Raw genomic sequence first — 56,618 nt, 5'->3', positions numbered from 1 at the left:
GAGGCGAGAGCCACGAGCAGCGCGCGTACGGCGACTTCCTCGACAAGGACGCGCGCTACGCGCGCACCGGCGAATTCCTGAGCATCGTGCGGGACCTGTGGCAGGGGAGGACGGTCGACTTCGACGGGGAGCACCTGCGCGTCGAACAGGCACGGCTGGCCCGCGTCCCCGACCCCGTACCGCCGGTCTACTTCGGCGGGTCCTCAGCGGCGGCGGGCGAGGTCGCCGCCCGCTTCAGCGATGTGTACCTGACCTGGGGCGAACCGCCCGAGCAGGTGGCCGAGAAGATCACCTGGATACGGAAGCCGGCCGCCGACGCCGGGCGCACGGTGCGCTTCGGCATCCGGCTGCACGTGATCACCCGGGACACCGCCGACGACGCGTGGGCCGAGGCACGCCGCCTGCTGGCGGGATTCTCGCCGGAGACGGTGCGCGCCGTACAGGAGGGGCTGGCGCGCAGCGAGTCGGAGGGGCAGCGACGGATGCTGGCGCTGCACGGCGGCAGCACGGACGGGCTGGAGGTCGCGCCCAACCTCTGGGCAGGGATCGGGCTGGTACGGGGCGGCGCGGGCACCGCCCTGGTCGGCAGCCACGCCGAGGTGGCCGAGCGGATCGCCGAGTACCACCGGCTCGGCATCGAGGAATTCGTCCTTTCCGGGCATCCGCACGTCGAGGAGGCGTACTGGTTCGGGGAGGGCGTGCTGCCGCGCCTGGCGGAGGCGGGGCTGTGGCGGTGGCCGGGGGAGGGGGGACCGTCGGAGGCGGCCGAGGCGCAGGTGCCGTTCGCGGGGCGCGGCTGACCGGGCCGGAAGCCGTGGGACACGGGCGCCCCGCCCTGTCGCCCGGCCGGGCCCGCCGCCCGGCCGGACTGTCAGTGGGCTGTGACACGCTGTAGGCGTGATGCCCGGTGGGATGTCCGAGCGTGACGGACGGCGGGAGCGAGGTGGGCGCGGATGCGAAGGGCCCGGTGGCGGACGGCGGGCGGCGCCCTGCTGCGGGTGACCGCGGTCTGGGCGGTGTCCTCGCTGACGCTGCTCGTGCTCGCCGCCCTGCTCCCCGACTTCCGCCTCCAGTCCGCGAGCGGTGAGAGCCTCACCCGGACGTTCCTGACCGCCGCGCTAGGCGCCGGCGCCTTCGGCCTGCTCAGCGCCCTGGTGTGGCCGCTGCTCGTCCGGGCCCTGCTGCTGGTGCCGGCCCTCGTCCTCGGGCTGCTGGTCTTCTTCCTGAACGGCTCCCTGCTGCTGGTCGCCCTCGGCCTGATCCCCGAGGGCGGCCAGGCCGCGCCCGAGACGGCGGTGATCGTCGCCGCCGTGATGTCCGCGACCTCCTCCGCCACTTCCACCTTCCTCGCGGTGCGCGACGACGAGGCGTACCGAAGACGCCTGGTGCGGCTGGCCGGGCGCCGGCACGGCCGCCGCCGCGGCGCCCCCGGCGACGTCGGCCCCATAGCGCCCGGCACGGTCTTCCTCCAGCTCGACGGCCTGGGCCACGACGTGCTGCGCGAGGCCACGAGCGGCGGGCGGCCCCTGATGGGGACGGTCGCCGGCTGGCTCGGCTCCACCCACCGGCTGACCCCGTGGCGTACGGACTGGTCCAGCCAGACCGGCGCCAGCCAGCTCGCCCTCCTGCACGGCACCAACCACGACCTGCCCGCGTTCCGGTGGTACGAAAAGGAGACCGGCCGGCTGGTCGTCAGCAACCGGCCCAGCGGCGCGGCCGAGCTCCAGCGCCGCGCCGTGGCCCGCACCGGCGACGCCGGACTGCTGAGCTTCGACGGCGCGAGCCGCGGCAACCTCTTCAGCGGCGGCGCCGACCAGCTCGCGCTCGTGATGTCGGTGGCCGCCCGCCGCGGCCGGCACAACCGCTCCCGCGCCGGCTATTTCGCGTACTTCTCCGACCCGGCCAACGCGACCCGCACGGCCGTCTCCTTCGCCGCCGAGGTCGTCCGCGAGGCGGGCCAGTCCCTGCGGTCCCGGTTCCGCGGGGAGCGCCCGCGGGTGAAGCGCGGCGGCCTCTACCCGTTCATCCGGGCCTTCGCGACCGTCGTCGAGCGCGATGTCGTGGTCGCCGCCGTGATCGGCGACCTGCTCGCGGGCCGTACGGCCGTCTACGCCGACCTGGTCGCGTACGACGAGGTCGCGCACCACTCCGGTCCCCGGCACCGGGACACCCGCCAGGTGCTGCGCCGACTGGACCGCGCCGTCGGCCTGATCGCCGACGCCGCGCAGTACGCCCCCCGCCGCTACCGCATCGTGCTGCTCTCCGACCACGGCCAGAGCCCCGGCCCGACCTTCCTGGAGACCTACGGACTCGGCCTGGAGGACCTGGTGCGGGCGGGCTGCGGCCTGCCGGTGTCCCGGCGCGCCGGGCGGACCGCGAGCGGGGCGGAGGCGCGCGAGGCGGCCCGCGCCGCACTGCACCGCCCGGAGGGCAGGGACGGCTGCGGCCCCTCCGACCCCGTCGTCCTGGCCTCGGGGAACCTCGGCCTGGTGTCCTTCCCCGATCTGCCCGGGCGGGTGACGCGCGAGGAGATCGACCGCCGCCACCCGGCGCTGCTGCCCACCCTCGCCAACCACCCCGGCGTCGGCTTCCTGCTCGTACGCTCCGCCGCGCACGGCGCCGTGGTGCTCGGGCCGGCCGGCGCCGAGCACCACCTCGGCACCGGCCGGGTCGTGGGCCGCGACCCGCTGGCCGGGTTCGGCCCGGGCGCCGCGGAGACCGTGCGCCGCACGGACGGCTTCCCGCACGCCGCCGACATCATGGTCAACTCCGCCTGCGACCCGCGGACGGGCACGGTGCACGCCTTCGAGGAGCAGATCGGCTCGCACGGCGGCCTGGGCGGCGAGCAGAGCCGCCCCTTCCTGCTGTGGCCCGCCGAGCTGTCCCCGCCGGCCGCCGACGGGCGGGAGCCGGCCGGGGCGGAGCAGCTCCACACGATCCTGCGGCGCTGGCTGCGCGAGGTCGACGGGCCGGAGATACCCCTCGGGGGTCCGGCGGACGAACTGCGGCCGGAAGGCCCCGGGTCCGAAGTATTTCCGCCGGCCGACGGTGCCGTGCGGGACAATACCCGCTGATTTTGAGCAACGTCGCAGGTCGAAGACCATATGCAGTCGCCCGGCAACTCCGGGCCCGCACAGCACGACGAGAGGCCCACCCTGCCATGCACGACCGGCACACCCGCCGTTTCGGTCTGGGGACCGCAACCTGCCTAGTGATGGGCAACATCATCGGCGGCGGTATCTTCCTGCTGCCCGCCTCGGTGGCGCCCTTCGGCACCGTGAGCCTGGTCGCCTTCGGCGTCCTGACCGTCGGCGCCATCGCGCTGGCCCTGGTCTTCGGGCGGCTGGCCGAGCGCCACCCGGACACCGGCGGCCCGTACGTCTACGCCCGCGAGGCGTTCGGCGACTTCGCCGGCTTCCTGTCGGCCTGGTCGTACTGGACCATGACCTGGGTGAGCAACGCGGCCCTCGCCGTCGCCGCCGTCGGCTACGTCCACGTACTGTTCCCCGGCCACGACTCCAAGGGCACGGACCTGGTGGTGGCGCTGGTCGCGCTCTGGCTCCCCGCGCTCTCCAACTTCGCCGGAACCCGCTACGTGGGCGCCGTCCAGCTGGTCTCCACGGTCCTGAAGTTCGTCCCGCTGCTGTTCATCGCGGTCGTCGGGCTGTTCTTCTTCGACCCGGACAAGCTCGGCTCGTTCCACGAGGGCGGCGGCAGCGCGATCGGCGGTATGTCGGCCGCGGCGGCCATCCTGCTCTACAGCTACGTCGGCGTGGAGTCCGCCGCGATGAGCGCGGGCGAGGTGCGCGACCCGGAGCGCAACGTGGGCCGCGCCACCGTCCTCGGCACCATCGGCGCCGCCGTCGTCTACCTGCTCGGCACGGTCTCGGTCTTCGGCACCGTCGCGCACGACAAGCTGGTGGCCTCCAAGGCGCCGTTCTCCGACGCGGTCAACGCCATGTTCGGCGGGCAGTGGGGCGGCACCGTCATCGCCGTCGCCGCGGTCATCTCCATCGTCGGCGCGCTGAACGGCTGGACGCTGATGAGCGCCCAGTCGCCGTACGCCGCCGCCAAGGACGGCCTGTTCCCGGCCGCCTTCCTGAAGAAGCAGCGCGGTGTGCCGACCTTCGGCGTGCTGGCCGCCTCGGTGCTGGCCACCGCCCTGACCGTGATCAACTACGTGATCGGCGCGGGCGGTGTCTTCGAGATCCTGGTACTGATCACGACGTTCTCCGCGACCGTGCCGTACCTGCTCGCCGCCGGCGCCCAGATCTACTTCCTGCTCACCGGCCGGCGCGACCAGGTCCGCCCGGCCCGCTTCGCACGCGACATGGTGCTCGCCGTGGTCGCCTTCGGCTTCACCTTCTGGCTGGTCGCCGGCGCCGGATACGCGGCCATCTACCAGGGCGTGCTGTTCCTGTTCGCGGGCATCCTCGTGTACGCCTGGATGTCCGCCCGCCGCACGGTCCGCGCCCGGGCGGCCGGAGAGGATCAGGCCGTGACGCCGCCGTCCACCACCAGCTCGGCGCCCACGGTGAACGCCGCCTCCTCGGACGACAGGTAGAGCACCGCCGCCGCGATCTCGGCGGTCGCGGCCGAGCGCCCCGCGGGCACCTCGCGCCGCATCCGCTCGGCCTTCTGCTCCGCGGTCTCGCCCGGCAGCGTCGACATGGCCGTGTCGACCTTGCCGGGCGAGACCGCGTTGATGCGTATGCCGTCCTTGACGTGGTCCAGCGCGGCGTTCCGGGTCAGGGCGCTCACCGCCGCCTTGGCCGCGACGTACGCGCTGATCCCGGGGCGGCGCAGCGAGGCGCCCAGGTTGGACGCGATGTTCACGATCGCACCGCCGCCGTGCGCCCGCATATGGGCGATCTCGTGCTTCATCGACAGGAACGTGCCGGTGAGGTTGGTGTCCAGGGCGCGCCGCCAGTCCTCCTCGGGGATGTCCGCGGTGGGCGCCGGGGGCACGAACACACCGACGTTGTTGACGGCCACGTCGAGCCCGCCGAAGCGGCGCACGGTCTCCTCGACCAGCGCGGCCACGTCCGCGCCGCGGGTCACGTCGCCGGTGACGGCCGCCGCCCGGCCGCCCGCGGCCTCCACCAGCGCCACCGTCTCCTTCAGCGTCTCCTCGGTACGCCCGGCGACCATGACGTTCGCGCCCTCGCCCGCGAACGCGAGGGCGACCGCCCGGCCGATACCGGTGCCGCCGCCGGTGACCAGAACCGTCTTTCCGGCGAAGCGTGCGGGGGTGGGGGCGGTGTTCATGGGAGTGTTCCCTTCTCCGGGTGTGTGCGTGTTCATGGTCATGTCCGTTGTCGTGCTCGTACTCGTCCGCGTACGGCGCCCGCAGGCACTATCTATCGAGAACGAGCGGTCTCGAATAAGGGCGTGCGGCAGCCCGGAGGCTCACCTCCGGCCGGCCCCGCCCGTGTCCTCAGTCCAGCAGCGTCAGCGCCTGCTCCGCCGCGTCGCGGAGCCGCCCCGGTTCCTGGCCCGGCTTGCCCATCAGGCGCAGCCCCTGCATCAGGACGAGCAGCATCCGGGCCAGCCCCCGCGGATCGCGGTCGGCGGGCAGCTCGCCCTGCGCCCGCGCCCGTGTCAGCGCCGAGGTCAGCGCCGTTTCCAGTACGGTCCAGCTCGCCTCGACCTGCCGGGCGGCGTGCCGGTCGTGCGCGGCCAGCTCGGCCGCCGTGTTCGTCACGAAGCAGCCGCGCCCCAGGTCGTCGCAGGCGGCCTCCTCCGCGAACCGGCGCACCAGCGCCCGTACGGCGGGCAGTGCGGGCCCCGGTTGCGACAGCTCCTCGATGAGTCCCGGGTCCGAGAGCCGGCTGTAGCGCTCCAGGGCCTTGAGGTAGAGGTCGTGCTTGCTGCCGAAGGTCGCGTAGATGCTGGCGCGGGCGATGCCGAGGTGGTCGACGAGGTCGGTCATCGACGTCGCTTCGTAACCGCGCCGCCAGAACAGTTCGAGGGCTGCCTGGAGCGCGGCGTCCGGATCGAATGCCTTGGTCCGTGCCATGAGGGAACCCTAGGCTTTCGAGACTGACCGGTCAATAATCAGCGGACAATCGGCGGACACGTCATCGCGTCATGACGCCCCGTCAGCGCCCCAGCGCCTCCGTCACATTCCGGTCCAGCTCCGCGCGCAGCTGGGAGCACTCCCGTACCGGATCGTCCGTCGGGCAGGTCAGCAGGTGGGCGAGGCGCTGCTGCGCGGCCCGGAGGTCCGCCATGCGCTCCTCGATCAGCTGGATGGTGCCGGTCAGCACCGCCCGCCCCGGCGGTCGCAGCACCCCGTCCGGGCCGCGCTCGCCGAGTGCCGCGGCGGTGTCCGCGAGGCTCAGCATGCCGCCGTGGTGCAGATGCTGGATCAGCGCCAGCCGCCGCAATTCCCGGCGGCCGTAGTGCCGTACGTTCCCGCGGCGCCCGGCGGGCGGCAGCAGCCCCAGCTCGTCGTAGTACCGCAGCGTGGCCACCGACAGGCCGAAGCAGCGGGCCACTTCGCTGATCGGATACAGCTGGTCGTCCTCGTCGCCGGGCAGCACGGTCCCATCTTGCGCTCAAGCCGACTTGAGCGTCCAGGCTGGGCGGATCGGGCCCGGCGACGGACCGGGCCGGGGGGAAAGGACGGTGTGCTGTGCGCATACGTGAATCGGGGGCGGGGCGGCCGCTCCCCCGTACGGTGCCGGTGCTGGTGGCCGGAGGCGGACCGGTCGGCCTGGTCACCGCGATGTTCCTGGCACGGTGGGGCGTGCCCGCGCTCGTCGTGGACAAGCGGGACCCGCTCACCGGCCCGCCGCGGGCGATGAGCAGCATCCGCACCCTGGAACTGCTCCGGTCGGCGGGCCTGGGGGACGCCGTCGAGCGGACGGGCTGGTACGGGGCCGAGCCGTTCCAGGCGGTGTTCAAGGACAGCGCGCTGGGCACCGCACGGCAGCAGGTGGCCCCGCCCGAGCCGTACGCGCGCTGGCTGCGGACCTGTAGCCCGGTCGACAGCCGGATGGTGCTCAACCACCTCCAGGTACAGCGGCTGGCGCTGGACGAACTGCTGCGGCGCGGCGGTGACGCGCGGTCCGGCCTCGGCGTGACCGCCCTCGAACAGGACGCGGACGGCGTACGGGTGCGGCTCGCCGACACCGGCAGCGGCGAGGAGTACGACATCACCGCGGACTACGTGATCGGTGCCGACGGCGCGCACAGCACCGTGCGGCGCCTGCTCGGCATCACCGTGCCCGGCCGCGAGGTGGTCGCCCGGCTGCACACCGCCTTCTACCGCGCCGACCTCCCGGCCGCCGCGGACGGCCGACGCGACCTCATGTGTTTCGTACGGAACGCGGGCCTCTACGCGACGGTCTTCGCCATGAACGGCCGCGACCAGTGGGTCTCCCACCTCATGGACTACCCGGGCCGCCCCGACGACACGGACGGCATCGCGCCCCTGCCCACGGACCGCGCCCTGGCCCTGCTGCGGGCCGCCATCGGCGACCCGGACCTGCCCATCGACCTGGTGGCGGTGAACGCCTGGGAAGCGGCCATCGGCGCGGCCTCGGCCTTCCGGGACGGCCGGGTCTTCCTCGCCGGGGACTCCGCACACGTACAGAGTTCGGCCGGCGGCCTCGGGATGAACACCGGCATCCAGGACGGCCACAACCTCGCCTGGAAACTCGCCGCGGTCCTGCGCGGACAGGCCGGGGAACGGCTGCTGGATACCTACGAGCCGGAGCGCCGCGCCGCGGTACGCGCCTCCCTCGCCCTCTCGCGCGGCATGCACCAGGGCTACCGGACCCTCGGCGGCGGCGACCCGAACGAGCTGTACGCGCGGGCGGCGCGGGACTACGTACGGGCGATGATGCGCTACGCGTACCCCTCCGGGGGCATCGTCCCGCCCGACGGAGCCCGCGGGCCCGTCCCGGACACCCTCTCCGACCACGTACACCCGGGCCACCGGCTCCCGCACCGCATGCTCGAACCCGCCGAGGACGGCCGGACCTCCACCCTCGACCTCGTCGGCGCGGACTGGGCCCTGATCGCCGGACCGCAGGGCGCCCCCTGGCTCCCGGCAGCCACGGAGGCCGCCGCCGCCTTCGGCATCACCCTGACCGCGCACCGGGTCCCGGCCGGCACCCTGCCGGGCCTCGCCACCGACGGAGCCGCGCTCATCCGTCCCGACCACTTCGTGGCCTGGCGTGCGGACGGCCCCGCGGCCGACCCGGGCACCACCGTCAAGCGGACGCTGGCGGCACTGCTCGGCCGGTGACGCTCACGCGGCCCGAAGCCGGAAGACCATGTACGCGGCGTCGTCCGCGACCGCGTTGCCGTCCGGGTCCGTGACCGACACCGTGGTCAGCCCGGCCGCCGCGGCAAGCTCCTCGAACACGGAGCGGGGGTACCAGTGCAGCAGCCACGGACGCTCCACGGCCGTGGGCCCACCGGCGCCGTGACGCTCGTAGCGCAGCAAGGCGGTCTGGGTCCGCGCGGTTTCGTCGCGCTCCTCGGAGACGAGGGAGAAGCGCAGCTCCGCGCCGTCGTCGGCGACGGCCGTGCGGACCTGGCCGATGCGGTCGGCGGGCGTGGGGGAGGGGACGTGCAGCGGGATCAGCGCGGAGCCGCCGTCGAGGAGGTGGCGGCGGATGCCGTGGAGCGCGGCGGCCGCGGTCGCGTCGTCCGGCAGCAGGTTGAAGGTCGGCCCGGCCAGGAAGACCGCCTGGAACCGGCGCGGCAGGCCGAGCGCTTCCATCCGCTGGTGGTGGACGGTGACGGAGACGCCCGCCGCGTCGGCCCGGCGGCGGCAGCGCTCCAGCATGTCCGCGGAGGAGTCGACGCCTTCGACGTCCAGACCGTCGCGGCGCAGGGCGAGCAGCGGGTCACCGTCTCCGCAGCCCAGCTCCAGCGCCGGGCCGCCCGCCTCGCGGACGAAGGCCGCGTAGACCGCCGGGTCCGGGGAGAAGGACTTCAGCGGGGCGTAGGACTCCGCGACGATGCCGGTGTAGAAGTCCGCCGGTTCCGTGTGCTGCTGCTTCAACAACCGTGTCCTCGCTTCTCGTTGTCAGCGGCCGGTTCGCCGCGTGACCGGCGCAGCGTACGGCGCGGGTGATCGCAGCCGCCAGCGGATATTCCGGTGGTCGTCCCGGCGGCCGTTCGGCAGCCCCATTACCCCTCACGTAATCGACCGTCTCCCCGCGCCCCGGCATCTTTGAGGCATCGGCCGGCGGGCCGGCGCACTCCGGCCCGCCGACCGGCCACGACGCGGGGCCGCGGCGCACAGCGGACCCGCACCACATGACGAGACATGAGATATGAGGAGTTGGCCATGGCACAGACGGACACGCGGCAGACCGGTACGGAGCGCTACACGGACGCGGTTGCCCGCTACCTCGCCGCCTGGAACGCGGACGGCGACGGTGCGGCCGGGGCCGTCGCCGCGGCCTTCACCGAGGACGCCACGTACACCGACCCGTTCTCCGACGTCGCGGGGCACGAGCAGCTCGCCGCCGTCATCGCGGGGACCCACGCGCAGTTCCCCGGCTTCGTGTTCCGGGCGCTGGGCGAGCCGGACGGGCACCACGACCTGGTCCGGTTCGGCTGGGAGCTGGTGGCGCCGGACGGCTCGGCCCCGGTCGCCGGCTTCGACGTCGCGACCCTCGGCGCGGACGGCCGCATCCGTACCGTCGCCGGCTTCCTGGACCGCGTACCCGCCGCCTGAAGCGGCACGGGGCTCCCGGCGGACGCGGCCGCTACGGCAGCCACGTCCGCAGGTGGTCGGCCGTCTCCTGATCCGCCGGGAGGAAGGTCTCCAGGGCGAGTTCGGAGACGGTCACGTCCATCGGGGTGTTGAAGGTGGCGATGGTGGAGATGAACGACAGCACCCGGCCGTCGTGCTCGATCACCATCGGCAGCGCGTACGGCGCGTGGCCGCCGTCCCCGGCCGTCTCCCGCCCGCCCGCGGGCAGCGGATAGCCGCTCACCTCCTCGAACAGCGCGCGCAGCGGCGCCGAGCGGACCACCGCCAACTGCCGCTGCATCTGCGTGAGCAGGTGCTCCCGCCACTCCAGGAGATTGCGGATACGGGGCGCGAGACCGGCCGGGTGCAAGGTGATGCGCATGGCGTTCAGCGGCGGTTCCAGCAGTTCCGTGCCGACGCCCGCGAGCAGCGCCCGGATGCCGCGGTTCGCGGCGACGACGTGGTACGTACCGTCCACGACCAGCGCCGGGAACGGCTCGTAGCCGGTCAGCAGCCGCTCCATGCCGGTGCGCAGCGCCTCCATCGAGGGATCGTCCATCGGCGTCTCCGGGAAGCCCGGCGCGTAACCGGCGGCGATCAGCAGGACGTTGCGGTCCCGTACCGGCACGTCGAGGTGCTCGGCCAGCCGCAGCACCATCTCCTGGCTGGGCCGGGAGCGGCCGGTCTCGATGAAGCTGATGTGCCGGGCGGAGGAGTCGGCGCGCAGCGCCAGGTCCAGCTGGCTGACGCGGCGCCGCAGCCGCCACTCGCGCAGCAGCGCGCCCACACCCGCCGTTCCGGACGCCGTCCTCGGGGAGACCACAGCAGTCGTCATGGGCCGAACGGTAGCCGATCCCGTACGCCTGTACGGATGCCGTACGGATGCCGTACGGATGCCGTACGGGTCCTTCGCGCCGAGCCCGGAGGACCGAGCCGGGCCGCCGAAAAGTTTCTCCGAAAAAAATCCGGCGGACCTGTCGATCCGGCGGCCCCCCGATCGACGCACGGGTGAGAGGCGGGGAAAACCCCCGCCCGGCGGGGCGAAGTCCCGCCGCACGACCGAGGAGACACCATGCCGCGCTTCCTGACGCTGATCCGCATCGACGAGCAGAACGCCCCCGAGGGCGGCCCCAGCCCCGAACTCCAGGAACGGATGGGCGCGCTGCTGGAGGAGATCACCAAGGCCGGGGTCATGCTGGACAACGCCGGTCTCACCGCCACCTCCGAGGGCACCCGGGTCACCTGGTCCGGCGGGAAGCTCAGCTCGACCGACGGGCCGTTCACCGAGACCAAGGAGGTCGTCGGCGGTTACTCCATCATCCAGGCCAAGGACAAGGCCGAGGCGCTGGAGTGGGCCAAGCGGTTCCTGCGGACCCACGAGGAGTACTGGACCGTCACCGCCGAGGTCCGGGAGATCATCGAGGGCTGCTGACCCGGCCGCGCCGGGGACCGCCGGGCCGGCCGCGCTTGCCGCTCCCGCGTCCGGCTGCTCTGATGGGTGGCCGTGACGGCAGGACGTACGACAGCAAGCACGGCCGACGCGGTCGAGACGGTGTTCAGGATCGAGTCCGCGCGGATCATCGCCGGTGTCACCCGCGTCGTACGGGACGTGGGCATCGCCGAGGAGATCGCGCAGGACGCCCTGGTCGCCGCGCTGGAACGGTGGCCGGAGTCGGGCGTGCCGGACAACCCGGGCGCCTGGCTCATGGCCACCGCCAGGCACCGCGCCATCGACCTCGTACGCCGCAAGGAGACCTACGCCCGCAAACTGGCCGAGGTCGGGCGGGCGTTGGAGGACGCGCCGCCGCCCGAGCCGGCGGACGCCGAGGACATCGACGACGACCTGTTGCGGCTGATCTTCACGGCCTGCCACCCCGTGCTGGCCGCACCCGCCCGCATCGCGCTCACCCTGCGGCTGCTCGGCGGGCTGACCACCTCGGAGATCGCCCGTGCTTTCCTGGTGCCGGAGGCGACCGTGGCGCAGCGCATCGTCCGCGCCAAGCGGGCGCTCGCCAAGGCCCGGGTCCCCTTCGAGGTTCCGTACGGCAACGACCGGGCGGACCGCCTCTCCTCCGTCCTGGAGGTCATCTACCTGATCTTCAACGAGGGTTACTCCGCCACCGCCGGCGACGACCTGGTGCGCCCGGCCCTGTGCGAGGACGCGCTGCGCCTGGCCCGCGTCCTGGCGAACCTGATGCCCGGCGAGCCCGAAGTGCACGGCCTCGCCGCGCTGCTGGAGTTCCAGGCGTCGCGCATCCCCGCCCGTACGGGGCCGGACGGCGAGCCGGTGCTGCTCGCCGACCAGAACCGCGCCAGGTGGAACCGCATGCTCATCCGCCGGGGCGTGGACGCCCTGCACCGCGCGGGCCGCGGCCCGTACTCCCTCCAGGCGGCGATCGCCGCGTGCCACGCCGTGGCGCCCCGCTACGAGGACACCGACTGGGCCGCCATCGCCACCCTCTACGACCAGCTGCTGGCGCTGTGCCCGTCCCCGGTGGTGGAGCTGAACCGGGCGGTCGCCGTCTCGATGTCCGAAGGCCCCGCCGCCGCCCTGAAACTGGTGGACGCGCTGACCGGCGAACCCGCCCTGAAGAGCTACCACTTGCTGCCGAGCGTCCGCGGCGACCTGCTGGACCGTCTGGGGCGGGCCGCCGAGGCGCGCGAGGAGTTCGAGCGGGCGGCGTCCCTGGCGCACAACGTACGGGAGCGGGAACTGCTCCTGGGCAAGGCGGCCCGCACCGGCCCCGGGTAGAACCCGCCCTCACCCCAGGTCGAAGGCGTTGCGCAGCCCGAGCCGGTACCGCGTCTCGTCGTGCCTCTTCAGCGCCGCGAACTCCGGGGCGCGGTACAAGGGCGTGACCGTGCACCGCCCGGCGCCGGAACCGGATGCGTCCAGCAGCGCGTTCACGGCCTGCCGCGCGGACGCGTTGGCGCCCTCCATCGTCGCCAGGTCGATGTCGACGGCCACGTAGTCACCGGCGAGGAAGAGGTTGGGGATCGCCGTACGGGACGCGGGCCGGTTGAACCAGGTGCCGGTGGGGTGGATGAGCAGCTGCTCGTCGTTGGTGGGGTGCGGGGTGCCGAGCCCGCCGACGGCCGGGTCCAGGAACCACGAGTGCAGCGTCGCGTCCAGCAGCACATGCTCACCGGTGTCGTTGAGGCCTCCCTTCATCTGCGCCCACACCTCCTGCGCGATCTCCTCGCGGGTGCACTGCTTGGCCGTCTTCCCGTACAGGATTCCCGGCTTGTCCCACTCCGAGATGTCCACGGACAGGCAGTCGGCGACCGTCCCGTCCCCGTAGTCGGCCGGGAAGTCGCGGCTCTTCCAGTACTGCGCCTGACCGACCGCGGTCAGCGACCACGGCGAGTCGATGTGGTTGATGTGCCCGTGGATGATGGGCGTCGGCTCGGTCAGGTAGAACTGGATGCCGGTCATCCAGTCGGTCGCCAGCTTGTCGCAGCGCGCCAGCTGGGGATCGGCGGCCCGGACGGCGGCGTTCCAGGTCGTACGGGCGTGCTCGACCGGCATCGCCTGGACGAAGTGGTCGGCGACGACCGACTGCCGCGCGCCCCGCGGGTCGGTGACGACCGCCTCCGCGATCCGCCCGCCGGACAGCCGCAGGTCCCGTACGGTCCACCCGACCCGGAACTGCACGCCCAGCGACCGCAGATGCGCCACCCACGGGTCGATCCACGCCTCGTTGGTGGGCAGGTTCAGCACCCGGTCGGGCTGCCCGTCCGCGCCCCGGCCCAGCACGTTGAAGACGAACGCCTCGGCGCAGGTCGCGACGGTCCGGGTGGAGGCGATCTCCGCCTTGGTCGCCACGATGTTGCGGGTCAGGCCGACGGCCAGCAGCCGCTGGTAGTCCGGCGACATCGACGCGGCCCGTACGAACCGCCACCACGGCGTGTGCTCCCAGACCTCAAGACGGCGCCGGTCGCAGCTGGTCAGGAATACCAGCAGCCGGTTGGCGAAGTACGCGATCTCGTGGACGGGCAGACGGGTGGCGGTCTCCAGCAGCCCGGTCAGCATGCGCAGGAACGCGTCGGGCGTCAGGACGGGCGGGGGAGTGCCGACGATGGAGAACGGGAGGCGGATGTCCTCCCGGCCGCCGGTGCGGGCGAACATCACCTCGGTGGAGGCGACGAGGTTGTCGTGGCAGCCGTTGGCGTTGCCGGGGAACGGGATGCGGCGCAGGGTGTCCGGCAGGTTGTGGTAGATGCCCGGGATGAACCGGAAGCCGTGCTCGCCGGGCAGCGGCTTGCGCCCGCCGCGCGCGCTGCCCGGCACGTCCATGCTGCGGGCCTTGCCGCCCAGCCCGCCCGGCTTGCGCTCGTAGACCGTGACCTGGAAGCCGCGTTCGGCCAGTTCGTGAGCGGCGGTCAGCCCGGCCACGCCGCCGCCGAGAACGGCCACGGTCCGGCCCGCCGTACGGCGCCGGGCGCCGCCCGGCGCGGGCGCGGCGACGGCCGTACCCCCGGTCGTACTCCCGGCCCCGAGGGCGAGCGCCCCGCCCACCGCGGCGGCCCGCCCCAGGAAGGCGCGCCGCGGACTCCCCGTACCGTCTGTGCACCCGTGCTCCACACGGTTCACACTGCCCACGGTCGCTCCCCACTACGCCGGGTAACGGCTGCCTCGTCAGACGCAGGAGCATAGAAGCGGCTCCCGTATCCCGGAAGCCCGCGGCGTGGCCGTACGCACATTGGCGCGAAAGCGTCCTCGGCGTGCCACGCTGGAACTGCTGCAATCAATGCCATCAACACGGCGCGGACGGCCCCGTGACGCGGGCGGCGCGTCGGGTCATACGCGGTGAACGGAGAGGCGGAGCGAGATGGACGCATCGGTGGACCTGCTGACGGACAAGGAGATCGAGGACCGCCTCGCGGAGCTGCCCGGCTGGTCGGTGGCGGACGGCAGGCTGACCCGTACGTACACCTTCGAGCGGCACCTGCCGGCCGCCGCGATGGTGGTGCACGTCGCCCAGATCCAGGAGGAGCTCGGCCACCACTCCGAACTGACCCTCGGCTACAACACCCTCACCCTCGCCGTGAACACCCACAGCGCGGGCAGCGCGATCACGGAGCTCGACTTCACGCTGGCGCGGCGGGTCGAGGAGATCGCCACCGGCCACGGGGCGAGCTGAGCGGGCGGGCGCGGCCGTCGGCGCGGCCGCGGGCGGGCGCTCAGCCGTCCGTGCCGCCGGCCCTGCCCTGCGGGCCGCCGTCGCCGCCATCCTCACCGTTGTCGTCCGAGCTCTCCAGACGGGCCAGCTCGGCGTTGAACTGGGCGCCGCTCAGAAGGGACAGATGGGAGAACCACAGCCATATCAGGAAGACCACGGGCCCGGCGAGTGATCCGTAGAGGCGGTTGAACGTGCCCACGTACGACGCGTAGAACGTGAACCCCGCCGAGGCGACCAGCCACAGCAGCACCGCGACCACCCCGCCGGGCACCGCCCGCCGCCCGCGCGTGCGGGAGGGGCCCGTACGGAAGAGCACCATCACCAGCACGATCGCCAGCAGCAACAGCAGCGGCCACTGCAACAGATCCCACATCGCCCCGCCGCCTTCGCCCAGCCCCAGTCCCCGAGCCGCCGCGCGCGCTACCGGGCCGCTGACCACCAGGGCCACCGCGCTGCTGATCAGCAGCGCCATCAGCAGCAGCGCGGTCGCCAGGATGCGCGGCGCCTTGTGCCACGACGGCCGGTCGTCCCGTACCCGGTACATGGCATGCAGGGCCCGCCGGAACACCGCCAGATAGCTGCACGACGACCACAGGGCGCTGACCGTCCCGCCACCCACCAGCATCCACGCGGCGGTCCGCTGGTGGGCCATGGTCACCAGGGCGTGGCGGACGGTCGTGCCGGACCCGGCCGGGGCCAGGGAACTGACGTGGTTGATCAGCTCCTCGGTGGCCGCGGGAGCGGCGATGCCGATGAGCGAGATGGTGACGATCACGGAGGGCAGCAGGGCCAGCACCGAGTAGTACGTCAGGCTGGCCGCCCAGTCGGACACATCGTCGTTCCAGATCGAGACCGGGGTACGGCGGGCCGCGGTCCGGATCCGGGGCCAGCTCGGCAGCGCCGCACTCCGCGCTCGCGGGCGGCCGGCTCCGGTGGTGAGCAGCGCCCGCCGCAGCCCGCGGTCGTTACCGCTCCCGCTCATCGTTTCCGTCCTCTCCCCGCTGCCGGGCCGGGCTCTTCGCCCGGCCTGGTCCGTCTGCCCGTTCGCGCAGCGTACAAGCGTGTACGGGGAGAACCGCCGCCCGCCTCCGCGGCCTGCCGTCCGCCGCCTCAGGCGAACGGCAGCCCCACCCACGGCGAAGCCGGGTCCTGGCCGAGGACACGGTGAATGTGCACGGCCTCCTGATACGCCGCACCGAACCAGCCGTTGTCGAACGCCAGCGCCCGGCCCAGCGCGTACCCCGCCGAGAACTCCTGCCATGAGCCGTACGCCGCCCGCGCCAGCTCCCCGGCGCGCAGCACCGCCTGCTCGGCCTCCGGCGGTGCGCAGAGGCGGGCGCCCAGGCCCCAGCGGACGAGGGCGACGGCGTGCGCGTAATCCAGGGCGACGAGCGACTTCACCCGCCCGTCGGCGGGCAGCAGCCCGTCCGCACGGAACCGTTCCTCGTACTTCTCCACCAGCTCCGGCACCTCACCGGAGCCCGCGTCCGCCGCCTTCTTCCCGCCGTCTTCCTCGCCGACGCCCCGGGCCCGCAGCGCGGCCTCCGTCGCGGCGGGCACGAACTGCGCGTCGAGCAGCTGGTCGAGGCGCTGCCGCCAGGACGGCGGATCGACCACCGACCACTGCTCGCGCAGCAGCTCGGCGTCGGTCGCGTAATCGAGGAAGGCGGTGCCCAGCTCGTTCCACGGCACACTGTGGTGCACCGCGACCGGCGCACCGCAGGCGAGCCCCTGGGCGAGCGGACCGTGCAACGGCCCGCCGAAGTGGGTGCTGAGCAGCCCGCCGGGCCGTACGCCGTACTGGGCCCGGACCCGCGTCCAGGCGGCGCGGTGCGCGGCGGTGGCCGGAAGATACGCGGCACACGGCGTACCCGGGTTGACCGCCAGCTTCCACTTGTCGTTCGGCCAGTCCTGCGCCAGCTCTTCGACCGTCACCCGGTCGAAGAGCTGCTGGGGGTGCCAGGGCGGCAGCATGCCGCGGGTCGTCACCGGGATGCAGGTGCCGCCCACGGCCGGGTCCTCGTAGACCGGCAGCGGGTCCTGGCCCTGCTGGGGCACCACCAGATACAGGTCTTCGCCGGCCACCGCCGCGATCTGGCCTTCCCAGTCGCCACGCGCGCTTGCCTCACACAGCCGCCGTTCCGTTTCGGTCGGCGGTATCCATCCCGGAGTTCCCACGGACCTGACCTTACGGTGACCGGCCGACCGGGCCGGACGCGGGGTGTCTTGCCGGACCGGCAACAAAGGTTGCCCTCCGGCGCGCCCTGCCCGACCCTCGGTCCCATGACCGACCACAGCCACGGCACGTCCGTGACCGACCACCGTCACGGCACCACGACGCCGGCCCCCGATCACCGTCACCAAGCGGGCGAAACCCACCATCACCACCACGACCACACGGACGTGGACTGGGAAGCGCTCGCCGCCCACCTCGAAGGCGAGGCGGAATTCCAGACACCGATGCTCGACCAGGCCACCGCCTGGCTGCGGGACCTGCTGACCGAGCCGTCCGGGCCGGGCCCCGACGCGGTGCGCCGCGTGCTCGACGTCGGCAGCGGCCCCGGCGTCACCAGCTGTCTGCTCGCCCGGGCCTTCCCGCAGGCCGAAGTCGTGGCGGTGGACCCGACCGAGGCGCTCCTCGAACGCGCCCGGAACCGCGCCGCCAGCCTCGGCTTCGGCGACCGCTTCCGTACCCACGCCGGTGAACTGCCCGACGGCATCGACGGCGTCGGCGAAGCCGACCTCATCTGGTCCAGCAAGGCCCTGCACCATGTCGGCGACCAGGCCGCCGCGGTGGCCGCCCTGGCCGGCCGGCTGCGCCCGGGCGGCCTGCTCGTCGTGGCCGAGGGCGGCCTGTCGTCGCGCATGCTGCCCCGCGACTTCGGCTTCGGCCGCCCCGGCTTCGAGGCCCGCCTGGAGGCGGTGCGCGAGGACTGGTTCTCCCGGATGCGCGCGGCGCTGCCCGGCTCCCGCGACCTCGTGGAGGACTGGCCCGCCATGCTGACCGGGGCGGGCCTGGAGTCTCCGCGCAGCCGCAGCTTCCTGCTGGACGTACCCGCCCCGCTGGACGCGGCCCAGCGCCGGCACATCACCCGGCAACTGGACCGCGCCGTCGAGGTCTTCGGCGAATCCCTGGACGAGGACGACCGCGCCACCCTCACCCGACTCCTCGACCCGCACGACCCACTGGGCGTCACCCGGCGCCCGGACCTCTTCTGGCTCTCCGCCCAGACGTTCCACACGGCGCGGGCGGTGTAAGGGGGGTGTGCGGGGCGGGGGGCGTACGGGGTGCTTGCCGTACGGGTGACGGGTCCCGTACGGGGGCGTACGGGATGCCTGCCGCACGGGTGCCGACCGGGGAATGACCGGCGCCCGCCTCCGGTTGATCTTCACACCACGACGACCGGACGATCTCCCGCCCCCGACCGGGACGACCGCCTTGCCGAAGGGCCCCGTACCGCATGAGCGCCACCCCGATGAGCGCCACCCCGCCCCCGCACGCCTCTGCTGCATGCATTGCCCATGGGTGGTCGCTGACACCTGTGCCTTGTCTCTGATGGATCGGCGGCTGGGATCGAGGGGATACGTCCGCGCCCGCACCGCTAGGGCGTATATCGGAAGTGGACCAACAGCTAGGCTGCGACAGTGGCCAACTCTCGGATAGCTCCTGACGAACTGGTGCTTCGGGTCTCGCAGGCGCATGCCCGGGTGCTTGAACTGGTGGATCATCTCGATGGCCGTCAGAAAGACGCAGCCTCTGCCCTGCCGGGGTGGAGCCGGGGGCATGTTCTCAAGCATCTCGCCGACAACGCCCGTGCCTTCGAGCGGCAGACGCTGGCAGCTCTGCAGGGTGAGGTTGTCGACATGTACGACGGCGGCCAGGCAGAGCGTGACCAGTCCATCGGCCGGGGCGCCGCATGGTCCTTGGCGGAGCTGTACGAGGAACTGGAACTGGCCCAACGGGCTCTGGAAGACGCGTGGAGTCGGCTGACGGCAGCGGACTGGCGACGCGCGGTCCGGTTCCGCCGTGCCACGGTGCTGGATACCGCGCTGGCGCGGTGGCGAGAGGCCGAGATCCATGCCGTTGACCTCAGGGCCGGCTATCGCCCTCGCGACTGGCCTGTGGACTTCGCCCTGCACGCTCTGGACTTCCTGTCGGGGCGTGCCCCGGTCGGCATGCGGCTGGTCCTGCGGGCCACGGACGAGGAGTTCACCCAAGTTCTGGGCGAGGGCAGGGCGGTTGAGGTCTCCGGAGCAGTGCGTGACCTTGCGGCCTGGCTGGCCGGGCGCGATGTCGACGCCCGCCTGAGCGCGACCGACCCCCACTTGCCGGAACTGGGTCCCTGGCCGCCCGACCCGGCAGATTGAGGGATTCACCCAAGAGCTGATCACCTGGGACATGAACATCGACTCCAGGTCGTGCGCGCCCACCAACACGCTGCGGGGCGCGGAGAAGAGGGAGCTACGAAGGGAGCCGCCCGGCGGCGGCGCCTGCGAGCCGGACGGCCACGGACTCGGTCGTTCGCGGGGTGGCTTGACCACGAAGCCGCACCTGGTTGTCGAACAGGACCTCAAACCGAGAGGTCTGAGGGCGGCGGCGCTCGCGCCGTTGGCCCTGGCGCCGGTCCAGGAGAGCGAGGCCGCCCCGTTGCGCTCTGAGATCATCACCGCATGACCGACGCACCCCTGCCCGCAGGGTGGACACTCCAGCAGATCCGTGACGTGTCCGGCGACCGGGCAGCCATACCGGTCCACGCCGGCCGGCCCGTGAGGTGGTGCGTCCCTCCAGAGGCCGCCGTGTTGCCGCACCCCGCGATCGTGCTCAAGTTCCACGATCTGTGTCTCGTCCAGCTCGCCCATGCCCCGGACTGGTACATGGGCGGTCTGAACGATGACGGCAGTATCGACTGCTGGTCGGCCTACGACGATCTCCACGACGCGCTGCGCGGCCTGTGACGCGGCACCACTCCGCCGGACGCCCTACCCCTCCTCGGGCTCCGGATGCCGCACCTTCCCCTTCAGGGCCTTCTCGACCTCGAATCTGCTCTCGCCGGCGGCCTCGGCATGCGCACTGACCGCGGCCTGCACGGCTTCCGCCGCGGCCCGCCAGGCGTCCCACTGCTGCTGCCAGGCCGCGTGCTGGTCGTCGGTCCAGCCGTCGCCGTCCGCGGGACGGCCGTACTCGGCCTGTATGGCCTGGACCTTCGCGTGTTCCGCGAGGGCAGCTTCTTCCAGCTTGATCAAATCGTCTGTCAGTTCGATAGCCACTGGCTGATATTACGCGGTCGCGGCCGAATCTCCACGTTCCGCCGTAACCCGGTCCCGCCGAACGTGCGCCCAGGACGGGCCTCACGGCGCCATGTGCGCCGTGAGTTCAGGGCCTCGGCCGTACGGCTCAGCCGTCGGTCGCCGTACGGCCACGCCACTGAAGCCGGGACGTCCCCCCGAACGGACGGCCGAGCCGGTGATCACCGGCGGCCTGGCGGGCATCCTTGGCCATGACGGAGGATTCCGGGGATGCGACCGCTGTCCGCTCCACGGTGGGGCCGTGGGTGCTCCAGGCCGCGTCCGCCGAAGCCCGCACCGACTCCGCCGACTCCGCCGACTCCGCCGGCCCAGGGAGTACAGGCTCCGCTTCCCCGACGTCCACCGTCAGCGTCCGCAACCGCGCGTCAGGACCGACCGTAGCGATGACCAGGCGGCCGGCGGCATCGAGCGCGGTGGCGGGAGCGTGGACGTACGGGCCTCCGCCGAGCAGGGTCCACCGTTGGTGGAAGGGGCTGCCGTCCAAGGGCTGGCAGCTCAGCGCCAGGGCGCCGTCGTCGCGCCGCTGGACCAGGGCGACCGTGTCACCGCCGGGGAGGACCGTGGCGGCGACCGGGCCGTACCCGGGGGTGGTGTCCAGAAGGTGGGGCTGGGCGTTCCAGGAGCCGTCGGGCTCGTGCTGACGGTGCGCCAGCAGCCATCCGGTGCCGGGCTGCCGGGAGATCATCAGCAGCCGTCCGTCGGTCTCTTCCAAGAGGGTCACCGAACCGGCGGGGCGGGGCAGCAGGGTGGCGTAGTCCCGCAGTACGGCGCCGCCGGGCTCCTTCTGGTACCAGCGCAGCATGCCGGTACGGGTGGTGGCGTAGATCTCGGTGTGACCGCTGCGCCTGGTCAGGGCCGTGGCACCTTCCAGGGTGCCGCCGAACAGGTCCGACCACGGCCCCCAGTCCTGGCCGGCGGAGGTGCGGGCGCTGAGCCCCGTACCGAAGTTGCGCGCGATGACCTGGAGGTCGCCGGAGGCGGTCACGGCGGCCAGGGGCATGCCCAGGGCACGCCGTCGGATGGCGTTGCTGCCGTCGTGCGGGCTGCCCAGGCATTCCCAGGCACCGAACTCTCCGTCCGGGGCCTCCTGGGTCAGATGCATGACCTCGCGCCGGTGGTCCTCGGGATCGGCCGCGACGAGCGCGCGCGTTGCCACCAGATGCAGGCGCCCCTGGCCGTCGCGGACGGTCTCCAGCCTGGGCAGGCAGCGCCCCTCGTCGTCGGCGGGCCAGTCGCCCACGGGGGCCGGGCCGCTCCAGGAGTCGTCCCCGGGAGCGTCCTGGGTCCACATGTGCGGGCGGCCCCCGAGGACGGCGAAGGCCGTCAGCCGGCCGTCCTCGCGCCGCTGGAGCCAGTTGGTGGTGCCACGCCAGCGGTGGGTGGTGCTCTGCCCGTAATAGCGGTTGAAGGCCCGGTTGCCCAGGGGCCGGTCGCCGCACTCGCCCGGGCCCTTGAGGCACTGGTGCCCGTCCTCGCCGCCGTAGACGGCGAGGTAGCCGAACTTCTCGGCGGCGGCCTGGGCACTGAGGTTGTCGGGCTGGAGCTTGTTGCAGTACCCGGTGTAGCTCTCCACCGCCGGCCGGTGGGCCGCGTCAAGCTGCTCGTAGGCGCGCAGCGCGGCCAGGGAGAAGAGGGCCGTCGCGGTGTGGTCGCTGTTGTCGCAGTAGGTGGCCGTGTCGGTGGACGCGTCGTAGGCCGTACGGTCCGGGTCCGGGTTCATCACGCGTACCACGGCGGGCCGGTACGCGCTGAGGATGTCGGTGAGCGTGTCGATGACGCCTGCGCGGCTCAGCGCCCGGCCGTCGCGGGACTCGGGGATCGGGCTGCCGGTGGGGCGCAGGGTGGCCAGTTCCTCGATCTGCTCGGACCACAGATTGAGGATCTTCTGCTGGGGCTGGGCCACGCACGTCCGCAGGTTGAGGAAGATCAGCGTGATGTGCCCGCCGTCGAGGGTGGCCGTCTCGGCGGTGACGCCCTCGCGTACGGAGACGCTGGTACGGGTCCAGGCCGCACGCCTGCTGCCGGTGTACATGGCCGCATAGGCAGCGCGGATGCCGTGCTGGCGGGCCGCGGTGTAACCGGGGTAGTCGGGCTCGGTGGTCTTGCGGGCCGGGTCGTCGGCGGCGAGGTTGTACCCGTCGGACTCGCCGGTGGTCAGGTAGACGCTGACGACCGGGATACCGGCGCGGATGGTGTGCAGCAGATCGGGCGACATGAAGTACAGGTCGTCGTCCGTGTGCGCGCAGATCTGCAGATGCGGGGCCGGACCGTCCTGACCGGCGGGACGGCAGGGGAAGGCGGAGATAGCGGGGCGCCGGAAGAAGCGCATGACAGAGGCCGGGCCTTTCACAGGGAAGAACAGAGAACAGAAGAGACGGAGCGGGCGGTCCTCGGCCTCCGTGGCGGGTGGGCGTCCGCGGCCCCGCCGGGCGGCTGCCGGGCCGGCCTCACCACCGGCGGACTCAGCCCACCTGGCCACGCACCTGGGCCGCGGCCCGCAGCAGATGCTGCTTGAGCCACTTCGACATCGGCCGCTCGACGAAGCGGTGCACCAGCCAGGACACCGTCAGCAGCACGCCTGTCACCACTGCCAGCACCGCGTACGGGGACAGGTGCGGCTCCAGGCCGCCGATGATCTTCCGGCCGATGTTCTGGTGCAGCAGATACAGCGGATAGGTCAGGGCCCCCGCATACGGCAGCCAGCGCCAGGTGATCCAGGAGAGCTTGCCGAGGGCCGCCAGCGCCATCACGCCGAAGCACAGGGCGAGGATCAACACCACCGGCCAGAACGGAATCGGGTGGCCGCCGAGATACCCGGGAACATGCGACCAGGAGGACCGGACGAACGGCAGAGAGGCGCAGAAACAGACCAGCACCAGCCCCGTGAGCAGCAGGTTGGGGCCGAAGCGGTACATCAGGTAAAAGGCGATGCCCGCGATGAAGTACCAGCTGTAGTCCGGCATCACCAGCAGCCGCACGGGGCCGTCGTCGTACGCGGCGAAGAGCGCCCCCGCCACCACCCACACCCAGCAGAACGTCAGAACCCGCCGGTACGTCAGCCCCCACCACGCCAGCGCCGCGAACAGCAGGTAGAAGCGCAGCTCCGCGAAGAGAGTCCAGTAGACCCCGTCCACGTGCTCCACGCCCACCGGCTCCTGCAGCATGGTGAGGTTGGTGAGCACGTCGTGCCATTTCGGCGGGCTGCCCCCGAGAGGGGAGAGGAAGAGCACCGTGGCCGTGGCCAGTACCGCGAACCAGTACGCCGGGAACAGCCGCGTCACACGCGAGGTGAAGAAGGCGCCGACCGACTTCCCCCAGCAACTCATACAGATGACGAACCCACTGATCAGGAAGAAGAGCTGCACTCCGAGCCAGCCGTACGCCACCACGGGGAAGGCCGTGGGGAACATGGCCTTGGGCTCGGCCGCCCACGCTCCGGGGCGGTCCACGAGGTGGTACGCCATGACCGCGAGCGCCGCCAGCAATCGCAGCCCGTCCAGGGCGAATATTCGCGCCGGCCGACTCGGCCGGGTGGTGCCCTCGGCGGATGCGGCGATGCCGTCCAGGAGCCCGGGGCGGACCAGGTCCCCCGCCGTCTTTGTGCTTCCCACTCCGTTGCTTCTCTTTTCAGTTAGCGAGCCGTGCCAAACAAAGTAGAACTTACGTATCTTATGCATCGGGATGGTAGGTCATCCCGATGGACAATGGGGATTTCAGTCACAGTGCGCCCGGCCCGCCCCGGGAGAGGGCGGGCCCGATGCCGGTGCCGGCCGATCGCCGTCCCCCGGTCGACCACATGTGCTTGCGCCGCGCGCCCCCGTCGGCGTGCTCGCGTGCGGTGTGCGGTCGTGGCCGCGGCGGTCGGCCGGTGCCGGGCGGGGTGGTGGCCCTCCCGGGCCGGGAAGACCCTCCACCACCCCGCCGTGTGATCGGTTCGCCGGCCCGGAGCGCGGGCGTGTGACCGGGCCGGCGAACCGGGTCTCAGCAGTTCAGGTAGGCGGCGTGGATCCACACGCCGGTACGGCCGCCCCAGAGGTCCCCCATGATCCAGGAGCCCTCGCGGCCCTTCGCGTTCATCTTCTGGCCCCTGTTCACCTGGCCCAGGACCGGGTAGTTGGTGCCCGGGCCGCCGCGGTAGTTGACGCCGTTGTCGTTGACGGTGCAGACGATGTCCTGGACCGCGGGCGAGGCGGCCCGATGGGCGGGGGCCGAGGTGCCGGCGGCGGTGGCCACCGTGCTGCCGGCGAGTGCGAACACGGCCGCGGTGGCCGCGAGTGCGGCGGCGGGGCGAGGGATGCGGAACATGTGGTTCTCCTCCGTTGCGGGTCTTCCGGTGCCGGGTCCGCTGACTGCCCGGGCCCGGCACTCAGGACATTCGTCCTGTTCAGCGCCGCGTCCAAGGGGTTTCCCAACCCCCTGGACGAGGTGGGAAACCGGGAAACCGCGCTTCAGCTGGGGAGCGGCGAGGAGGAGCCGGGGGAGAGGTGGGGAAATGCGACGGCGCCGCCGGTCCGGGAGCGGACCGGCGGCGCCGGGGCAAAGAGGCGTCCGGCCGGAGCCGTACGCCGGGAGCGGCCTCAGCCGTTGAACGCGTCCGGGTCCGGACCCAGCCGCGTGCCCGAGTCGAGGGCCGCGAGCGCCGCCATGTCGGCGTCGTCCAGCTCGAAGCCGAAGACGTCGATGTTCTCCTTGATCCGGGACGGGGTCACGGACTTCGGGATGACGACGTTGCCCAGCTGGAGGTGCCAGCGGAGCACGATCTGCGCGGGGGTGCGCTCGTGCTTCGAGGCGAGCCGGGTGACGGTCCCGTCCTTCAGGAGGTCCTTGCCCTGGCCCAGCGGCGACCAGGCCTCGGTCGCGATGCCGTGCCGGGCGTGGAAGGCGCGGGCCTCGGCCTGCTGGAGCTGCGGGTGCAGCTCGATCTGGTCGACCGCGGGGACGACCGAGGTCTCGCCCAGCAGGCGCTCCAGGTGGTCGGGCTGGAAGTTGGAGACGCCGATCGCCTTGGCGCGGCCCTCCGCGTAGATCTTCTCGAACGCCCGGTACGTGTCCACGAACGTGCCCTTGGCGGGCATCGGCCAGTGGATCAGGTACAGGTCGACGTACTCCAGCCCCAGCTTGTCCAGGGACTCGTCGAAGGCGCGCAGCGTGGAGTCGTAGCCCTGGGCGTCGTTCCACAGCTTCGTCGTCACGAACAGCTCTTCACGAGCGATGCCGGAGGCGGCGAGCGCCTTCCCCGTGCCCTCCTCGTTGCCGTAGATCGCGGCGGTGTCGATGCTGCGGTACCCGGCTTCCAGGGCGGTGCCGACGGCCGTGGCGGCCTCGTCGTCCGGCACCTGCCAGACGCCGTAGCCGAGCTGCGGCATGGCGACGCCGTTGTTGAGGGTGATGTGGGGGACCTTGCTCACGAGAGATTCGATCCTTAGGTCGACGTACATGTTCTCCAACGTCAACGATCATCCGGTACGGAGCATTCCCGCGCACCCGGAAGCGGATTCGGTGGATGTTTCCGCCGCCAGGGTCAGGGCGCCCAGGCAGAGCACCACCAGTCCCGCGAGCAGTTCCAGCGCGCCCACCAGGCCGGGCAGGCCGCTGGGCGGGCTGCCGCTGCCGCCCAGCGCTTCGCCCGCCGTCCAGGAGAGCCACAGCGTGCCGCCCCCCGCGAACACCGACGCGGAACTCAGCCAGGCCAGTGCGAGCGGGACCCGGGTGCGCAGCCGGCGGGCGGGGCCGCGGTGGGGGAAGAGCAGGGCGGCCAGCCCGGCCGCGCCGGCCAGCGACAGCAGGCCCTGTATGACGTCGGACGTGGCCGTGATGGCGCTCCTCGCGGGCAGGGCCGCCGCTCCGGCGCCGGCCGGCATGCCGAGGCCCCACAACAGGTGGACGACGCCGAGCACGGCGATGAGCAGCGCCGCGGGCACACCGAGCAGCCGTCGCGCCGCGCACACCGCGGGCGCGGGAGCGGGGACGGACCCCAGCGGCCGGCGCAGCAGCGCGCCCCACCGCCGGTGCGCGTACACCGTGAAGGCGCCGAGCAGGGTGACGCACTCGACGATGAACGCTCCGTAGACGAGCACGAAGACCCAGGGCTGGAGGATGTCGTTGGACGCCATCGGGTTCGCCGTGCCGGTCACGGCGGCGATGACGGACCCCGTCGGCACGCTCAGGATCAGGGGGAGGAGCAGCCCGGACGCCGTCCACAGGGGCAGCGCGAGCAGCCATGCGGGGGCCCGGGTGCCCGACGGGCGGGCGAGCGTGTGCGCCACCGCGGCGGCGATGGCGTCCATGAGCAGGGTGACGACGTTGGCCGTGATCCAGGTGCCCCGGCTGATCCCCGTCAGGTCCACCACGCCGATGTCGGACCCCAGCACCCACAGCAGCTTGAGCAGGAGGTACGGGGCGCAGGCCGCGACGGCGATCCGCCCGAGGAGGACCTGGCGGTCCGTGCGCTTTTCGGTGTTCATGAGGTGCAAGCCTCCCGGCGGCCGCCGGAGCGGCACGTCCGGCACGGGGATGAACCGCCTCCGCCGCATGGGGGAGGGGCCGCGTCGGCGGGCCCGCGGCCGCCCCTCTCACGTCCGGTACAGCGCGTCCACCTCCGTCGCGTACGCCGCCTCGATGGCCTTGCGCTTCAGCTTGAGCGAGGGCGTCAGCAGGCCGTGCTCCTCGCTGAACTGGTGCGCCAGTATCCGGAACGTACGGATCGACTCGGCCTGCGAGACCAGCGTGTTGGCGGCGACGACGGCCCGGCGGATCTCGGTCTCCAGGTCCGGGTCGTGCACCAGGTCCGTCGGCGGCAGCTCGGGCTTGCCGCGCATGGCGAGCCAGTGCGCGACCGCCTCGGGGTCCAGCGTCACCAGCGCGGCCACGTACGGGCGGTCGTTGCCGACGACGATGCACTGGGCGACCAGGGGGTGGGCCCGTACCCGCTCCTCCAGGACGATCGGGGAGAGCGTCTTGCCTCCGGAGGTGACGAGGATCTCCTTCTTCCGGCCGGTGATCGTCAGATAGCCGTCCTCGTCGAGCGCGCCGAGGTCGCCGGTGGCCAGCCAGCCGTCGTGCAGCACGGCGTCGGTGGCCCGGGGGTTGTTCAGATAGCCCTGGAAGATCTGGCCGCCGTGCAGCCAGATCTCGCCGTCCTCGGCGATGTGCACGGTGGTGCCGGGCACGGGGGAGCCGACCGTGCCGAAGCGGGTGCGCTCGGGCGGGTTGGCGGTGGCGGCGGCGGTGGACTCCGTCAGGCCGTACCCCTCGTAGATCGTCACCCCGGCGCCCGCGAAGAACAGCCCGAGCCGGCGTTCCATCGCGGAGCCGCCCGACATGGCGTGCCGCACCCGGCCGCCCATCGCCTCCCGTACCTTGCTGTAGACCAGCTTGTCGAACAGCTGGTGCTGCATGCGCAGCGGGGCGCTGGGGCCGGACGCGGTGCCGAACGCCTTGTGCTCCAGCGCCTCCGCGTAGCGGACCGCCACCTCGACGGCCTTCTCGAACGGGCCGAGCCTGCTCTCCGCCTCCGCCTTGCGCCGGGCCGCCGCGAAGACCTTCTCGAAGATGTACGGCACGGCGAGGATGAAGCTGGGCCGGAACGACTGCAGGTCGGGAAGCAGGGCGGCGGCGGCCAGCTCGGGCTGGTGGCCGAGCTTGACCCGGCCACGTACCGCCGCGACCTGCACCATCCGCCCGAAGACATGGGCGAGCGGCAGGAACAGCAGGGTGGACGCCTCGTCACCGGGCTTGGAGTGGAAGACCGTCTCGTAGCGCTGGACGACGTTGTCGGCCTCGGCCATGAAGTTGGCGTGGCTGATCACGCAGCCCTTGGGGCGGCCGGTGGTGCCCGAGGTGTAGATGACCGTGGCGGTCGCGTCCGGGGTGACGGCCATGCGGTGGCGGTGCACCACGTCGTCCTCCAGGTGCGCGCCCGCCGCCGTCAGCTCGGCCACCGGGTCGGCGTCCAGCTGCCACAGCCGGCGCAGCTGCGGCAGCCGGTCGATGACCGAGCCGACGGTCATCGCGTGGTCCTCGTGCTCGACCATGCAGGCCGTGACGCCCGCGTCGTGCAGCATCCAGTAGACCTGCTCGGCGGACGAGGTCGGGTACAGGGGTACGGGCTGGGCGCCCACGGACCACAGGGCGAAGTCGAACAGCGTCCACTCGTAGCGGGTACGGGACATGATCCCCACCCGGTCGCCGAAGCGGACGCCCTGCGCGAGCAGCCCCTTGGCCAGGGCCAGCACCTCGTCGCGGAATGCGGCGGAGGTCACGTCCCGCCACCGGCCGGTGGCGTCCTTGCGGGCCAGCGCGACGCGGCCGGGATCGGAGTCGGCATGGTCGAAGACGGCGTCCGCCAACCCGCCGACGCGGGGCGCCGTGGCCAGAGGTGGGACGGTGAACTCGCGCAATGGCCCAGCTCCTCGTGGTGCTTCACACAGGGCCGAGACCGTACCCCAACAGGGACGGCCCGCGGGAGGGGCGTCCTGCCCGGCGGACGGATGGCATAGTCGCTGGTCATGCGCCGAAAACGGGCTACTCCGGAGAAGCCCGGACATCGGCGGGGGCGGCACGCGCCGAACGATCACGACGCCGGGACCGGATCTGCACCAAATCTTCCCCAACGGACCCAGTAGGGGCCTGTACGGGGCGGCGACCGGCGCGAACAGGCGGCCGCAAACAGGGGTGAACGCGTCCGCCTCCGGCTCCGTATCCCAGGCATCGAAAGCCCACGGGGGGAGAAGGAGCCATGACACAGCCAACGGCGAAGCGGCGGCCGGCCCGGGCGCGCGCCGCGTACGCAACCTGGCGCGCCCGCCCTGCGCATCGGGACCACACCACGTCGCCGCGCGACCGTATCCCGCCCGCCGCCCGCGCGGGGATCCCGTCCGCCACCCGCTTCCCGGCCACGGCCGCCCCCGGCGCCGTGCGCACGGCCGCCTGAGCCGGAGGGGTGCCGACCGATGCGTACCATCCGGGAGCCGTACGCGGCGGACGCCGCCGACCACGCCCGCTGGACCGAGTCCAACCGCGCCCTGTGGGACACCTGGACCGAGGTCCACGTGCGCAGCGACCACTATGACGTGCGGGGTTTCCTCGCCGGAGGAGAGAGCCTCCAGTCCTTCGAGCCCGAGGAGCTGGGGCCGGTGGCGGGCCGTTCACTGCTCCACCTCCAGTGCCACTTCGGACTCGACACGCTGAGCTGGGCGCGCCGCGGCGCGCAGGTGACCGGCGTCGACTTCTCGCCGTCCGCCGTCGGGCAGGCCAACGCCATCGCCGCGCAGGCGGACCTCCCCGCCGAGTTCGTCTGCGCGCAGCTCTACGACCTGCCGCCCCGCTTCGACCACGCCTTCGACATCGTCTACGTCTCGTTCGGCTCGCTCGTCTGGCTGCCGGACATCGACCGGTGGGCGCGCTCCGCGGCCCGCTACCTGGCGCCGGGCGGGGTGCTCTACGTCGCCGAGTACCACCCGATGGTGCACGTACTCGACTTCGACGAGGACGCGGACGGGCCCCGGCTGCGCTATCCGTACTTCCACCGCGCCGAACCCGTCACCCACGACCTGGACGGCTCCTACGCCGAGCCCGGGTCCGGGGCCGCGGTCGCCGGATACACCTGGGCGCACTCCCTCGGCGAGATCGTGACCGGCGTGATCCGGGCGGGGCTGCGGCCGGAGTTCCTGCACGAGTACCCCTCCGCGTGGTTCCCGATGCTGCCGTATCTGGAGCGGCGGGCGGACGGCAGGTACTGGCTGCCCGCCCGGATCGAGGGGGAGTGCCCGCTGCTGTTCACGCTGCGCGCCACCGCGCCGGGCGCGCCCGCCTGACCGCCGACGGTCCGATCACCGATGGAGCCGACGATGACCAGCCACCGCCACCGCCTCGGTCACTGCCCCGAGGACCGCCCCGAGCACCTTTCCGACCACCGACACCAGCACCGGAACGACGACCGGCCGCAGCCCGACACCCCCGGCCACCCCGGGCTGCGCGCCCTGCGACGCCGGGTGGGCCCGGCCCACGCCCACGTCGCGAAACACCGCGTACACGGCGAACTGACCAGCCTCGGCCGGGTCGCGGCCTTCCAGGAACACCACGTCTTCGCGGCGTGGGGCTTCATGGCGCTGCTCAAGAGCCTGCAGCGCGAACTCACCTGCACCGAGGTGCCGTGGGTGCCGCAAGGGCCGGCCGTCGGCCGCCGGCTGGTCAACGAGATCGTGCTGGCCGAGGAGAGCGACGCGGTCGGGGACGGCTACCGGAGCCGTTTCGAGCTGTACGTGGACAGCATGCGCCGGACCGGGGCCGACACGGTCCCCGTCGAGTCGTTCGTGGCGCTGCTGCTCGACGGCAACACGGTCGGCAAGGCGCTGAAGTACGCCGACGTGCCCCCGGGCGCCGCCGACTTCACCGCCGCCACCTGGGACGTCGTCGCACACGCGCCGCTGCACTGCCGCGCCGCCGTGTACACGTTCGGCCGCGCGGACCTGATGTCCGGCACGGTCCGGCAGGTCGCCGCCATCGAGGGCGTCCAGGAACGGCTGGCGACGTACAAGGACTACCTGGCCCGGCACGTCGGGGCCGACGGGGACACACGGATGCCGATGGCCCTGCGGATGCTCGTCGAGATCTGCGGCGACGACCGGGAGAAGTGGGCGCAGGCCGCGGAGGCCGTGATCGAGTCGTTGCGCGCCCGGCAGGCGCTGTGGGACGCGGCGTCCTGTTCCCTGGCGTGGAGGTGAGAGGCCCGGTTCCCTGGCGTGGAGGTGAGAGGCCCGGTCCACGGACCGGATCAGCACCGCCCTACGGCAGCTGCAACCGGTCCCCGCCCGCCAGTATCGCCTCGGCCAGAGCCTCCGCCGGCCCCCTGGCCGCGCTCTCCCGCTCGTCGCCGTACAGCAGGACGAAGTCCACCCCGCCGAGGTCCGGCAGCCCGGCCCGGGACGGCATCCGGACCAGGCCGGGCGGGATCATGCCGAGGCTGTGCGCCATCACGCCGAGCCCGGCCCGGGTGGCCGCGATCAGGCCGTTCAGGCTGCCGCTCGTACAGGCGATGCGCCAGTCGCGGCCCTGCCGCTCCAAGGCCTCCAGCGCGCGGGCCCGGGTCACCGCGGGCGGCGGGAACACCACCAGCGGGACCGGCCGCCGCGCGTCCAGCCGGAGCCGGTCGGTGCCGATCCACACGAGGCGGTCCCGCCAGACGAGCCGGCCGGTCGGCGCCTCCGGGCGGCCGCGCGCGGGGCCCGGGCGGCGCTTGGCCAGGACGAGGTCGAGGCGGCCGGCGGCCAGCAGCTCGTGCAGCGTCCCGGACAGTTCGACGGTCAGCTCCAGATCCACTTCGGGGTGGTCGCGCCGGAACTCCTCCAGCACCTCCGGCATCCGCGTCAGGACGAAGTCCTCCGAGGCCCCGAACCGCAGCCGGCCGCGCAGCCGCGTCCCGGTGAAGAAGCCCGCGGCCCGCTCGTTGGCCTCCAGGATCGTGCGCGCGAAGCCGAGCATCGCCTCGCCGTCCTCGGTGAGGTCCACGGCGTGGGTGTCCCGGGAGAACAGCCGCCGCCCGGCCGCGGCCTCCAGCTTGCGCACATGCTGGCTGACGGTGGACTGCCGCAGGCCGAGGCGGTGTGCGGCCTGCGTGAAGCTCAGCGTCTGGGCCACCGCGAGGAACGTACGCAACTGCACCGGGTCGAACATCCTCCCAGCCTAGCGGCGTTCATCACGATCCGTAATAGCAGTCACCACGGTAAGAGGGGTTCCCGATGGCCGCGGCGCCAGGCAGGCTGGAGAGGGCACCGTCCACCCCACGGACACCGGCCACCTCACCTGCACCGATCACCTCACTTACACCGACCAACCCATCCGTACCGACCGTCGAAGAGAGACCATGCGCCGCCCTCAGCTCAGAATCCCCTCCTGGCTCCCCGTGGACGGATTCATCCTGGCCCTCGTCGGCACCGTCGGTCTCGCGGCGCTGCTGCCCGCCCGCGGCACGGCCGCCGTCGTCGCCGACGACGCGTCCACCGGCGCCGTCGCGCTCCTCTTCTTCCTCTACGGCGCCCGGCTCTCCACCCGCGAGGCGCTCGCCGGGATGCGCAGCTGGCGGCTGCACCTGACGGTCCTGGCCTGTACGTTCGTGATCTTCCCGCTGCTGGGCCTGGCCGCCCGCGGCCTGGTCCCGTACGTCCTGACGCAGCCCCTGTACACCGGCCTGCTCTTCCTGTGCCTGGTCCCCTCCACCGTCCAGTCGTCGATCGCCTTCACCTCCATAGCGCGCGGCAACGTCCCGGCGGCGATCTGCGCGGGCTCCTTCTCCAGCCTGGTCGGCATCGTGGTGACCCCGCTGCTGGCAGCCCTCCTCCTGGGCGGCGACGGCGGCGGCTTCTCGGCCCACTCCCTGATCTCGATCGTCTTCCAGCTGCTCGTGCCCTTCCTCGCCGGACAGCTGCTGCGCCGCTGGATCGGCGGCTTCATCACCCGCCACAAGAAGATCCTCGGCTTCGTGGACCGCGGCTCCATCCTCTTCGTCGTCTACAGCGCCTTCAGCACGGGCGTGGTCGAGGGCATCTGGCACCAGGTCTCCCCATGGCGCCTGTTGGGCCTGCTGGGTGTCGAAGCCGTCCTCCTGGCCCTGATGCTGACGCTCACCTCGTACGGCTCGAAGAAGGCCGGCTTCGCCCGCGGCGACCGCATCGCCATCACCTTCGCCGGCTCCAAGAAGAGCCTGGCCGCCGGACTCCCCATGGCCACCGTCCTGTTCGGCGGCGGAGCCGGCCTGGCCGTCCTCCCGCTGATGCTCTTCCACCAGATGCAGCTCATGGTGTGCGCGGTACTGGCAAAGCGATACGCGGCACAGGCCCCGGAGAGCGCGGCGGACGAAGCGACAGCCGACGCCGGGCGGGTGCGGCGGGAGAGGGCTGAGGTGGTGGGAGCGTCGGGCCGGTGAGGCTGTCGCGGAGGTGAGGCCGTCGGGTGTCGTATCCGGCCCGCGCGAGAATACGCCGATGAGTGCCTTGCGAATGCCGTTTCTGATGCCCGTCGCAGATGTCTTCAGCCTGAACCAGGGCAGGCTGGTCATGCTTGCCGGGCGGATCGAGCGTGGCCGGATCACCAACGGCGACGAGGTGGAAATCGTCGGCCCCGAGAGCGGCGGTACCGCTCACGTCGTCGGCATCGACGCGCAGCGGGTGCGCATCGATGAAGCGAGCGCCGGCATGAACGTGGGATTGCTGCTGAAGGGGGCCGAGGCGGGGCGGGCCGAACGCGGTCAGGTGCTCGCGGCGCCCGGGTCGATAGCCGCGCACACCGTCTTCACGGCCGATATCGCCCTGCTGCCGGAGAAAGAGGGCGGCTGCGAAGTGCCCGCCGGCGGGCATCTCGACCTTTACGTACGCACCGCCACTGTGCGAGGCCGGGTAACGCTGCCGCGCGGTATGGACGCAGTCCGGCCGCTCCACACGGCCACGGTGACCGTCACCCTCGAACGGCCGGCGGTACTGGAGGAAGGGCAGCCCTTCGCCTTCCGCAGGTACGGCCGCGCTGCCGGTTCCGGGACGGTGGTCCGGCTGTGGGACGGAATGCGTCACCTGCCGGGGGAATTTCCCCGGGTGTCCTGATCGAGGGCGAAAGGCCGTTCAGGGAGCCGCACATCGAACCCAAACGATGGGCAAGGTCGCGGGCAAGGGAATCCCCAGAAAACCTAAACGCTCGGCAAAGAAGGAATGGTGGCTCCGTACCGCTCGCCACTCCTGCCCCCATATGCCTGCACAACGGGCACCAAAACCCCCACCCCGCCCGGTGCGGGCGACGCCGTACTGTTGTCCGGACCTTTGCGTACGGCACGTCCGGCCGCACTATGACAACGGATCGGGGGAGATCTGTGCCCGAGCAATTCAGCGCTGCTCAAGAAGCCCTGCACAAGTTCGCCAAGAGTTCCGACCAGCGGGCGGAGAAGCTGCGGGCGATACGCAGCAAGCTCGCCTCGCACTCGCTGAACCAGCAGGCCTTCGGAAAGCTCCCGGAGGCCGACGAACTGTACAGCGCCTACGCGGAGCAGAGCGAGGACTGCCTGGACATCCTGGAGAAGGCGGCGACGCTGGAGGAGAAGGTCGGCGAGGGCGTCACCGAGACGGCACGGGCGTACCAGTCCGACGAGGACGAGACCGTGCGCACGATGCAGCACGTCCAGGGCGGGGCCGGGGGCGCCCGATGAGCGGCGTGGCGACGGGGGCGCTGAGCGCCTACAACAAGGTCAACGACTGGATGAGCGGGTTCGACTCGGCGGTGGACGCCATCATGCGTCCGCTCGTCGAACCGCTCGCCGAGCACCTGGAATGCGTCACCGGTGACGACGAGGGCATCCAGGAAGCCGCCAAGCTCTGGCGCGAACAGGCCACCGAGCTGCGCAACCTGATCGCCGACCAGCGCCGGGACCGCGCGGACCTCGCCCACGAGTGGACCGGCCAGGCGGCCGACGCGTTCCAGGGCCATCTCGCCGAGATGGAAGCGGCGCTGGAGCAGGAAGCCGCCGACATGGACGCGGTCGCCGACGTCCTGGAACAGGCCGGCGAGCGGGCCAAGCTGGCCGAGCAGATCGTGGAGACGCTGATCCGCGAGCTGATCGAGTGGGCGATCATCGAACTCGCCGTGGCGCTGGCCACCTCGATCATCACGGTCGGCGCCTCGGCCGCGGCGGCCGCCGCCACCGCCGTGGCCCAGGCCGGGATCGTCTCCACCCGTATCGCCCGGGTGCTGGAGGAACTGGCCACCGAACTCCGGGCCTTCGTCAACATCATCAAGTTGCTGAAGAAGGCCAAGAAGATGTCGAAGGTCAAGAAGCTCAAGCCCTGGACCTGGAAGCACATCAAGGACCCGGTCGAGGCCGAGAAGTTCCTGAAGGGGATCGCCGCGAAGAAGGCGCTGAAGGCGATCAAGGTGCCGATGAAGGGCGCGGTCGGGCTCGGCATGGGCGGCCTCGGCTTCTCGGGCGATCCGACGCAGGCCTTCTCGCCCATCGTTCAGGCGGGAGCCGAAAAGCTCGACGACATGATCGACGGCAATGACGGCGGGGGTGCCAAGTCCGGCGGCGGCGCGCAGCGGCACGGCGACGTCCATCTGCCGCCGGCGTCGGACTTCGACCCGTCGCCCTCCGGCGGGGGCACGACCGGCGGGCCCGCCGTCAGCGGACCGTTGAGCCCGCCGACGAAGAACGGGGTTCCCACCAACCCGGCCCCGGCCAATCCGGATCCGCTCGGCCGCTACCAGGAACCGGCCGCGAACCAGGACATCCGCCTGATGACCCGCCCGGCGGCGGCCCAGCAGCCGCGCGACCCCGACAACCCCTTCGGCTGAGGCAAGGAGAATGGCCGCGTGATCGACCACGAAACCCCGTGCCGGCAGTTCCTCCGGCCCGGCGAGGTGCTGCTGCAGAGCGAACAGTACGAGGTGTACCCGTCCCTGCCGTTGGTTCCCGCGCATCTGCGGCTGCCGCCCAAGCAGTCGGCTCTGGAGAAGCGCATCCGGGGTGTGCTGGGCAACGTGCTGAACAGGGCGTCGCGGCCGATCGACGCGGTCACCGACAACCGGTTCACCAACAGCAGGCTGACCCGCGCCGCCGGAAACATAGCGGAAGGAATCAGCGAAGCCCCGGAGAACCTTGAGGACGCCGTCGACGCCGCGGCCGAGCGCATGATGTACGGCAAGCCGATGGAAGGTAGCTGGACCAGCATGGCCGGCCGCTTCCATGTGCAGGTCACCAATGCGGGCGGCGTGCCCCGGCACCAGGCGGTCACCGACCGCCGGCTGTTCGTGGTCACCGATCACGCCACCGGGTGGCGGGCCCGCGACCCCGAACCGGCCCTCGCCGTGGAAGTCCCGCGCCAGGACATCGCCGAGCTGCGGCCCAGACCGCGCACGACGCTGCCCCGGGGCCGGTTCGACCTGGTCTTCGTGGACGGGTCGTGGATCGCGCTGTGCTGCTCGTTCCAGAAGAGCATGGAGTCGCTGGTCAACGCCTTCTACGGACGGCGTTGACCAGCGGCCTCGTGCCTACTCGTCGGCCACGTCGGCCACCTCGTCCAGGGGCAGGTTCAGCACGACGGGCCCCCTGACGCCCCCGTTCTCCTCACGTACCCGGGCCAGTTCACCGTCGCTCAGTGCCCGCCCGTAGACCCGTACTTCATCCAGGTCACCGGCCAGCTGGGCGCGGCTGTCCACCTTCTGGCCCGCGTGCACGCCGAAGACCGAGTTGCGGCTCACGGAGCCGGGGACGTCGGGGGCCGTACGGGTCTCGGCGCCGTCGACGGCGAGGGCCAGCCGGCCGCCGGTGCGCCGCAGGGACAGGTGGTGCCACCGGCCGTCGTTGTACGCGGCGGCGGTGGCGACCTCCGCGGTGGCGGCCGGCCGGGCGCCGTCGAGCGCGGTGATGAAGGCGCTGATCCGGCCGTGGGCCGGGTCGCCGCGCAGGGCCACCTGCGGGCTGCGGCTGCCCACCCCGCCCATCCACAGGAACGGCTGCTCGCCGGACGTGGCGCGGTAGCGGAACCAGAGGCTGCAGGTGAAGTCCCCGCTGCCCAGGGGCAGTGAGCGGCGGAAGGGCAGCCGTACGGCGTCGTCCCGGCCGTCGAAGGAGAGCGCGTCGCCGAAGCGGCCCGGTACCGGACGGGCACCGCCCAGCACGAGGGCGGGCCGGGCGTGCCGCCCGCGGTCCGGGGTCGTCGGGTCGGGGTCCCGGCGCGGTCCGAGCCAGGCGTCGGTGAAGCGGGCGAAGCGGATCTCGTCGCGCGCGTCGGCCGCGCCGCCCTCGTAGAGCAGCCCGGTCAGCCCGGGGGCGACGGCCACCAGGTCCGAGTAGCCGGACCAGTCGGTGGTGACCCGGGCGCCCCGGTCCACGCCTTCCCAGGTGCGGCCCTCGTCGTACGAGGAGCGGATGGTCATCGTGCGGCGGCGGTCGGGGTCGGCGGGCGCGGCGAACAGGGTACGGGAGGGCGCGCCGGGGTGCCGGGCGGGCAGCCGCAGTACGGAGCCCTGCACCATCGGCGCGTACAGGCCGGGCAGTGTGCGGAAGGGGCGGGCGAAGGACGCGCCGCCGTCGCGGCTGACGGCCGCCGTGCGGTGGCCGAGGTCCGTACCGTCCTGCTCGCGCCCGTTGACGTACACCGAGCCGTCGGAGCGTTCCAGCAGGCTCATCTCGGACGGCTTCTGACGGAACGTGCCGTCGGCGGCGGTCGGGTAGCTGTCCACGGCGCCCACCCGCCAGCTGTCGCCGCCGTCGTCGCTGAGCATCAGCGCCGCGTGGTTGGCCGTTATGCGGCCGCCCGCGTAGCTCTCGGCGTTGACGGTGAAGACCAGCCGTCCGGCGTGCCGTCCGCGGGCGAGCTGGATGCCGTGCACGGGTCCGGTCGCGTACCAGGAGTTCCATCCGGCGGGCCGGAGTTCGGCGGTCAGGTCGCGCGGCGCCGACCAGGTGGCGCCGTCGTCGTCGCTGTACTGGAGGTGCGGGGTGCGGTCGCAGGGCACGTCGCAGCTTCCGGCGTCGGTGCGGCCCTTGTTGTAGGTCTCGGCGAGCAGGATGCGGCCGGTCTCGCGGTCGACGACGGGGGCCGGGTTGCCGTGCGTGTCGCCTCCGCCCTCATTGACGACCTGGAGGGGGCCCCACGTACGGCCGCCGTCGGTGGACCGCTTCAGTACGAGGTCTATGTCGGCCGCGTCGCCGCAGTTGCGTACCCGGCCCTCGGCGAACGCCAGCAGGGTGCCGCGGGTGGACCGGACGATGGCCGGGATGCGGAAGCACGCATAGCCGTGCTCCTGGGCGGCCTTGAACAGCACCTGCTGGTCGAAGCCGGTGGGCGGATCGGCGGTGGTGGTGGGATCGGCCTGAGCGGTGGCCGCCGGGACGAGGACGGTGACCGCGGCGGCGAGCGCGGCCAGCGCGCGGCGCCGCGGCCGGGGCCGGGCCCCGTTGGCGGGTCTGCCGCGGTGGTTGTCATGGGTGCGGAACGGTGACGTCATGATCCGACCTGCCCTTCGAGGCGTAGGCGGGGCATCGGCGGGGCGTCGGAGGAGGAAGGGGGAGGGGGAGGGGAGCGGGAACCCTGGCGTCCGCTCATCCCCTTCGGGGCGTACGTAGAACGTTCTACCTCCGTGCGGTGCGCAGGAAGCTACTGGGCTCCCGGCACCGCCACAAGCCACGCGCGGCGGTTCTTCGTACCCGGCCGGATTTCCCCCCGTCCGGAGGACGCGGGCGATGTCTGTACGGGTCATGGGACAGGCCGCCGTGCGCCGCCCCGCTCCGCCGTTCAGGGGATCAGCATGACCTTCCCCAGGTTGCCGCGGCCCTCGATGATCTCGTGCGCCCGCGCGGCCTCCGCCAGTGGGACGCGAGCGTGGACGGCGGCCCGCAGCCGGCCGGCGAGGAAGTGCTTCCACAGTTCGGCGCCGTGCCGTCCGTACAGCTCCGGGCGGGTGGCGGCGAAGCGCGCCATGGTCAGCCCGGTGATCGTCTTGGAGCCCGCGAGGAGGTCGTACGCCGGGACCGTGCCGCCGCCCGAGTTGAAGAACACCAGCCGTCCGCCGTGCGCGAGAGCCGCCACCGCACGCGGCAGGAGGTCCCCGCCGACACCGTCGAGCACGATGTCGGCGGGCTCGCCCCAGGCCGCGTCCTCGTAGGTCACGACCTCGTCGGCGCCGAGCCCGTACAGGAAGTCCGCCTTGGCGGCGGAGCCGACGGCCGCCACCACCCGCGGCACGCCGCGCAGTTTGGCGAGCTGCACCGCGAGGTGCCCGGTGGCGCTGGCCGCGCCCGTGATCAGCACCGACTCCGGGCCGGCGGGGGCGGCGGTGGCCAGCGCGGCGAGGGCGACCTGACCGCCGCGGACCAGCGCGACGGCGTCCTCGCTGGTCGCGCCGTCCGGTATCCGGGAGGCCAGCGCGGCCGGCACGGTGGCCACGTCGGCGTACGAGCCGGTGAAGGAGAGCCCGGTGACCCGCTCGCCGGGCGTGAAGCCGGTGACATCCGGGCCCCGTCCGATCACCTCGCCGGCCACCTCGCCTCCGAGCACGGCGGGCAGCGGTACGCCGCCGCCGTTGCCGTCCCCGCGGGTCCGGCGTACGGACGGCAGGCTCACGCCGATGGCTTCGGTACGGATGAGCAGCTCACCGGGGCCCGGCTCGGGAACCTCGGCCTCCTCCAGCCGCAGGACCTCCGGACCGCCGTAGGAATGGAAGCGGACTCGCCGCACGGGCACCTCCGAGGGAAGGGCGTGACGTCGCCGGACGCCGCGCAGGGGAAAGGCGTCACGTCGCCGGACGCCGCGCAGGAAACGGGAAGCCGAACGGGACGGCGCGGCAGTGTGTCACCGGCGAACCGTTGGATGCCCCAACGATAACAGCAATCATTGGGTCGCCCAATGGTTTTCCGGATAGGCTGGTGCCATGGCAGAGACCCCTTACGCGCCCGCCCGTATCCGGGCCCTCCCCAGCTGGCTGCTCGGCCGGGCCGCCGCGCGCGGCCACCGGCTCGTCGCCGAGGCGCTGGCCGAGGAGGGCATGCGGATGATGCACCACGCGGTGCTGTCGGCCGTCGGTGAACTGGGCCCGGTCTCCCAGGCCGAGCTGGGGCGCAGCGTGGGCATCGACCCCAAGGACATGGTCGCGGTCGTCAACGACCTCCAGGCCGACGGGCTGGTGACCCGTACCCCCGACCCCAGGGACCGGCGCAAGAACGCCATCGAGATCTCCGCCGCCGGGGAGCGCACCCTGCGCCGCACGGAAAAGCTGGGCGACCGCGCCAACGACGAACTGACCGCGGGCCTGACCCCCGCCGAACGCGAGCAGCTGATGGCGTTGCTGGCACGTGTGGCGGAGCCGGGCGAGGCGGGGGCGGAGCAGACGGGGCGGGAGTAGCCGGGTGCGAGGGCGCGCCGTCGGCCGCCTCGTACCTGCGGGTCAGGCCGCCCGCAGCGCCGCACCGCGCCCCCTCACCCCGCCGTCACCCCCAGGGCCAGCCGCTCCGCACCCGCGTACACGTTCATCGACGAGCCCCGTAGGAAGCCCACCAGCGTCAGCCCGCTCTCGGCGGCCAGGTCCACGGCGAGGGAGGACGGCGCGGAGACCGCGGCGAGGGTGGGGATGCCCGCCATCACCGCCTTCTGGACGAGTTCGAACGAGGCCCGGCCCGAGACCATCAGGATGGTGTCGCGCAGCGGCAGCCGTCCGTCCTGGAGGGCGCGGCCGACGACCTTGTCGACGGCATTGTGACGGCCCACGTCCTCGCGTACGTCGAGGAGTTCGCCGTCGGCGTCGAAGAGCGCGGCGGCGTGCAGCCCGCCGGTCCGGTCGAACACGCGCTGCGCGGCCCGCAGTCGGCCGGGCAGGGCGGACAGGGTCGCGGGCACGATGCGGGCCGGGGCGCCGGCGGGCGGGTCCAGGGGCCAGCGGGTGGACGTGCGGACCGCGTCCAGGCTGGCCTTGCCGCACAGGCCGCAGGACGACGTCGTGTAGACGTTGCGTTCCAGCGTGATGTCCGGGACGGGGACGCCGGGCGCGAGCTGTACGTCCACCACGTTGTACGTGTTCGAGCCGTCCTCGGTGGCGCCCGCGCAGTACACGATGTTCGCCAGTTCTCCGGCGTCGCCGAGCACGCCCTCGCTCACCAGGAAGCCCGCGGCCAGCGCGAAGTCGTCGCCCGGTGTGCGCATCGTGATGGCGAGCGGCCGGCCGCCGAGGCGGATCTCCAGCGGCTCCTCGCCGACGAGGGTGTCCGGGCGCGTGCTCACGGCTCCGTCGCGGATGCGGATGACGCGGCGTCGCTCGGTGACCCGTCCCATGTCTGATCAGTCCTGTCCGTCCCTGGTGCGCCGGCCCGTGGTGGCGGGTCGGCCTCGGCCGTTCCATTGTCCGGTACGCGTCCGGCCGGCTGCCCGGCGCCCGGCGTGCGCATGATCGATGAGGTGCAAGTGGCCCCTCGAACGGTTCCGACGCGGACGCGGGCTCCCGCGGCAAGCGGGCCGCTACCGGCGGCGGCACCGACCCCGCGCACCTCGCGTCGGCCGCCGGTGGCGTGGCGGTTGTCGGCGCGGTCCTCGTCCCGGCCGTACGCCGTCACCGCGCCCGCCGTACCGGCAATCCCTGACGGGCCGCCGACAGGCCGCTACCCCTGCCGCTACCCCTGTGTGGTTCGCTCGGTGCCCGGCGCCTTCGACAAGGCCCGTCCCGACAAGGCCCGTCCGCCGAACGCGCCCGCGTCCGCCCCCGCCCACAGTGCGTCCAGGTCCGTCTGCCCCACCGTCCGCCAGTCCGGGCTGCGCAGGACGAGGGCATCGCCGAGGCGGCGGCCGAGTTCCATCATCGAGCTGCCGATGGGGCCGCGGGACGCGTCGTACGCGGCGGCCGCCTCGGCCCAGTTTCCCGCGTCGGCGCAGGCGGCCTCCAGGGCGGTGGCGTCCTGGAGGGCCTTCACCGCGCCGCTGCCGGTGTGCGGGCGGGCGACCGTGGCCGCGTCCCCGGTGAGCAGCAGGCGGCCCGCGGCGTAGCGGGGCGCCGTGAAGTCGTACATCGGCTGGATGAACAGCTCCTCCGGCCGGGTCAGCTGGAGCAGGCCGCCCCAGTACGGCGGCAGGAGTTCGCCGGTGACCTGCGCGAAGTGCGCGTGCAGCGCCTCGCCGAGGGTGCCGGGCGGGAGGCTGGTGGGGGTGTCCAGGCCGAGGTCGAGCTCCGGGGGCGGGACGGTGTAGAGCACCCAGTTGGCGCGGTGGCCGCCGTAGCCGTCCGGGATGCGGTAGATGACGGCGTGGCCGCCGGGGAAGACGGCGAAGACGCAGTCCTCGACCGGCCACGCGCCGGCCGGGCCGTCGAGCGCGGCCAGCCGTTCGGCGGGGAACGCGCCCCGCCAGGCCAGGTAACCGGCGTACGCGGGCCGTACGTCGGGGAAGGCGGCGCCGCGCACCGCCGAGCGGTAGCCGTCCGCGCCGACGACCAGGTCGGCGTGGTGGGTGGTGCCGTCCTCCAGGTGCACCACGGCGCCGTCGGCCGAGGTCTCGACCGTACGGACCGGGCTGTCCCCGCGGAACACGGTGGTCGGGGGCATCCGGTCGCGCAGCTCGCGCCAGAGCGGGCCCCAGTTGTAGGTGCGGAACGGGAAGGGCAGTTCGCCCACCGGCCGGCCGAGCGGGGTGCCGCCGTCGCGTGTGTACCAGCGGCGCCGGGAGAGCTGGATCCAGGGCATGTCCGCGTCCATGTACCCGGCCGACGCCAGTTCCGCGTAGCGGGCGTTGTGCACGCCCAGACCGGCGCCGCGGTCCGCCAGGCGGCCGGCGGCGCGTTCGTAGACCGTGATGTGCGTGGCGCCGCCCCGGTGTGCGGCGAGTGCGGCGGCGCATCCGGCGATGCTCCCGCCCACGACGGCGATCGTTCCTCCGTGCATGGGTGCCTGCCCCTCCTGCGGTCCGGTGACGGCCCGCGGCGGTCCTAGGTCGTTCAAGCGGACATATTCTCGCAGGAGTTGTCGCTGTCCAGGGGGCGGTGGCCGGGCGCGGCGCGGCCGGCGGGCGGCCTGCGCGCGGGCGGCGGTGCTCGGTAGACTGTAGACGATAACCAATCGGCCGCCCGGGCCGCCGCGCGCACCCGCTCCGCACCCGGTCGCGTCCACGGAGGGGTATCTCGATGCTGTCCACAGGCCTGCCGCAGGGCGCCGTGCCGAAGCTGGAACGCCCCGGCCCGCTGCGCGAGCGCGTCTACGAAGCGCTCCTCGAACTGATCACGACCCGCACGCTGCGCCCCGGCCAGCATCTGGTCGAGAGTGAACTGGCGGGCCACCTCGGCGTCTCCCGGCAGCCGGTCCGCGAGGCGCTGCAGCGGCTCAACACGGAGGGCTGGGTCGACCTGCGCCCGGCGCAGGGCGCGTTCGTGCACGAGCCCACCGAGGAGGAGGCCGACCAGCTGCTCACCGTGCGCACGCTCCTGGAGGCGGAGGCCGCCCGGCTCGCCGCCGCCAACGCCGGCTCGGCCGGCATCGCGGAGCTGGAGGCGCTGTGCGACCGGGGCGAACAGGCGGTACGCGACGACGACGTGGAGACCGCGGTCGCCGTCAACGCGGAGTTCCACGCCAAGGTGATGGCCCTGGCGGGCAACACGGTGCTGGCCGGCCTGGCGGCGCAGGTCGGGCGGCGGGTGCGCTGGTACCACACCCCCGTCGCCCGGCAGCGCGGCAAGCGGTCCTGGACCGAGCACCGCGAACTGATCGCGGCGATCGCCGACCGGGACGAGGACCGGGCGACCGCGGTCATGCGGGCGCACACCGAGCACACCCGGCGGATGTATCACGAGCGGGCCGAGGGCTGAGCCCGCCGTCGCGCGTCCGCCGAACCCGCGGTTCCGCCGCGCGCGGGATTTCCGCGGCCGCATGAGCAGTAACTTAGGTTAGGCTAACCATAGTTAATGGGACGAGGGGAATGCTGCGCACCACGATCAGGGAGTGACCATGGCAAACCTCAGTGGCAAGGTCGCACTCGTCACCGGCGGCAGCCGGGGCATCGGGCGGGCCATCGCCGAACGCCTGGCCCGGGACGGCGCTCTGGTGGCCGTGCACTACGGCAGCAACGAGGCGGCGGCCAAGGAGGCCGCCGCGGCCATCACCGAGGACGGTGGCCGGGCGTTCGTCGTCGGTGCCGAACTGGGCGTTCCCGGCGACGTGGACACGCTCATGGCCGGCCTGGAGACCGGGCTGCGCGCGCACGGGGAACCGGCGGTCGACATCCTGGTGCACAACGCGGGGCTCAACCTCATGGGGCGGCCGATCGAGGTGCTCACCCCCGAGGAGTTCGACCAAATGATCGCGGTCAACGTCAAGGCACCGTTCTTCCTCACCCAGCGGCTGCTGCCGCGACTGCGCGACGGCGGCCGGATCATCAACATCTCCTCCGTCTCCACCCGTATCGCCTCCGCCCACGGCATCGGCTATCCGCTCACCAAGGGCGCACTCGAAGTGTTCAGCCATACGCTGGCCAAGCACCTCGGCCCCCGTGGGATCACCGTCAACGCGGTCTCGGTCGGCTTCACCCGCACCGATATGACCGCCGAGGTGCTGGCCGACCCGGCGAACCTGGAGCGCAACATCGGCCTGACCGCGCTCGGCCGGATCGGCCGGGCCCCGGACATCGCCGACGCGGTCGCCTTCCTGGCCTCCGACGACGCTCGCTGGATCACCGGTACCAAGGTCGACGTCACCGGCGGCGTCGGCCTGTAGCGGCCGCGGCGCGCCGGCCCGTCCGGCCGCCGCGCCGCGCCGGTCTGACGCTCAGTCGGTCGGGACCGCGTTGACCGGATCCATCGCCACGTCGTTCTGCCGTGCGGGCGTCGAGCCGGCCGCCGGGCGGGACGAGGCGGCGGGCGACTGTCCGGCCGGCTGGTGCGTCGCGTTGCCCGACGGCTTCTGCGCCGTCCCGGGCGTCTGCCGGCCCGGGGTGGCCGGGGCGGGGGACGCCTGGTCCTGGGCGGTGCCGGTCCCGGACGGCGCCTTGCCGGCCTGCTGCATGCTGAACTTCGCCGTACCGACCCCGTCGAACACGCGCTGGCCCGCGGTGAGCGGCGACTTCCCGAACGCGCCGCGGAAGGCGCCGACGCCACGCTCGGTGAGGGTGAAGCTCATCTCGGCCCGTGCCTGTCCGCCGCCCACCTTGACCCCGTTCGGGTTCCCCCGGAACGCCAGGAAGTCGGTCCGGCGCCCCTTGGAGCCGCCGACGGTGCCGGTGACGCGCGAGGTCGCGAGATCGCCCCGCAGAGCGCTGACCCTCAGGTGGCGGTGGTCCTTGCGTACGAAGTCGAAGCCGCCCCGGAAGTCGAGGTGCCCGGAGGTGAAGCGGGTGTTGAGCACGCCGCCGGAGATCGGGGCGGTCACGCAGCGGCGCGCGGCCGGGCCGGTGAGCTTCGCCGGGGAGATCGCGGTCAGGCGGATTCCGGCCTTGCGGAGAGCCCGGTTGGCGCCGGGGGTGAGGCAGAAGTCGGCGGTGCCGGTCCCCACCCGCACCGTCGTCTCCTCCGGGGCCCGGGGCGCGGCGGCGCGCGCGGGCCCGGAGGCGGTCGCGGGCGAGGTGACGAGGGCGGCACCGGCGCCCAGGGTGGTCGCGAGGGCCAGAGCGCTCGCGGAGGCGATGGGCAGCAGTCGGCAGCGGTCCGTGGGCATGGTGGTGTGTTCCGTTCTCGTGCGGGACCATACGCGGCCGGTGGCACCGGACGCTTCCTGTCAGCAGACGTATTGACGGTGGGGCCCCCGTAGTGACGGCCTTCGGGGCGAATCACTCGGATAGCTCGGACCGGGGCGGGAGGCCGTACGTGAGCGGGGCGGCGACCGGCCGTACCCGCATCGCGCATGCAGGCGCGGTGTAGGCGCCGTGTAGGCAGCGGCTGCGACGGTCGTCCCACTGTCCCGCACGGCGCGCCGTAGGCCCCGCGCGCTGTGCCGCCCGTATGCCACGGCCCGTAGTCGGCCGGTGGCCCCTGCCCACGGAGACGTCATGCAACAGCAGCAGCCTTCCCAGCCCGCGACCCTGCCGGTCCGGTACCTCCGGGTCACCGCGGTGCGGCGGCTCTCACCGCGCATGGTGCGCGTCACCTTCGGCGGGCCGGACCTCGCCGGGTTCCGTCTCGACGCGCCGGACCAGCAGGTCAAGCTGTACTTCCCCAGGCCCGGCCGGACCGTCCCGCGGCTCCCGGAGCCGCCCGCCGACGGCGACCTGATGCGCTGGTACGCGGCGTTCCACGCGATCCCCGAGGACGAACGGCCGTGGATGCGCAGCTACACCGTCCGCGCGCACCACCCGGAGGACGCGACGATCGACATCGACTTCGTGCTGCACGGCACGGGGGCGGCACGCGGACCGGCGACCGAGTGGGCGGGCCGCGCCGCGCCCGGGGACACGCTCGGCATGTTCGGCCCCTCGGCGTACTTCGCCCGGCCCGTCCCCCTCGGTACGGCCGACTGGACGCTGCTCGCCGGGGACGAGACCGCGCTGCCCGCCATCGGCACCCTCGCCGAGTGGCTGCCCGAGGGGGCCCGAGCGGTGGCGTACATCGAGGTGGCGGACGCGGCGGAGGAGCAGGCCTTCGCCACCCGCGGCGACCTGACCGTGCACTGGCTGCACCGCGACGGGCGCGCGGCCGGGCCCGGTGAACTGCTGGTCGAAGCGGTGCGCGCGGCCCGCTTCCCCGCCGGTTCGGTCTTCGCCTGGCTTGCCGGGGAGGCGGGCGCGGTGCGCGCGCTGCGCCGGCACCTGGTCGAGGACCGGGGCCTGGACAAGCGGTCCGTCGACTTCACCGGCTACTGGCGCCGGGCGCTGTCCCAGGACGACGCCCCGACGGAAGAGGACCTGGCCGAGGCGCGGGAGCGGCTGGCGGACGCGCAGTAAGCGCGGGGCCCGCGTTCGCGCTGGTCAGATGAGGGTGGCGGCTTGCCTTACCGAGAGGCCGCCGCCTTCGCCGTAGGCGCGCCCGTACGCGTCGTCCGTCAGCGCCGCGCGTACCGCCGCCTCGGCCTGCTCCCGTACCCGGGCCTCCACCGCGGGCGGCAGCGGCTGGAATCCGAAGCCCTCGGACGCGGGCGCGTGGCGGTCGTACGCACCCAGCAGCCGCGCCCCCGCCTCAGCCGCCCCACCCTCGACCGCGTCCAGCTCCGCCATCGCCCAGGCAGCGCACAGAAACTGATGGGCAACCAGGTATGGAGCCACCAGATGCGCGAGGGAGTCGAGCTGCCGGACGGCCCGGCGTACATGGTCACGGGCCCGGACGAAGTCCCCGTCGAGACAGTCCAGCCAGCTGTGCAGCCCGCTCACCATGCCCGTGAAGAGCGCCGGAGTGCCGCTGGTGAACGCCTGCTCGGCCTCGCGCAGCTGCTCCCGGGCGAGGCCGGTGCGCCCGGTCCGGCCGTAGTGCCGCGCCAGCAGCAGCCGCGCCGTGCTCAGCGTCTCCCCGGCGGCGGGCCGGGACTCGGCCACGGCCTCCAGCAGCAGTTGCTCGGCCTGCTCGACGCGGGGTGAACGGCACGCGGCACCTTCCTCCGTCCCATAAGTCCCCTCCAGGCGTACGGACGCCAAGCGCGCCTTGAACTCCGGCACCTGGGCGTGCGCGCCGATCCGCTCAGAAGCCTCCATGGCACGCGAGAAGTCCGCGTCCGCCAATGCGTACTGCCCGCGCCGCTCATACGTGTCGCCGCGCGCGGACAGGGACTCGGCGATGCCCCACAGGTCCCCGGCATCCTCGAAGAGGGCCAAGGCCTCCTCGGCGTCGCGCGCCGACCGCTCCAGCTCCGCCGTCCGGTTGTCGAGCAGCTTGGTCCGCAGCAGCAGCGCCAGACCCAGGTCCCAGCCGCCGCCCAGCTCCCGGCAGTGCCGTACGACGGCGTCGACGGCCTCGTCCAGTCCCGCGAACCCACCGGTCATCAGCCGGGCGAAGAACCACATGACGCCCGGCTGCCGCCCGGTCTGCGGCAGCCCGGGACGGTACGCGGCCACGATCGCCTCCGGACGCACCGGCCCGGACGGCCCGGCCTGCTCGCCGCTGCCGGCCAGCACCAGCAGCCGCACCCCGCGCCGGGCCTCCCGCAGCCGCTCCCCGGACCACGGCGGCGGGACCGCCGTGCAGCGGTCCGCCAGCGGCTCGGCGGGCCGTACGGGATCGGTGAACGGGTCGGGGCCCAGGCCCGCGACCGCGGCGGCCCAGTGCCGGGCGTCCGCCTGGTGATTGCGCAACTGCCAGAACCAGCTCATCGACAGCGCCAGGCACAGCCCCTCCTGCTCGTCGCCCCGGGCGACCGCCGTGCGCAGCGCGGCCCGTACGTTGTCGTGCTCGGCCTCCAGGCGCGCCAGCCACTCCGCCTGCCGCGGCCCGCGCAGCCCGGGTTCACCGGTACGGGCCAGCTCCCGGTACGCCCTCAGGTGCCGCAGCTCCACGGCCGCCCGCTCCCCGGACTCGGTCAGCCGCTCCCCGGCGTACTCGGCGACCGTTTCCAGCAGCCGGTAGCGCATGCCGCGCGGGCTCTCCGGGGCGGCGGTGACCAGCGACTTGTCGACAAGGGAGGTGAGCGCGTCCAGGACGTCGACGGGGGAGCGGGGGCCGTCGGCCGGGGGCGGGGCGGCACATACGTCCTCCGCCTCCGCCACTTCACAGCCCCCGGAGAAGACGGCCAGGCGGCGCAGTACCGCCCGCTCGTCCGCCGTGAGCAGGTCCCACGACCAGTCCACCACCGCCCGCAGCGTCTGCTGCCGGGGCAGCGCCGTTCGGCTGCCGCCGCTCAGCAGCCGGAACCGGTCGTCCAGCCGCTCCGCGATCTGCCACGGCGTCAGCGCCCGCAGCCGTGCCGCCGCCAGTTCGATGGCGAGCGGCAGCCCGTCGAGCCTGCGGCAGATCTCCGCGCAGGCGGCCGGATCCTCCTCCGTGCGGAACCCGGGGCGCGCGGCGGCGCCCCGCTCGGCCAGCAGCCGGAGCGCGGCCGACGGCGGCAGCGGCTCGACGGGGCGCACCGACTCGCCCGGTACGCCGAGCGGTTCGCGGCTGGTGGCCAGCACCGTCACGCCGGGACAGCCGGCCAGGACGGCGTGCGCCAGCCCGGCAGCCGCGTCGATCACATGCTCGCAGTTGTCCAGGACGAGCAGCAGCCGCCGCTGCCCGCAGTGTTCCACCACCTGGGCGAGCGGCGTCGCGGGGCCGCCGGGCGCGCGCAGCTCGTCGGCGCCGGGGGCGCGTACCTGCGTCGGGTGCCCGCCGAGTGCGGTCAGGACGGCTTCGGGCACGCTCTCCGCGTCCCGTACGGAGGCCAGCTCGGCGACCCGGACGCCGTCGGGCCACCGCTCGCCGTCCGCCCCCGCCGCGTCGGCGGCCTCCAGTGCCAGCCTGGTCTTGCCGACGCCGCCCGCGCCGAGCAGAGTGACCAGTCGGCCTCTCCTCAACTCTTCGCTCAAGGCGCCGAGTTCGGTGGACCGGCCGACGAATGAAGTGAGGCGGGAGCGGAACCGCGCGGGTGGCGCGGGTGTACGGGGCGGGTGCTCCGGTTCCCCGCTCAGCAACTGTGCGTGCAGGTCGCGGAGTTCGGCGCCCGGGTCCGTGCCCAGCCGTTCGGCGAGCCCGGCCCGTACCTCCTCGTACGCCTGCAACGCCTCGGCCTGCCGCCCGGCCACCGACAGTGCCCGGATGTACAGCGCTTGCAAGGGCTCGTCCAGCGGCTCCGCCCCGGCCAGCGCAGCCAGCTCGGCCAGCGCGTCGGCCGCCCGGCCGCACGCCACCTCGGCCGCCAGCCGGGCGCGGCGGGCCTCGCCGTGCCGCCGTTCGGCCCGTACGGCGAGCGGGTCGCCGTCCCGGTCCGGCAGGTCCGCCAGGGCGGGACCGTGCCACAGTGCCAGCGCCTCGTCCAGCAGCGCGGCGGCGGTCGTGGGGTCGCCGGCGCGCAGCGCAGCGGTGCCCTCCGCCGTCAGCCGCTCGAAGCGGAAGAGGTCGACGGCGTCCGGCTCGGCCGCCAGCGCGTACCCGCCGGGCGACGAGGTCACCGCCGGCCCGCCGAGCGCCCGGCGCAAGCGGCCCACCAGGGCCTGGAGCGCCGCCGGGGCGTCGGCGGGCGGCTCCGCGTCCTCGCCCCACACCTGCGCGATCAGCTGCGCCGCCGGGACCGGCCGCCCGCCGCCCGCCGCCAGCGCCACCAGCAGCGCACGCAGCCGCGCGCCCTTCAGGGGCGCCTCGGTGCCGTCGGGGCGGCGGGCCTGCGCGGTGCCGAGAACGCGGTAGCGGTAGATCACCGGACCATTGTCCCCGGGCGGCCGTCCGACGCCGATCGACGCCCTTTGTCCTCGGAGAGGAGAAAGTCTCCGGCGATCCCGTCCATACTTCTTCCCCGCCCGGACAAGCGCTGCTACGTTCCCCTCGAAAGCCCCGGCGCCACGCGGCGCCGGGCCGCGTACGGCCGACGACGGCTGGAGGGGTGGCGTGAGGCGCATGACGGCGAGGCCCGCCAACGCGCACCAGGCGCGGCTCCTCCGCCTGCTGCGCGACCACGGCCCCAACTCCCGCGCCCAGCTGGGCGACCGGATCGACCTCTCCCGCTCGAAGCTGGCGGTGGAGGTGGACCGGCTGCTGGAGACCGGGCTGGTGGTCGCCGACGGCCTCGCCGCCTCCCGCGGCGGCCGCCGCTCGCACAACGTCCGGCTCGCCCCCTCGCTGCGCTTCCTGGGCATCGACATCGGCGCCACCTCGGTCGACGTCGCCGTCACCAACGCCGAACTGGAGGTGCTGGGCCACCTGACCCAGCCCATGGACGTCCGGGAGGGGCCGGTCGCGGTCTTCGAGCAGGCCCTCGCGCTGGCGGGCAAGCTGCGGGCGAGCGGGGTGGCCGAGGGGTTCGACGGCGCGGGCATCGGCGTGCCGGGGCCGGTCCGCTTCCCCGAGGGCGTGCCGGTGGCCCCGCCCATCATGCCGGGCTGGGACGGCTTTCCCGTCCGGGAAGCGCTCAGCCAGGAACTGGGCTGCCCCGTCATGGTCGACAACGACGTCAACCTGATGGCGGTGGGGGAGCAGCACGCGGGCGTCGCCCGCACGGTGCGGGACTTCCTCTTCGTCAAGATCGGTACGGGCATCGGCTGCGGCATCGTCGTGAACGGCGAGGTCTACCGGGGGACGACCGGCAGCGCCGGCGACATCGGCCACATCCAGGTCGAACCGGACGGCCGCCCCTGCGCCTGCGGCAACCACGGCTGCCTGGAGGCGTACTTCGGCGGCGCGTCCCTCGCCCGCGACGCGGAGGCCGCGGCGCGTGCGGGGACGTCACCGGAGCTGGCGGCGCGGCTGGCCGCCGCCGGTTCGCTGGGCGCGCCCGACGTGGCCGCCGCTGCCGCCTCCGGCGACCCCGTCGCACTGGACCTGATCCGGACCGGCGGCACCCGCACCGGCCAGGTCATCGCCGGGCTCGTCAGCTTCTTCAACCCGGACCTGGTGGTGATCGGGGGCGGTGTGACCGGCCTCGGACACACCCTGCTCGCCGCCGTCCGCACCCAGGTCTACCGCCAGTCGCTGCCGCTGGCGACGAACAACCTGCCCATCGTGCTGGGCGAACTGGGCCAGGCGGCCGGTGTCACCGGCGCCGCCCGCCTCATCAGCGACCACCTCTTCTCGCCCGCCTGACGCAGCCGCGCAGCACCGCCGACGCGCCCGCTCCGCACCGCCCCGGCCCGCCCACCGACGCCCGTCGAGGAGGCAGTACGCCATGGCACCAGAGCGCCACCCCGGACCGCCGCCACCGGCCGGACCGCCGTCCACCGACACGCCGCTGCTCACCATGCACGGCATCACCAAGGCGTTCCCCGGCGTACGCGCCCTGGACGGTGTCGACCTCGACGTGGCGGCCGGGGAGACGCACTGCCTGCTCGGCCAGAACGGCGCCGGAAAGTCCACCCTCATCAAGGTGCTGGCCGGCGTCCACCAGCCCGACGCTGGGGAGATCCGCTGGCGGGGCGCGCCGGTCGTCCTCAAGTCACCGGTCGCCGCCATGCGCCTGGGCATCGCCACCATCTACCAGGAACTGGACCTGGTGCCCCACCTGTCGGTGGCGGAGAACGTCCACCTCGGACACGAGCCGGCCACCGCCGGGTTCCTCCGCTCCCGTGAGGCGCGGAGCCGGACCGCCGACCTCCTGCGCCGCCTCGGCCACCCCGGGATCGACCCGGGCGCCCGCGTCGGCTCGCTCTCCGCCGCCGGACAGCAGATCGCCTCCATGGCCCGCGCCCTCTCCCACGACGTACGGCTGATCGTCATGGACGAGCCATCCGCCGCCCTCGACCCGGACGAGGTCGCGGGCCTCTTCCGGATCGTCGCCGGCCTGACCGGCGCGGGCGTCGCGGTCGTGTACATCTCGCACCGGCTGGAGGAGGTCCGGCGGGCCGGCGACCGCGTCACCGTCCTCAAGGACGGCCGCGCCGTGGCCCGCGGCCTGGACGCACGGACGACACCCACCCGGGACATCGTCACCCTGATGACGGGCCGCACCGTCGAGCACGCCTTCCCCGTACGGCACACCCTCCCCGTACGGCGGCCCACCGCCGCCGCGGACGCGGCCCCCGCACCCGTCCTCACCGTCCGGGGCCTCGCCCGCCGCGGCGAGTTCGCGCCGCTGGACCTCGACCTGTACCCCGGCGAGATCCTGGGCCTCGGGGAGAGGGCCGGGCGAGGCGAAGGGGTGCGGTGAAGGGGCACGCGGTGGCGGGAGGCGGCGGGTGACGGAGGGGCGGGACGTGACGTGACGGAGAGCGGCGAGCGATGGAGGGGCGGGTGGAGCAGGTGACGGGAAGGGCGGGACACATGGGCGGAGGCGGGGGAGGGGACGGGCGTACGGGGGTGTGGCTGGTCGGGGCGCGGGGCTCGGTCGCCACGACCGTGATCGCGGGCTGTGCGGCGGTCGCCGCCGGACTCCACCCGCCGACCGGCATGGTCACCGAGACCGCACCGTTCGAAGGGGTCCCGTTGCCGCCGCCGGCCTCCCTCGTCTTCGGCGGCCATGACACCGCGTCGTACCCGCTCCTGAAGAGGGCCGAGGAACTGGCCTCGGGCGGCGTGCTCCCGTACGGGCTGCCGCACGCCGTACGCGCCGAACTGGCCGCGGCGGACGCGGCGATACGCCCCGGCGGCCCGCTCCCCGGGGACGAGCGCGGGGACACGGAACTGGTGACCGCGTTCACGGCGGATCTGCGGGCGTTCGCGCGGGGGCACAGGCTGGACCGGGTGGTCGTGGTCAATGTGGCGTCCACCGAGCCGGCGGCCGGAAGCGAGGACGCCGACGAGCACCTCCCGCCCAGCTGCCTCTACGCCCACGCGGCGCTGCGCGCGGGCTGCTCGTACGTCAACTTCACGCCGTCCACCGGTATGCACCATCCGCTGCTCCAGCAGATGGCCGTGTGCAGCGGACTGCCGTACGCGGGCCGCGACGGCAAGACGGGCCAGACCCTGCTGCGTTCCGTGCTCGCCCCGATGTTCGCCCAGCGGGCCCTTCCGGTACGCGCCTGGTCGGGCACCAACCTGCTCGGCGGCGGTGACGGTGCCACCCTGGCCGACCCGGGCGCCGCCGCCGCGAAGAACGCCGGCAAGGCGCGCGTGCTCGCGGACACGCTGGGCGCGGTGCCGCCCGGCGAGGTGCACATCGACAACGTCTCGGCCCTCGGCGACTGGAAGACCGCCTGGGACCACGTCGCCTTCGAGGGCTTCCTCGGCAACCGCATGATCCTCCAGACCGTCTGGCAGGGCTGCGACTCGGCGCTCGCCGCACCGCTGGTCCTCGATCTCGCGCGCCTGATGGCGGCCGCGCACGCGGCCGGCCTCGCCGGACCGATCACACCGCTCGGCTTCTACTTCAAGGACCCGGACGGCGGCCCCGCCGCACTGGCCGACCAGTACGCGGGACTCCTCGCGTTCGCGGACGACCTCCGGGGGCGGCGATGAGACGGATACCGCCCGCTGCGGGCCCCTCCTCCACGCTTGTCTCGCCGTGGCGTCAACTCCTGCGCGTGCCGGCCGTGTTGAGCGTGCCGGGGGACGTGCTGGCGGGGGCTGCCGCAGCCGGTTGCCGTCCCGGCCGTCGCACTCTCCTCGCCGCCGGCTCGTCCCTGTGCCTGTACGAGGCGGGCATGGCGCTCAACGACTGGGCCGACCGGGACATCGACGCCGTCGAACGCCCCGGCCGCCCCATCCCGTCCGGCCGCATCACCCCGGCCGCCGCACTCGGTACGGCTGTCGGCCTGACGGCAGCGGGCCTCGCCCTCGCAGGCACCGCGGGCCGCCCGACCCTGGCCACCGCGACCGCGCTCGCCGCCACGGTCTGGGCGTACGACCTCCACCTCAAGAACACCCCGGCGGGCCCGCTCGCCATGGCTTGCGCCCGTGGTCTCGACGTGCTGCAGGGGGCTGTTTCGGCGGGGGCGGGAGGAGAGCCCCGGGTGGGGGAGTCCTTGGTCGGGGAGTTCTTGGTCGGGGGAGCCTCGGTGGGGAAGTCCACGCATGTGATTGAGCATGCGGTTGGGCGGGCGGTTGGGTGCGCGGTCGGGCATGCCGTTGGGCGCGCGGCCGGGAAGGCGTTGCCGTCGGCGGCGCTGCTGGGCGCCCACACGTTCGCGGTCACCACGGTCTCGCGCCGGGAGGCACAGGGCAGTTCATCAGCCGTGCCGTTGGCGGCGTTGGGGGCTGTGGTGGGGGTGGGGGCCGTGGTGGCAGGGGGGACGGCAGCCGTGCCGAAGATGCCTCGGGAGGCCGTCGCGCTGGTGGGCGGGGCGGCAGCCGTGCCGACGGCGGGTCGGGAGGTTCCCGCGCTGGCGAGCAGAGCGGCAGTCGTACCGACCGCACCCCCTCCCACCACCATGCTTGCCACTGCCAAGGCAGCCTCGGTCGTCGCGGCCGTCGGCGCCGCGCTCTACGCCGGGGCCGCCGCGCGTCCGTTCTTCCACGCGGCCCTCAACCCCTCGCCGTACCTGCTCCAGCGCGCCGTCGGCAGCGGCATCCGCGCCATGATCCCGCTCCAGGCGGCGCTCAGCGCGCGAGCCGGAGCGCCCGCAACGGGTGCCGCGCTGCTGGCTCTGCTGCCTGCCGCCCGGCGGCTCTCGCGAAAGGTCAGCCCGACATGACCGAGCCGACTCCACTGCGCCTGGCCTACGGCACCAACGGCCTGACCGACCTGCGCCTGACCGACGCGCTCGCCCTGCTCGCCGACCTCGGCTACGACGGCGTCGCGCTCACCCTCGACCACATGCACCTCGACCCCCTCGCCCCGGACCTCCCGTCACGCACCGCCCGACTGGCGCGCCGACTGGACGCCCTGGACCTGGCCGTCGCCATCGAGACCGGCGCCCGTTACGTCCTCGACCCCCGGCGCAAACACCACCCCACTCTCCTCGACCCTGACCCGGGCGCCCGCGCGGCCCGCACCGGACTGCTCCGTACGGCGATCCGCGTCGCCACGGACCTCGGCGCCACGGCCGTGCACTGCTTCAGCGGCGCCCTGCCGTACGGCACCCCGGAGACCGTCGCCTGGCAACGCCTCGCCGACGCGCTCACGCCCGTACTCGACGAAGCCGCCACCGCACGCGTCCCCCTCGCCATCGAACCCGAACCCGGCCACCTCCTCTCCGACCTCACCGGCTTCCACCGCCTACGCGCCACCCTCGCCGGACCCGACACCCGCGGCCACCGGACCACCCCGCCCGCCGACGTCCTCGGTCTCACCCTCGACATCGGCCACTGCCAGTGCCTGGAGCCCGACCCGCCCGCCGCGTGCGTACGGGCGGCGGCGCCCTGGCTGCGGCACGTGCAGATCGAGGACATGCGGCGCGGCGTGCACGAACACCTCCCGTTCGGTACGGGCGAGATCGACTTCCCGCCGGTCCTGGCGGCACTGCGGGACACCGGCTACCGGGGCCTGGTCAGCGTCGAGCTGCCCCGCCACTCCCACGCGGGCCCCGACCTCGCCCGTACCTCGCTCTCCTTTCTGCGCGCCGCCGACCCGGCGCGCTCCGTCCCGTCGTACGTATCGGCCACCGCGAGGGCGGGAGGCCCCCGATGCTGACGCCGGAAGCCTGGATGGCCCAGCTCCACACCGCCCTGCGCGACCGGCTCGGCGGCGCCGCCCGCGCCTGGCTCGACGAGGCGCTGGACGAAGCGCACGCCGAAGCACAGGCCGAGGCCGAGGGCCGTAGCGACCCGGCGAACGGCGGCGGACCCCCCTCCTACACCGCGTACGCCCTGCCCGTGTGGGAAATGCGCTTCGCCTCGGCGGGCCGGAACTGCACCCGCCGCGAGCCGCCGCACGCGCGGGACCCGGAAGCGGCCGAGGCGGCCCGCATCCTGCTCCTGCACACGGCCCGCGCCGGCCTCCGGACCGTCACCCGGCTCTACGAGCACGGCACCGCCGCCGAACGCCGCGCCGTGCTCATGGCGCTGCCCCACCTCGACCTCGGCCCGGGCGCCCGGTCGCTCGTCGAGGACGCGCTGCGCACCAACGACACCCGGCTGGTCGCCGCCGCCGTGGGGCCGTACGCCGCACACCACCTCGCCCCGCACGCCTGGCGGCACGCCGTACTGAAGTGCCTGTTCACCGGCGTCCCGGTGACGGCCGTGGCCGGCCTGGCCGAACGGGCCCGCGGGGACACGGAGCTGGCCCGCATGCTCGCCGCCTACGCCCGTGAGCGCACCGCCGCGCACCGCCCCGTACCCGCAGACGTACAGCGCGTCCTGAACCTCATCGAACCGACCGAACCCACCGAACCACCCGCGTCCATCCCGCGACCTGTCCCCCCAACCGCAACCCCCTTCCCAATCGCTTTTCCCTCCCCAGCCGCAACTCCTTCCCCGGCCTCACCCGGCACCGACCCTCGGGCCCCAGCCCCAGCCCCAGCCCCGGCCTCGACCCCGGCTCCAGCCCCGGC

51 protein-coding genes and 1 pseudogene (1 of these 52 running past the window's edge) are annotated in these 56,618 nt (G+C 73.4%); 30 read left to right on the top strand and 22 right to left on the bottom strand.

Annotated features, from left to right (window positions below; genetic code table 11):
• The 3 genes from IH45_RS0115065 to IH45_RS0115055 all read left to right on the top strand — a co-directional run.
• Positions 1–800, top strand: partial view of an LLM class flavin-dependent oxidoreductase gene (locus tag IH45_RS0115065; protein ID WP_030667161.1) — the 3' portion only. 355 nt of this gene lie to the left of the window's left edge; 800 of the gene's 1,155 nt are visible here — the last part of the coding sequence; the start codon falls outside the window, past its left edge; its stop codon occupies positions 798–800.
• Positions 801–953: 153 nt separating this feature from the next.
• On the top strand, positions 954–3,074 hold the full coding sequence (locus tag IH45_RS0115060; protein WP_030667159.1) for a phage holin family protein: 2,121 nt from the start codon (positions 954–956) through the stop codon (positions 3,072–3,074).
• 86 nt (positions 3,075–3,160) lie between these two features.
• Positions 3,161–4,564 (top strand): amino acid permease, encoded by a 1,404-nt coding sequence (locus tag IH45_RS0115055; RefSeq protein WP_032917510.1) that lies wholly within the window; start codon positions 3,161–3,163, stop codon positions 4,562–4,564.
• Here the strand turns inward: IH45_RS0115055 and IH45_RS0115050 are convergent.
• The 3 genes from IH45_RS0115050 to IH45_RS0115040 form a co-directional block, all read right to left on the bottom strand.
• Positions 4,492–5,268, bottom strand: a complete 777-nt coding sequence (locus tag IH45_RS0115050) for an SDR family NAD(P)-dependent oxidoreductase (protein ID WP_030667155.1) — start codon at positions 5,266–5,268, stop codon at positions 4,492–4,494. The two genes, IH45_RS0115055 and IH45_RS0115050, sit on opposite strands and share 73 nt — an antisense overlap.
• A 169-nt stretch (positions 5,269–5,437) precedes the next feature.
• Positions 5,438–6,019, bottom strand: a complete 582-nt coding sequence (locus IH45_RS0115045) for a TetR/AcrR family transcriptional regulator (protein ID WP_030667152.1) — start codon at positions 6,017–6,019, stop codon at positions 5,438–5,440.
• A gap of 82 nt (positions 6,020–6,101) precedes the next feature.
• Positions 6,102–6,545, bottom strand: a complete 444-nt coding sequence (locus IH45_RS0115040) for a helix-turn-helix domain-containing protein (protein ID WP_030667150.1) — start codon at positions 6,543–6,545, stop codon at positions 6,102–6,104.
• Between the two features lie 92 nt (positions 6,546–6,637).
• Here IH45_RS0115040 and IH45_RS0115035 point away from each other — a divergent pair, with 92 nt between their 5' ends.
• Entirely contained in the window at positions 6,638–8,257 is a 1,620-nt protein-coding gene (locus IH45_RS0115035) for an FAD-dependent monooxygenase (RefSeq protein ID WP_234440552.1), read from the top strand.
• A gap of 3 nt (positions 8,258–8,260) precedes the next feature.
• On the opposite strand, the gene IH45_RS0115030 is transcribed toward IH45_RS0115035, so the two are convergent.
• Complete coding sequence (locus tag IH45_RS0115030) at positions 8,261–9,022, bottom strand: class I SAM-dependent methyltransferase (protein ID WP_030667147.1); 762 nt, start codon at positions 9,020–9,022, stop codon at positions 8,261–8,263.
• Between the two features lie 288 nt (positions 9,023–9,310).
• Here IH45_RS0115030 and IH45_RS0115025 point away from each other — a divergent pair, with 288 nt between their 5' ends.
• A complete protein-coding gene (locus IH45_RS0115025) occupies positions 9,311–9,703 on the top strand; it encodes a nuclear transport factor 2 family protein (RefSeq protein ID WP_030667144.1) in 393 nt (130 codons plus the stop codon).
• Between the two features lie 31 nt (positions 9,704–9,734).
• On the opposite strand, the gene IH45_RS0115020 is transcribed toward IH45_RS0115025, so the two are convergent.
• Entirely contained in the window at positions 9,735–10,556 is an 822-nt protein-coding gene (locus IH45_RS0115020; protein WP_030667142.1) for a helix-turn-helix transcriptional regulator, read from the bottom strand.
• A 237-nt stretch (positions 10,557–10,793) separates the two neighbouring features.
• Here IH45_RS0115020 and IH45_RS0115015 point away from each other — a divergent pair, with 237 nt between their 5' ends.
• Together IH45_RS0115015 and IH45_RS0115010 are read left to right on the top strand one after the other, a co-directional pair.
• A complete protein-coding gene (locus tag IH45_RS0115015) occupies positions 10,794–11,153 on the top strand; it encodes a YciI family protein (RefSeq protein ID WP_030667140.1) in 360 nt (119 codons plus the stop codon).
• A 72-nt stretch (positions 11,154–11,225) separates the two neighbouring features.
• The gene (locus IH45_RS0115010) at positions 11,226–12,473 is read left to right on the top strand and encodes an RNA polymerase sigma factor (protein ID WP_030667138.1); all 1,248 of its coding nucleotides are present in this window, start codon (positions 11,226–11,228) and stop codon (positions 12,471–12,473) included.
• Between the two features lie 9 nt (positions 12,474–12,482).
• Here IH45_RS0115010 and IH45_RS0115005 read toward each other — a convergent pair whose 3' ends face one another.
• Complete coding sequence (locus IH45_RS0115005; protein ID WP_234440551.1) at positions 12,483–14,315, bottom strand: hydroxysqualene dehydroxylase; 1,833 nt, start codon at positions 14,313–14,315, stop codon at positions 12,483–12,485.
• A 238-nt stretch (positions 14,316–14,553) separates the two neighbouring features.
• Here IH45_RS0115005 and IH45_RS0115000 point away from each other — a divergent pair, with 238 nt between their 5' ends.
• Positions 14,554–14,865, top strand: a complete 312-nt coding sequence (locus IH45_RS0115000) for a 4a-hydroxytetrahydrobiopterin dehydratase (RefSeq protein WP_030667134.1) — start codon at positions 14,554–14,556, stop codon at positions 14,863–14,865.
• Between the two features lie 40 nt (positions 14,866–14,905).
• Here the strand turns inward: IH45_RS0115000 and IH45_RS0114995 are convergent, their stop codons facing one another.
• Positions 14,906–15,886 (bottom strand): YihY/virulence factor BrkB family protein, encoded by a 981-nt coding sequence (locus IH45_RS0114995; protein ID WP_050514865.1) that lies wholly within the window; start codon positions 15,884–15,886, stop codon positions 14,906–14,908.
• Positions 15,887–16,014: 128 nt separating this feature from the next.
• Entirely contained in the window at positions 16,015–17,064 is a 1,050-nt protein-coding gene (locus tag IH45_RS0114990; RefSeq protein ID WP_030667131.1) for a DUF1266 domain-containing protein, read from the bottom strand.
• Between the two features lie 123 nt (positions 17,065–17,187).
• Between IH45_RS0114990 and IH45_RS0114985 the strand changes: the two genes are divergently transcribed.
• The 4 genes from IH45_RS0114985 (at position 17,188) to IH45_RS1000000148715 (ending at position 19,860) form a co-directional block, all read left to right on the top strand.
• Entirely contained in the window at positions 17,188–18,162 is a 975-nt protein-coding gene (locus IH45_RS0114985) for a class I SAM-dependent methyltransferase (RefSeq protein WP_032917507.1), read from the top strand.
• 387 nt (positions 18,163–18,549) lie between these two features.
• Positions 18,550–19,272 carry a maleylpyruvate isomerase family mycothiol-dependent enzyme gene (locus IH45_RS0114980; protein ID WP_030667127.1) on the top strand — a complete coding sequence of 241 codons (723 nt, stop codon included), beginning with the start codon at positions 18,550–18,552 and terminating at the stop codon, positions 19,270–19,272.
• A gap of 31 nt (positions 19,273–19,303) precedes the next feature.
• Positions 19,304–19,579, top strand: a complete 276-nt coding sequence (locus tag IH45_RS0114975) for a hypothetical protein (RefSeq protein ID WP_078897579.1) — start codon at positions 19,304–19,306, stop codon at positions 19,577–19,579.
• The gene (locus IH45_RS1000000148715; protein ID WP_030667124.1) at positions 19,576–19,860 is read left to right on the top strand and encodes a hypothetical protein; all 285 of its coding nucleotides are present in this window, start codon (positions 19,576–19,578) and stop codon (positions 19,858–19,860) included. Before IH45_RS0114975 ends, IH45_RS1000000148715 begins: the two co-directional genes overlap by 4 nt.
• 24 nt (positions 19,861–19,884) lie before the next feature.
• Here IH45_RS1000000148715 and IH45_RS0114965 read toward each other — a convergent pair whose 3' ends face one another.
• From IH45_RS0114965 to IH45_RS0114935, 7 genes are all read right to left on the bottom strand, one after another.
• Positions 19,885–20,172: a hypothetical protein gene (locus IH45_RS0114965; RefSeq protein ID WP_078897578.1), complete on the bottom strand. Its 288-nt coding sequence runs from the start codon at positions 20,170–20,172 to the stop codon at positions 19,885–19,887.
• A 127-nt stretch (positions 20,173–20,299) separates the two neighbouring features.
• Positions 20,300–22,540: a PIG-L family deacetylase gene (locus tag IH45_RS0114960; RefSeq protein ID WP_030667120.1), complete on the bottom strand. Its 2,241-nt coding sequence runs from the start codon at positions 22,538–22,540 to the stop codon at positions 20,300–20,302.
• 133 nt (positions 22,541–22,673) lie between these two features.
• The gene (locus IH45_RS0114955; RefSeq protein WP_050514864.1) at positions 22,674–23,822 is read right to left on the bottom strand and encodes an acyltransferase family protein; all 1,149 of its coding nucleotides are present in this window, start codon (positions 23,820–23,822) and stop codon (positions 22,674–22,676) included.
• A 370-nt stretch (positions 23,823–24,192) separates the two neighbouring features.
• Positions 24,193–24,516, bottom strand: a complete 324-nt coding sequence (locus IH45_RS0114950; RefSeq protein ID WP_030667116.1) for an SH3 domain-containing protein — start codon at positions 24,514–24,516, stop codon at positions 24,193–24,195.
• Positions 24,517–24,788: 272 nt separating this feature from the next.
• Positions 24,789–25,619, bottom strand: coding sequence for an aldo/keto reductase (locus IH45_RS0114945; protein ID WP_030667114.1), 831 nt, complete (start codon positions 25,617–25,619; stop codon positions 24,789–24,791).
• 48 nt (positions 25,620–25,667) lie between these two features.
• Positions 25,668–26,675: a hypothetical protein gene (locus IH45_RS0114940; RefSeq protein ID WP_050514863.1), complete on the bottom strand. Its 1,008-nt coding sequence runs from the start codon at positions 26,673–26,675 to the stop codon at positions 25,668–25,670.
• Between the two features lie 108 nt (positions 26,676–26,783).
• On the bottom strand, positions 26,784–28,610 hold the full coding sequence (locus IH45_RS0114935) for an AMP-dependent synthetase/ligase (protein WP_030667111.1): 1,827 nt from the start codon (positions 28,608–28,610) through the stop codon (positions 26,784–26,786).
• Positions 28,611–28,948: 338 nt separating this feature from the next.
• On the opposite strand from IH45_RS0114935, the gene IH45_RS0114930 reads away from it, so the two are divergent.
• The 3 genes from IH45_RS0114930 to IH45_RS0114920 are packed head-to-tail and all read left to right on the top strand — an operon-like array spanning position 28,949 to position 30,935.
• Complete coding sequence (locus IH45_RS0114930) at positions 28,949–29,143, top strand: hypothetical protein (RefSeq protein WP_030667109.1); 195 nt, start codon at positions 28,949–28,951, stop codon at positions 29,141–29,143.
• A gap of 19 nt (positions 29,144–29,162) precedes the next feature.
• Positions 29,163–30,026 (top strand): class I SAM-dependent methyltransferase, encoded by an 864-nt coding sequence (locus tag IH45_RS0114925; RefSeq protein ID WP_050514862.1) that lies wholly within the window; start codon positions 29,163–29,165, stop codon positions 30,024–30,026.
• Between the two features lie 33 nt (positions 30,027–30,059).
• A complete protein-coding gene (locus tag IH45_RS0114920; protein ID WP_030667105.1) occupies positions 30,060–30,935 on the top strand; it encodes a DUF3050 domain-containing protein in 876 nt (291 codons plus the stop codon).
• A gap of 61 nt (positions 30,936–30,996) precedes the next feature.
• Here the strand turns inward: IH45_RS0114920 and IH45_RS0114915 are convergent, their stop codons facing one another.
• Positions 30,997–31,884: a LysR family transcriptional regulator gene (locus tag IH45_RS0114915; protein WP_030667103.1), complete on the bottom strand. Its 888-nt coding sequence runs from the start codon at positions 31,882–31,884 to the stop codon at positions 30,997–30,999.
• A 190-nt stretch (positions 31,885–32,074) separates the two neighbouring features.
• Between IH45_RS0114915 and IH45_RS0114910 the strand changes: the two genes are divergently transcribed.
• The 5 genes from IH45_RS0114910 (at position 32,075) to IH45_RS0114890 (ending at position 36,219) form a co-directional block, all read left to right on the top strand.
• Positions 32,075–33,133, top strand: a complete 1,059-nt coding sequence (locus IH45_RS0114910; RefSeq protein WP_030667101.1) for a bile acid:sodium symporter family protein — start codon at positions 32,075–32,077, stop codon at positions 33,131–33,133.
• Between the two features lie 13 nt (positions 33,134–33,146).
• On the top strand, positions 33,147–33,803 hold the full coding sequence (locus IH45_RS0114905; protein ID WP_158813091.1) for an EF-Tu/IF-2/RF-3 family GTPase: 657 nt from the start codon (positions 33,147–33,149) through the stop codon (positions 33,801–33,803).
• 263 nt (positions 33,804–34,066) lie between these two features.
• Entirely contained in the window at positions 34,067–34,399 is a 333-nt protein-coding gene (locus IH45_RS0114900; protein ID WP_030667096.1) for a hypothetical protein, read from the top strand.
• Positions 34,396–35,538 (top strand): WXG100 family type VII secretion target, encoded by a 1,143-nt coding sequence (locus IH45_RS0114895; protein WP_030667094.1) that lies wholly within the window; start codon positions 34,396–34,398, stop codon positions 35,536–35,538. Before IH45_RS0114900 ends, IH45_RS0114895 begins: the two co-directional genes overlap by 4 nt.
• A gap of 18 nt (positions 35,539–35,556) precedes the next feature.
• Positions 35,557–36,219 carry a hypothetical protein gene (locus IH45_RS0114890; RefSeq protein ID WP_030667092.1) on the top strand — a complete coding sequence of 221 codons (663 nt, stop codon included), beginning with the start codon at positions 35,557–35,559 and terminating at the stop codon, positions 36,217–36,219.
• Between the two features lie 15 nt (positions 36,220–36,234).
• Here the strand turns inward: IH45_RS0114890 and IH45_RS0114885 are convergent, their stop codons facing one another.
• Both IH45_RS0114885 and IH45_RS0114880 read right to left on the bottom strand, forming a co-directional pair.
• Positions 36,235–38,196 (bottom strand): exo-alpha-sialidase, encoded by a 1,962-nt coding sequence (locus IH45_RS0114885; protein ID WP_030667091.1) that lies wholly within the window; start codon positions 38,194–38,196, stop codon positions 36,235–36,237.
• A 287-nt stretch (positions 38,197–38,483) separates the two neighbouring features.
• Complete coding sequence (locus tag IH45_RS0114880) at positions 38,484–39,425, bottom strand: quinone oxidoreductase family protein (protein ID WP_030667090.1); 942 nt, start codon at positions 39,423–39,425, stop codon at positions 38,484–38,486.
• Positions 39,426–39,618: 193 nt separating this feature from the next.
• On the opposite strand from IH45_RS0114880, the gene IH45_RS0114875 reads away from it, so the two are divergent.
• Positions 39,619–40,089 carry a MarR family winged helix-turn-helix transcriptional regulator gene (locus IH45_RS0114875; RefSeq protein WP_030667089.1) on the top strand — a complete coding sequence of 157 codons (471 nt, stop codon included), beginning with the start codon at positions 39,619–39,621 and terminating at the stop codon, positions 40,087–40,089.
• 74 nt (positions 40,090–40,163) lie between these two features.
• Here the strand turns inward: IH45_RS0114875 and fdhD are convergent, their stop codons facing one another.
• Both fdhD and IH45_RS0114865 read right to left on the bottom strand, forming a co-directional pair.
• Complete coding sequence (gene fdhD / locus IH45_RS0114870; protein ID WP_030667088.1) at positions 40,164–41,012, bottom strand: formate dehydrogenase accessory sulfurtransferase FdhD; 849 nt, start codon at positions 41,010–41,012, stop codon at positions 40,164–40,166.
• Between the two features lie 335 nt (positions 41,013–41,347).
• Positions 41,348–42,607: an FAD-dependent monooxygenase gene (locus IH45_RS0114865; RefSeq protein WP_050514860.1), complete on the bottom strand. Its 1,260-nt coding sequence runs from the start codon at positions 42,605–42,607 to the stop codon at positions 41,348–41,350.
• Positions 42,608–42,846: 239 nt separating this feature from the next.
• Between IH45_RS0114865 and IH45_RS0114860 the strand changes: the two genes are divergently transcribed.
• Positions 42,847–43,524, top strand: coding sequence for a GntR family transcriptional regulator (locus IH45_RS0114860; RefSeq protein WP_030667086.1), 678 nt, complete (start codon positions 42,847–42,849; stop codon positions 43,522–43,524).
• A 139-nt stretch (positions 43,525–43,663) separates the two neighbouring features.
• Positions 43,664–44,428 carry an SDR family NAD(P)-dependent oxidoreductase gene (locus tag IH45_RS0114855; RefSeq protein WP_030667085.1) on the top strand — a complete coding sequence of 255 codons (765 nt, stop codon included), beginning with the start codon at positions 43,664–43,666 and terminating at the stop codon, positions 44,426–44,428.
• A 51-nt stretch (positions 44,429–44,479) separates the two neighbouring features.
• On the opposite strand, the gene IH45_RS0114850 is transcribed toward IH45_RS0114855, so the two are convergent.
• Positions 44,480–45,364: a hypothetical protein gene (locus tag IH45_RS0114850; protein WP_030667083.1), complete on the bottom strand. Its 885-nt coding sequence runs from the start codon at positions 45,362–45,364 to the stop codon at positions 44,480–44,482.
• Between the two features lie 331 nt (positions 45,365–45,695).
• Here IH45_RS0114850 and IH45_RS0114845 point away from each other — a divergent pair, with 331 nt between their 5' ends.
• Positions 45,696–46,586, top strand: a complete 891-nt coding sequence (locus IH45_RS0114845; RefSeq protein WP_030667081.1) for a siderophore-interacting protein — start codon at positions 45,696–45,698, stop codon at positions 46,584–46,586.
• A 24-nt stretch (positions 46,587–46,610) separates the two neighbouring features.
• Here the strand turns inward: IH45_RS0114845 and IH45_RS0114840 are convergent, their stop codons facing one another.
• On the bottom strand, positions 46,611–49,961 hold the full coding sequence (locus IH45_RS0114840; RefSeq protein ID WP_030667079.1) for an ATP-binding protein: 3,351 nt from the start codon (positions 49,959–49,961) through the stop codon (positions 46,611–46,613).
• A 196-nt stretch (positions 49,962–50,157) separates the two neighbouring features.
• Here IH45_RS0114840 and IH45_RS0114835 point away from each other — a divergent pair, with 196 nt between their 5' ends.
• From IH45_RS0114835 to IH45_RS01000000143655, 6 genes and pseudogenes are all read left to right on the top strand, one after another.
• A complete protein-coding gene (locus tag IH45_RS0114835; protein ID WP_030667077.1) occupies positions 50,158–51,339 on the top strand; it encodes an ROK family transcriptional regulator in 1,182 nt (393 codons plus the stop codon).
• Between the two features lie 82 nt (positions 51,340–51,421).
• Positions 51,422–52,384: pseudogene (locus IH45_RS0114830) on the top strand (ATP-binding cassette domain-containing protein); the annotation flags it as partial.
• Positions 52,385–52,512: 128 nt separating this feature from the next.
• Entirely contained in the window at positions 52,513–53,646 is a 1,134-nt protein-coding gene (locus tag IH45_RS0114825; protein ID WP_030667073.1) for an inositol-3-phosphate synthase, read from the top strand.
• Positions 53,643–54,821, top strand: coding sequence for an SCO3242 family prenyltransferase (locus tag IH45_RS0114820; RefSeq protein WP_050514859.1), 1,179 nt, complete (start codon positions 53,643–53,645; stop codon positions 54,819–54,821). The genes IH45_RS0114825 and IH45_RS0114820 overlap by 4 nt, the downstream gene beginning before the upstream one ends.
• Complete coding sequence (locus tag IH45_RS0114815) at positions 54,818–55,759, top strand: sugar phosphate isomerase/epimerase family protein (protein ID WP_050514858.1); 942 nt, start codon at positions 54,818–54,820, stop codon at positions 55,757–55,759. Before IH45_RS0114820 ends, IH45_RS0114815 begins: the two co-directional genes overlap by 4 nt.
• Positions 55,760–55,773: 14 nt before the next feature.
• Positions 55,774–56,618, top strand: an 845-nt coding sequence (locus IH45_RS01000000143655; RefSeq protein WP_199810672.1) for an EboA domain-containing protein, incomplete at its 3' end; no start/stop codon positions are given.

The sequence above is a fragment of the Streptomyces rimosus subsp. rimosus genome, from assembly GCF_000720725.1.
GTDB classification, from domain to species: Bacteria; Actinomycetota; Actinomycetes; order Streptomycetales; family Streptomycetaceae; genus Streptomyces; species Streptomyces rimosus_A.
The sequence above is the reverse complement of the archived record's forward strand: the minus strand, read 5'-3'. Positions and strand labels throughout refer to the sequence as shown.

What these genes read in the sequence shown, in the direction of transcription:
- IH45_RS0115060 (WP_030667159.1), top strand. Translation starts at nt 954, where the DNA reads ATGCGAAGGGCCCGGTGGCGGACGGCGGGCGGCGCCCTGCTGCGGGTG.
- IH45_RS0115055 (WP_032917510.1), top strand. Translation starts at nt 3,161, where the DNA reads ATGCACGACCGGCACACCCGCCGTTTCGGTCTGGGGACCGCAACCTGC.
- IH45_RS0115050 (WP_030667155.1), bottom strand. Translation starts at nt 5,268, where the DNA reads ATGAACACCGCCCCCACCCCCGCACGCTTCGCCGGAAAGACGGTTCTG.
- IH45_RS0115045 (WP_030667152.1), bottom strand. Translation starts at nt 6,019, where the DNA reads ATGGCACGGACCAAGGCATTCGATCCGGACGCCGCGCTCCAGGCAGCC.
- IH45_RS0115025 (WP_030667144.1), top strand. Translation starts at nt 9,311, where the DNA reads ATGGCACAGACGGACACGCGGCAGACCGGTACGGAGCGCTACACGGAC.
- IH45_RS0115020 (WP_030667142.1), bottom strand. Translation starts at nt 10,556, where the DNA reads ATGACGACTGCTGTGGTCTCCCCGAGGACGGCGTCCGGAACGGCGGGT.
- IH45_RS0115015 (WP_030667140.1), top strand. Translation starts at nt 10,794, where the DNA reads ATGCCGCGCTTCCTGACGCTGATCCGCATCGACGAGCAGAACGCCCCC.
- IH45_RS0115000 (WP_030667134.1), top strand. Translation starts at nt 14,554, where the DNA reads ATGGACGCATCGGTGGACCTGCTGACGGACAAGGAGATCGAGGACCGC.
- IH45_RS0114995 (WP_050514865.1), bottom strand. Translation starts at nt 15,886, where the DNA reads ATGAGCGGGAGCGGTAACGACCGCGGGCTGCGGCGGGCGCTGCTCACC.
- IH45_RS0114985 (WP_032917507.1), top strand. Translation starts at nt 17,188, where the DNA reads ATGACCGACCACAGCCACGGCACGTCCGTGACCGACCACCGTCACGGC.
- IH45_RS0114975 (WP_078897579.1), top strand. Translation starts at nt 19,304, where the DNA reads ATGAACATCGACTCCAGGTCGTGCGCGCCCACCAACACGCTGCGGGGC.
- IH45_RS1000000148715 (WP_030667124.1), top strand. Translation starts at nt 19,576, where the DNA reads ATGACCGACGCACCCCTGCCCGCAGGGTGGACACTCCAGCAGATCCGT.
- IH45_RS0114960 (WP_030667120.1), bottom strand. Translation starts at nt 22,540, where the DNA reads ATGCGCTTCTTCCGGCGCCCCGCTATCTCCGCCTTCCCCTGCCGTCCC.
- IH45_RS0114950 (WP_030667116.1), bottom strand. Translation starts at nt 24,516, where the DNA reads ATGTTCCGCATCCCTCGCCCCGCCGCCGCACTCGCGGCCACCGCGGCC.
- IH45_RS0114940 (WP_050514863.1), bottom strand. Translation starts at nt 26,675, where the DNA reads ATGAACACCGAAAAGCGCACGGACCGCCAGGTCCTCCTCGGGCGGATC.
- IH45_RS0114930 (WP_030667109.1), top strand. Translation starts at nt 28,949, where the DNA reads ATGACACAGCCAACGGCGAAGCGGCGGCCGGCCCGGGCGCGCGCCGCG.
- IH45_RS0114925 (WP_050514862.1), top strand. Translation starts at nt 29,163, where the DNA reads ATGCGTACCATCCGGGAGCCGTACGCGGCGGACGCCGCCGACCACGCC.
- IH45_RS0114920 (WP_030667105.1), top strand. Translation starts at nt 30,060, where the DNA reads ATGACCAGCCACCGCCACCGCCTCGGTCACTGCCCCGAGGACCGCCCC.
- IH45_RS0114915 (WP_030667103.1), bottom strand. Translation starts at nt 31,884, where the DNA reads ATGTTCGACCCGGTGCAGTTGCGTACGTTCCTCGCGGTGGCCCAGACG.
- IH45_RS0114910 (WP_030667101.1), top strand. Translation starts at nt 32,075, where the DNA reads ATGCGCCGCCCTCAGCTCAGAATCCCCTCCTGGCTCCCCGTGGACGGA.
- IH45_RS0114895 (WP_030667094.1), top strand. Translation starts at nt 34,396, where the DNA reads ATGAGCGGCGTGGCGACGGGGGCGCTGAGCGCCTACAACAAGGTCAAC.
- IH45_RS0114885 (WP_030667091.1), bottom strand. Translation starts at nt 38,196, where the DNA reads ATGACGTCACCGTTCCGCACCCATGACAACCACCGCGGCAGACCCGCC.
- IH45_RS0114875 (WP_030667089.1), top strand. Translation starts at nt 39,619, where the DNA reads ATGGCAGAGACCCCTTACGCGCCCGCCCGTATCCGGGCCCTCCCCAGC.
- fdhD (WP_030667088.1), bottom strand. Translation starts at nt 41,012, where the DNA reads ATGGGACGGGTCACCGAGCGACGCCGCGTCATCCGCATCCGCGACGGA.
- IH45_RS0114865 (WP_050514860.1), bottom strand. Translation starts at nt 42,607, where the DNA reads ATGCACGGAGGAACGATCGCCGTCGTGGGCGGGAGCATCGCCGGATGC.
- IH45_RS0114860 (WP_030667086.1), top strand. Translation starts at nt 42,847, where the DNA reads ATGCTGTCCACAGGCCTGCCGCAGGGCGCCGTGCCGAAGCTGGAACGC.
- IH45_RS0114855 (WP_030667085.1), top strand. Translation starts at nt 43,664, where the DNA reads ATGGCAAACCTCAGTGGCAAGGTCGCACTCGTCACCGGCGGCAGCCGG.
- IH45_RS0114850 (WP_030667083.1), bottom strand. Translation starts at nt 45,364, where the DNA reads ATGCCCACGGACCGCTGCCGACTGCTGCCCATCGCCTCCGCGAGCGCT.
- IH45_RS0114845 (WP_030667081.1), top strand. Translation starts at nt 45,696, where the DNA reads ATGCAACAGCAGCAGCCTTCCCAGCCCGCGACCCTGCCGGTCCGGTAC.
- IH45_RS0114835 (WP_030667077.1), top strand. Translation starts at nt 50,158, where the DNA reads ATGACGGCGAGGCCCGCCAACGCGCACCAGGCGCGGCTCCTCCGCCTG.
- IH45_RS0114825 (WP_030667073.1), top strand. Translation starts at nt 52,513, where the DNA reads ATGGGCGGAGGCGGGGGAGGGGACGGGCGTACGGGGGTGTGGCTGGTC.
- IH45_RS0114820 (WP_050514859.1), top strand. Translation starts at nt 53,643, where the DNA reads ATGAGACGGATACCGCCCGCTGCGGGCCCCTCCTCCACGCTTGTCTCG.
- IH45_RS0114815 (WP_050514858.1), top strand. Translation starts at nt 54,818, where the DNA reads ATGACCGAGCCGACTCCACTGCGCCTGGCCTACGGCACCAACGGCCTG.